Annotated in this window: 48 protein-coding genes and 2 pseudogenes (1 of these 50 cut by a window edge); 27 read left to right on the top strand and 23 right to left on the bottom strand. The window is 69.2% G+C overall.

The window, feature by feature from the left end:
- Window positions 1-467 precede the first annotated feature (467 nt).
- Window positions 468-641 (top strand): hypothetical protein, encoded by a 174-nt coding sequence (locus VS93_RS30025; RefSeq protein ID WP_173434258.1) that lies wholly within the window; start codon window positions 468-470, stop codon window positions 639-641.
- Between the two features lie 173 nt (window positions 642-814).
- On the opposite strand, the gene VS93_RS04955 is transcribed toward VS93_RS30025, so the two are convergent.
- From VS93_RS04955 to VS93_RS04935, 5 genes are all read right to left on the bottom strand, one after another.
- A complete protein-coding gene (locus VS93_RS04955) occupies window positions 815-1,195 on the bottom strand; it encodes a DUF2267 domain-containing protein (protein WP_046468818.1) in 381 nt (126 codons plus the stop codon).
- A 93-nt stretch (window positions 1,196-1,288) separates the two neighbouring features.
- Entirely contained in the window at window positions 1,289-2,191 is a 903-nt protein-coding gene (gene thpD / locus VS93_RS04950; protein WP_046468817.1) for an ectoine hydroxylase, read from the bottom strand.
- A 616-nt stretch (window positions 2,192-2,807) separates the two neighbouring features.
- Window positions 2,808-3,401 (bottom strand): histidine phosphatase family protein, encoded by a 594-nt coding sequence (locus tag VS93_RS04945; RefSeq protein WP_046468836.1) that lies wholly within the window; start codon window positions 3,399-3,401, stop codon window positions 2,808-2,810.
- An 83-nt stretch (window positions 3,402-3,484) separates the two neighbouring features.
- On the bottom strand, window positions 3,485-4,069 hold the full coding sequence (locus VS93_RS04940) for a nuclear transport factor 2 family protein (RefSeq protein WP_201776553.1): 585 nt from the start codon (window positions 4,067-4,069) through the stop codon (window positions 3,485-3,487).
- Between the two features lie 317 nt (window positions 4,070-4,386).
- The gene (locus VS93_RS04935) at window positions 4,387-4,983 is read right to left on the bottom strand and encodes a carbohydrate binding domain-containing protein (RefSeq protein ID WP_156184683.1); all 597 of its coding nucleotides are present in this window, start codon (window positions 4,981-4,983) and stop codon (window positions 4,387-4,389) included.
- Between the two features lie 612 nt (window positions 4,984-5,595).
- Between VS93_RS04935 and VS93_RS04930 the strand changes: the two genes are divergently transcribed.
- The 3 genes from VS93_RS04930 (at window position 5,596) to VS93_RS04920 (ending at window position 7,943) form a co-directional block, all read left to right on the top strand.
- The gene (locus VS93_RS04930; RefSeq protein WP_156184682.1) at window positions 5,596-6,351 is read left to right on the top strand and encodes an LPXTG cell wall anchor domain-containing protein; all 756 of its coding nucleotides are present in this window, start codon (window positions 5,596-5,598) and stop codon (window positions 6,349-6,351) included.
- A 93-nt stretch (window positions 6,352-6,444) separates the two neighbouring features.
- The gene (locus tag VS93_RS04925) at window positions 6,445-7,770 is read left to right on the top strand and encodes an RNA polymerase sigma factor (RefSeq protein WP_052745538.1); all 1,326 of its coding nucleotides are present in this window, start codon (window positions 6,445-6,447) and stop codon (window positions 7,768-7,770) included.
- Complete coding sequence (locus VS93_RS04920) at window positions 7,743-7,943, top strand: hypothetical protein (protein ID WP_046468814.1); 201 nt, start codon at window positions 7,743-7,745, stop codon at window positions 7,941-7,943. Before VS93_RS04925 ends, VS93_RS04920 begins: the two co-directional genes overlap by 28 nt.
- A 354-nt stretch (window positions 7,944-8,297) precedes the next feature.
- Here the strand turns inward: VS93_RS04920 and VS93_RS04915 are convergent, their stop codons facing one another.
- Together VS93_RS04915 and VS93_RS04910 are read right to left on the bottom strand one after the other, a co-directional pair.
- Window positions 8,298-10,085: a GmrSD restriction endonuclease domain-containing protein gene (locus VS93_RS04915; protein WP_046468813.1), complete on the bottom strand. Its 1,788-nt coding sequence runs from the start codon at window positions 10,083-10,085 to the stop codon at window positions 8,298-8,300.
- 245 nt (window positions 10,086-10,330) lie between these two features.
- Window positions 10,331-10,603, bottom strand: a complete 273-nt coding sequence (locus VS93_RS04910) for a hypothetical protein (protein ID WP_156184681.1) — start codon at window positions 10,601-10,603, stop codon at window positions 10,331-10,333.
- Window positions 10,604-10,856: 253 nt separating this feature from the next.
- Here VS93_RS04910 and VS93_RS31045 point away from each other — a divergent pair.
- The 6 genes and pseudogenes from VS93_RS31045 (at window position 10,857) to VS93_RS04880 (ending at window position 16,454) form a co-directional block, all read left to right on the top strand.
- Window positions 10,857-11,684: pseudogene (locus VS93_RS31045) on the top strand (helix-turn-helix domain-containing protein).
- On the top strand, window positions 11,668-11,853 hold the full coding sequence (locus VS93_RS04900) for a DUF397 domain-containing protein (protein ID WP_046468810.1): 186 nt from the start codon (window positions 11,668-11,670) through the stop codon (window positions 11,851-11,853). Before VS93_RS31045 ends, VS93_RS04900 begins: the two are co-directional and overlap by 17 nt.
- Window positions 11,854-11,905: 52 nt before the next feature.
- Window positions 11,906-12,733, top strand: coding sequence for a DUF4429 domain-containing protein (locus VS93_RS04895; protein WP_052745537.1), 828 nt, complete (start codon window positions 11,906-11,908; stop codon window positions 12,731-12,733).
- A 261-nt stretch (window positions 12,734-12,994) separates the two neighbouring features.
- Window positions 12,995-13,516: an HPP family protein gene (locus VS93_RS04890; RefSeq protein ID WP_156184679.1), complete on the top strand. Its 522-nt coding sequence runs from the start codon at window positions 12,995-12,997 to the stop codon at window positions 13,514-13,516.
- Complete coding sequence (locus tag VS93_RS04885) at window positions 13,513-15,996, top strand: molybdopterin oxidoreductase family protein (protein WP_046468808.1); 2,484 nt, start codon at window positions 13,513-13,515, stop codon at window positions 15,994-15,996. The genes VS93_RS04890 and VS93_RS04885 overlap by 4 nt, the downstream gene beginning before the upstream one ends.
- Window positions 15,993-16,454 (top strand): hypothetical protein, encoded by a 462-nt coding sequence (locus tag VS93_RS04880; RefSeq protein ID WP_046468807.1) that lies wholly within the window; start codon window positions 15,993-15,995, stop codon window positions 16,452-16,454. Before VS93_RS04885 ends, VS93_RS04880 begins: the two co-directional genes overlap by 4 nt.
- A 116-nt stretch (window positions 16,455-16,570) precedes the next feature.
- Here the strand turns inward: VS93_RS04880 and VS93_RS04875 are convergent, their stop codons facing one another.
- Complete coding sequence (locus tag VS93_RS04875) at window positions 16,571-17,455, bottom strand: NAD(P)-dependent oxidoreductase (RefSeq protein WP_046468806.1); 885 nt, start codon at window positions 17,453-17,455, stop codon at window positions 16,571-16,573.
- 240 nt (window positions 17,456-17,695) lie between these two features.
- On the opposite strand from VS93_RS04875, the gene VS93_RS04870 reads away from it, so the two are divergent.
- Complete coding sequence (locus VS93_RS04870) at window positions 17,696-17,899, top strand: TOBE domain-containing protein (RefSeq protein ID WP_201776552.1); 204 nt, start codon at window positions 17,696-17,698, stop codon at window positions 17,897-17,899.
- A gap of 282 nt (window positions 17,900-18,181) precedes the next feature.
- On the opposite strand, the gene VS93_RS04865 is transcribed toward VS93_RS04870, so the two are convergent.
- Window positions 18,182-19,009, bottom strand: a complete 828-nt coding sequence (locus VS93_RS04865) for an NAD-dependent epimerase/dehydratase family protein (RefSeq protein WP_082126628.1) — start codon at window positions 19,007-19,009, stop codon at window positions 18,182-18,184.
- A gap of 17 nt (window positions 19,010-19,026) precedes the next feature.
- Window positions 19,027-19,764: an IclR family transcriptional regulator gene (locus VS93_RS04860; protein WP_046468831.1), complete on the bottom strand. Its 738-nt coding sequence runs from the start codon at window positions 19,762-19,764 to the stop codon at window positions 19,027-19,029.
- 121 nt (window positions 19,765-19,885) lie between these two features.
- Between VS93_RS04860 and VS93_RS04855 the strand changes: the two genes are divergently transcribed.
- The 7 genes from VS93_RS04855 to VS93_RS04825 all read left to right on the top strand — a co-directional run bounded on the left by VS93_RS04855 (window position 19,886) and on the right by VS93_RS04825 (window position 27,423).
- Entirely contained in the window at window positions 19,886-20,791 is a 906-nt protein-coding gene (locus VS93_RS04855; RefSeq protein ID WP_046468804.1) for a 5-dehydro-4-deoxyglucarate dehydratase, read from the top strand.
- Between the two features lie 2 nt (window positions 20,792-20,793).
- A complete protein-coding gene (locus tag VS93_RS04850; RefSeq protein WP_046468803.1) occupies window positions 20,794-22,053 on the top strand; it encodes a glucarate dehydratase family protein in 1,260 nt (419 codons plus the stop codon).
- On the top strand, window positions 22,050-23,204 hold the full coding sequence (locus VS93_RS04845) for a hypothetical protein (protein WP_046468802.1): 1,155 nt from the start codon (window positions 22,050-22,052) through the stop codon (window positions 23,202-23,204). The genes VS93_RS04850 and VS93_RS04845 overlap by 4 nt, the downstream gene beginning before the upstream one ends.
- A gap of 45 nt (window positions 23,205-23,249) precedes the next feature.
- Window positions 23,250-23,762 carry a TRAP transporter small permease gene (locus VS93_RS04840; protein ID WP_052745536.1) on the top strand — a complete coding sequence of 171 codons (513 nt, stop codon included), beginning with the start codon at window positions 23,250-23,252 and terminating at the stop codon, window positions 23,760-23,762.
- Window positions 23,752-25,050, top strand: coding sequence for a TRAP transporter large permease (locus tag VS93_RS04835; RefSeq protein WP_046468800.1), 1,299 nt, complete (start codon window positions 23,752-23,754; stop codon window positions 25,048-25,050). The genes VS93_RS04840 and VS93_RS04835 overlap by 11 nt, the downstream gene beginning before the upstream one ends.
- A 65-nt stretch (window positions 25,051-25,115) precedes the next feature.
- Complete coding sequence (locus tag VS93_RS04830) at window positions 25,116-26,126, top strand: TRAP transporter substrate-binding protein (protein ID WP_046468799.1); 1,011 nt, start codon at window positions 25,116-25,118, stop codon at window positions 26,124-26,126.
- A 133-nt stretch (window positions 26,127-26,259) separates the two neighbouring features.
- A complete protein-coding gene (locus VS93_RS04825; protein WP_046468798.1) occupies window positions 26,260-27,423 on the top strand; it encodes an L-talarate/galactarate dehydratase in 1,164 nt (387 codons plus the stop codon).
- Between the two features lie 201 nt (window positions 27,424-27,624).
- Here the strand turns inward: VS93_RS04825 and VS93_RS04820 are convergent, their stop codons facing one another.
- The 3 genes and pseudogenes from VS93_RS04820 to VS93_RS04810 all read right to left on the bottom strand — a co-directional run bounded on the left by VS93_RS04820 (window position 27,625) and on the right by VS93_RS04810 (window position 30,894).
- Window positions 27,625-28,608: a zinc-binding dehydrogenase gene (locus tag VS93_RS04820; protein WP_046468830.1), complete on the bottom strand. Its 984-nt coding sequence runs from the start codon at window positions 28,606-28,608 to the stop codon at window positions 27,625-27,627.
- Between the two features lie 187 nt (window positions 28,609-28,795).
- Entirely contained in the window at window positions 28,796-29,710 is a 915-nt protein-coding gene (sigJ, locus tag VS93_RS04815; RefSeq protein ID WP_046468797.1) for an RNA polymerase sigma factor SigJ, read from the bottom strand.
- Window positions 29,707-30,894: pseudogene (locus tag VS93_RS04810) on the bottom strand (FAD-dependent oxidoreductase). The gene sigJ and the pseudogene VS93_RS04810 overlap by 4 nt, the downstream one beginning before the upstream one ends.
- A gap of 378 nt (window positions 30,895-31,272) precedes the next feature.
- Here VS93_RS04810 and VS93_RS04805 point away from each other — a divergent pair.
- Window positions 31,273-31,578 carry a hypothetical protein gene (locus VS93_RS04805; RefSeq protein ID WP_046468796.1) on the top strand — a complete coding sequence of 102 codons (306 nt, stop codon included), beginning with the start codon at window positions 31,273-31,275 and terminating at the stop codon, window positions 31,576-31,578.
- 267 nt (window positions 31,579-31,845) lie between these two features.
- On the opposite strand, the gene VS93_RS04800 is transcribed toward VS93_RS04805, so the two are convergent.
- The 4 genes from VS93_RS04800 to VS93_RS04785 are packed head-to-tail and all read right to left on the bottom strand — an operon-like array spanning window position 31,846 to window position 36,409.
- Window positions 31,846-32,358, bottom strand: a complete 513-nt coding sequence (locus tag VS93_RS04800) for a type II toxin-antitoxin system RatA family toxin (RefSeq protein ID WP_082126627.1) — start codon at window positions 32,356-32,358, stop codon at window positions 31,846-31,848.
- Window positions 32,359-32,376: 18 nt separating this feature from the next.
- Entirely contained in the window at window positions 32,377-33,651 is a 1,275-nt protein-coding gene (locus VS93_RS04795) for an aspartate aminotransferase family protein (protein WP_046468795.1), read from the bottom strand.
- On the bottom strand, window positions 33,651-34,799 hold the full coding sequence (locus tag VS93_RS04790; protein WP_046468794.1) for an acyl-CoA dehydrogenase family protein: 1,149 nt from the start codon (window positions 34,797-34,799) through the stop codon (window positions 33,651-33,653). Before VS93_RS04790 ends, VS93_RS04795 begins: the two co-directional genes overlap by 1 nt.
- Window positions 34,796-36,409, bottom strand: a complete 1,614-nt coding sequence (locus tag VS93_RS04785) for an aldehyde dehydrogenase family protein (RefSeq protein WP_156184678.1) — start codon at window positions 36,407-36,409, stop codon at window positions 34,796-34,798. Before VS93_RS04785 ends, VS93_RS04790 begins: the two co-directional genes overlap by 4 nt.
- 173 nt (window positions 36,410-36,582) lie before the next feature.
- Here VS93_RS04785 and VS93_RS04780 point away from each other — a divergent pair, with 173 nt between their 5' ends.
- On the top strand, window positions 36,583-37,812 hold the full coding sequence (locus tag VS93_RS04780) for a cytochrome P450 (protein WP_162231643.1): 1,230 nt from the start codon (window positions 36,583-36,585) through the stop codon (window positions 37,810-37,812).
- Window positions 37,813-37,942: 130 nt separating this feature from the next.
- On the opposite strand, the gene VS93_RS04775 is transcribed toward VS93_RS04780, so the two are convergent.
- From VS93_RS04775 to VS93_RS04765, 3 genes are all read right to left on the bottom strand, one after another.
- Entirely contained in the window at window positions 37,943-38,860 is a 918-nt protein-coding gene (locus tag VS93_RS04775; RefSeq protein ID WP_052745533.1) for a hypothetical protein, read from the bottom strand.
- A gap of 154 nt (window positions 38,861-39,014) precedes the next feature.
- A complete protein-coding gene (locus VS93_RS04770) occupies window positions 39,015-39,680 on the bottom strand; it encodes a class I SAM-dependent methyltransferase (protein WP_046468792.1) in 666 nt (221 codons plus the stop codon).
- 32 nt (window positions 39,681-39,712) lie between these two features.
- Entirely contained in the window at window positions 39,713-40,762 is a 1,050-nt protein-coding gene (locus VS93_RS04765) for a helix-turn-helix transcriptional regulator (protein WP_162231642.1), read from the bottom strand.
- 1,205 nt (window positions 40,763-41,967) lie between these two features.
- Between VS93_RS04765 and VS93_RS04760 the strand changes: the two genes are divergently transcribed.
- The 3 genes from VS93_RS04760 to VS93_RS04750 all read left to right on the top strand — a co-directional run bounded on the left by VS93_RS04760 (window position 41,968) and on the right by VS93_RS04750 (window position 45,282).
- On the top strand, window positions 41,968-42,696 hold the full coding sequence (locus VS93_RS04760; RefSeq protein ID WP_156184676.1) for a hypothetical protein: 729 nt from the start codon (window positions 41,968-41,970) through the stop codon (window positions 42,694-42,696).
- A gap of 148 nt (window positions 42,697-42,844) precedes the next feature.
- The gene (locus VS93_RS04755) at window positions 42,845-44,323 is read left to right on the top strand and encodes a phenylacetate--CoA ligase family protein (RefSeq protein WP_046468789.1); all 1,479 of its coding nucleotides are present in this window, start codon (window positions 42,845-42,847) and stop codon (window positions 44,321-44,323) included.
- A gap of 155 nt (window positions 44,324-44,478) precedes the next feature.
- Entirely contained in the window at window positions 44,479-45,282 is an 804-nt protein-coding gene (locus VS93_RS04750; RefSeq protein ID WP_046468826.1) for a hypothetical protein, read from the top strand.
- Window positions 45,283-45,309: 27 nt separating this feature from the next.
- On the opposite strand, the gene VS93_RS04745 is transcribed toward VS93_RS04750, so the two are convergent.
- On the bottom strand, window positions 45,310-46,137 hold the full coding sequence (locus tag VS93_RS04745; protein WP_046468788.1) for an SAM-dependent methyltransferase: 828 nt from the start codon (window positions 46,135-46,137) through the stop codon (window positions 45,310-45,312).
- Window positions 46,138-46,744: 607 nt separating this feature from the next.
- Between VS93_RS04745 and VS93_RS04740 the strand changes: the two genes are divergently transcribed.
- Window positions 46,745-47,650 carry a helix-turn-helix domain-containing protein gene (locus VS93_RS04740; RefSeq protein ID WP_046468787.1) on the top strand — a complete coding sequence of 302 codons (906 nt, stop codon included), beginning with the start codon at window positions 46,745-46,747 and terminating at the stop codon, window positions 47,648-47,650.
- Between the two features lie 91 nt (window positions 47,651-47,741).
- On the opposite strand, the gene VS93_RS31040 is transcribed toward VS93_RS04740, so the two are convergent.
- Entirely contained in the window at window positions 47,742-47,921 is a 180-nt protein-coding gene (locus VS93_RS31040; RefSeq protein WP_046468786.1) for an SAM-dependent methyltransferase, read from the bottom strand.
- 645 nt (window positions 47,922-48,566) lie between these two features.
- On the opposite strand from VS93_RS31040, the gene VS93_RS04730 reads away from it, so the two are divergent.
- Window positions 48,567-49,469: an alkaline phosphatase PhoX gene (locus VS93_RS04730; RefSeq protein WP_236700343.1), complete on the top strand. Its 903-nt coding sequence runs from the start codon at window positions 48,567-48,569 to the stop codon at window positions 49,467-49,469.
- A 1,005-nt stretch (window positions 49,470-50,474) separates the two neighbouring features.
- On the opposite strand, the gene VS93_RS04725 is transcribed toward VS93_RS04730, so the two are convergent.
- Window positions 50,475-51,758, bottom strand: coding sequence for a helix-turn-helix domain-containing protein (locus VS93_RS04725; protein ID WP_156184675.1), 1,284 nt, complete (start codon window positions 51,756-51,758; stop codon window positions 50,475-50,477).
- Window positions 51,759-52,836: 1,078 nt separating this feature from the next.
- Between VS93_RS04725 and VS93_RS04720 the strand changes: the two genes are divergently transcribed.
- Together VS93_RS04720 and VS93_RS04715 are read left to right on the top strand one after the other, a co-directional pair.
- Window positions 52,837-53,154: a hypothetical protein gene (locus VS93_RS04720; RefSeq protein WP_046468785.1), complete on the top strand. Its 318-nt coding sequence runs from the start codon at window positions 52,837-52,839 to the stop codon at window positions 53,152-53,154.
- 106 nt (window positions 53,155-53,260) lie between these two features.
- Window positions 53,261-53,524: the 5' end (the start) of a GntR family transcriptional regulator gene (locus VS93_RS04715; RefSeq protein WP_046468784.1), read on the top strand. Its footprint extends 468 nt past the window's final position; only the first 264 of its 732 coding nucleotides appear in the window; the start codon lies at window positions 53,261-53,263; its stop codon lies beyond the right edge, outside the window.

Genomic DNA, 53,524 nt, shown 5'->3' with positions numbered 1-53,524 from the left:
GCCGGCTCTCTGCGGCGCTGGGCGAACTCCGTGTTCAGCTCAACCCCGGACTGCGCCCTTACAGCACCGCGGAACGTGCCGTTGGGGCGGACTCGACCGCGGCGCGGAGGAGAGGTGGTTCGGGTTCGCACGTCCCCTCAACGGCGGCATGAAACGTCGTTGTCGACATAGCCCGTTGACGTGGAACCATCGACCGTCTCTGCCACGGCTTCGCGCTGTGCACCTCGACGGAGCACCAACGTAGGCCACCGGAACAGGACGATCACGGCGACGAGCGATCACCAGGGCGGACAGCGCCGGACTCCCGCTCTGAGCGGCTCCCGGCCGGCGTTCTCCGTTCCGGGCGGCAGGGTTAGTCGCGGACGAGGAGTTCCCCGCCGAGTGGTCACCCGGTACGGGTGTGAAAGCCGAGCACATACCGGGTAGGGACCCGTTCCTGAACGTCCGACCGAGAGGAGGGGCTCCCCGTGACCATGCCGGAGGAGACCGGGAAGAAGACGACGGACACCGACGACGTCCTGCCGGACGACCGTGGCGATGACGAGGAGCGGGACCCGGACACCCGGCGGGAGCTGGAGGCGGAGTTGCAGGACGCGATGGAGGAGACCGGCACCCGCCGCGAGGACTTCGAGGAGGGCTGACAGCACGGTGGCCGCGGGGGACTCCGCGGCCGTTCCGCGCTTGGACAGGAGATGGTGGCGCCCGGCACCTGGTCGCCCGCGGTCGGCGGGACCGCCATCGGCGGGCGGCGCCGAGCACTGGCGCCTCGTCGGCGTTCCGCGGAACGCCGACGAGGCGCGGGCCCGCGAACGGGCTAGTTGAACAGGGGCGCGTAGCCGGCGGGAAGCTGGGCGCGCAGGTCCTCGATCTCTCCCTGGGAGACGAAGCTCGCGATGGTGGTCAGGACCGCCCGGGTGTGCCCAAGAGCCTGGTCCGGGCTGGTTCCGGGGCCCTCGCGGTCGGCCACCCGGCGCAGGAAGTCGTCCACGTCGTCCGGGACCTCGGCCGGGCCGACGTGCTGCAGCAGCGGCTCTTGGAGCTCCGGAGGGAGCTGGCTGGCCAGATCCCGGGGCTCGTTGCCGGCCAGGCGCTGGCCCAGGGTCGCGAGCACGATCCTCGCGGCGGTGTCGGCCTCCTCCCGGGTGGAGATGTCGCTGTTCCGGCGAAGGTGGGCGATGAACTCGTCGTATTGCATGTTTTCTCCCCGTGCGTAGTCTCCGTCGTTGTCCGTTGCCTCGGCGCTGGTGCGCTTCCGCCCGGCGGTTCCGGGCGGGCCGTGCCGGACGTGTTACCGCGCCACCGCTGTGATGTCGCGCGAGGCGATGAACTCCGGGCGCGGAGCGCCGGCCGCGTAGGGCGAGGCGAGGCCGTTCCGCACGCTGTTGAACACGATGAAGATGTTCGACCGCGGGAAGGGCGTGATGTTGTTCCCGGAGCCGTGCATGGAGTTGCAGTCGAACCACAGCGCCGACCCGGCCGGCCCGGTGAACTGCTCGATGCCGTGCTGGTGGGCGAGCCTGGTGATGTCGTCCTCGCCGGGAACACCCACCTTCTGCTCCTTCAGCGAGGAGCGGTAGTGCTCGCCCGGCGTTTCGCCCACGCAGGACACGAAGGTGCGGTGGGCACCGGGCATGAGCATGAGCCCGCCGTTGAACGGGAAGTTGTCCGTCAGCGCGATCGAGAGACTGACGGCCCGCATCGCGGGCATCCCGTCCTCGGCGTGCCAGGTCTCGAAATCCGAGTGCCAGTAGAAGCCGCCGCCTCGGAACCCGGGCATGTAGTTGATGCGGCTCTGGTGCACGTACACGTCGGAGCCGAGGATCTGCCGGGCACGGTCGACCACTCTCGGATCCTTGACCAGGTCGGCGATCAGGCCGCTGATCTTGTGGACTTCGAAGATCGAACGGACCTCGTCCGAGGTCTTCTCGATGACCGTGCGCTCGTCGGAGCGCACCCGCGGATCCTGGGTGAGGCGCCGCAGCTCCCGCCGGTAGGTGCGGATCTCCGACGGAGACAGCAGTCCCTCGACGATGTGGAAGCCCTTGGCGTCGTGCGCTTCCAGCTCCTCGGACGTGGCGGGGCCGGAGTCGACCCCCGGCCACACGGTGGGATCCGCGCGCTCGATCAGAGCCGGATCGGTGCCGACCCGGGTCGGATAACGGTCCTGCGTGCTCAGATCTGTAACTGTCATGGGTTGCTCCTTTTTCGTGAATCCCCCTTCGGAGCGGCCGGTGCCGTCGGCACCGGCCGCGCTCCACGGGTTTCTCGGTCCAGAGCTACCGCCGAGACCGGGTGCGGCCTCGGCACGGTGCGGTCTTCGTCGGGGCCGCACCCACCGGAGTGGAGGGCGGCCCGTCAGTCGGCCGCGGCAATCAACTGGCGGACTGGTCGGGTGCGGAGGTCGCCCGCACGCCGATCTGCCCCGGCCCGCTGCCCTTGGCGGCGACGTTGAAACGCCCGTCCGTTCCGCTCGCCGACCGGCACGCCCGGGAGGAACCGGGCCCGGCTACCCGTGCACGAGGTGATCGCGCAGCCCCAGGTCAGCGGGGAACGGGTTCGAGGTAGGTCTGCTCGGCCGCCCAGGTGATTCCCCGGGCGGCGCAATGGCGGCGCAGTGGAACTCCACCAGGTCGCGGAGGCGCGGCTTGGAGTCGAGCAGGGCGCGCAGGCGATCGTGGCCGGAGCGGATCCACTGGCCGGAGGGGCCGCGTCGCTCCCGGAGCCACCCGCCCCCGCTGAGCGGGGGCGGGTGAACGACCCCCCGTCCCGCGAACGGCCGCGGCAGGGCGCGCCGGGTGAAGAGGCGGTCAGGTCGGCGGGGGCACGTTCCAGGCGCTGATGACAGGGCGGTCGTGCTCGGTGCCGAGCAGCGACATCGTCCCCGTGTCCAGCCTGAACAGCCGTCCGGCGGCGGGCTCCAAGCCGAGCCAGCGCGCGGCGAGCACGCGCAGCACGTGGCCATGGGCGACGACCGCCACATCGCCGGCGCGCAGCAGCGAGCGCACGCGCTCCAGTACGGTGTCGATCCGGGCACCGACCTCCTCGACCGACTCCCCGGGATGCTCGGCGTCGCCGGGGACGACTCCGTCGGTCCACAGGTACCAGCCCGGCCGCTCCTGCCTGATCTGCTGGGTCGTCCGGCCTTCGTAGCCGCCGTAGTCCCACTCCCACAGGCCCGGCTCGGTCTCGGTGTTCTCCAGCCCGGCCAGCCGTGCGGTGCTTTGCGCGCGATCGGCCGGGCTGACCAGTGCGTATGCCGGTGAACGGCGGTCGAGCAGCGGCTTGAGCAGCCGGGCCTGCTCCTCGCCGCGGTCGGTCAGCACAACGTCGGTCCGCCCGGTATGCCGCCTGGTACGGCTCCACTCGGTTTCCCCGTGCCGCACGATGATCAGCTCACTCACACCGAGCATTCTTTCGTGGACCGACCGCAACATGACGAAGGGGGGAGGGTGTCGAGGAACGTGTGCCCGCGTTCGCGGCGCTGTCAACAGAGACTCGCCGATGATGAAGCCGACCGAGGTACCGCGGCGGCGAGCGGTATCGGATACCGCGGCGTCTTCCTTCGTCCGCTTTGACCACCGCCCCTGCTCGTTGCGCTCAGCGGGCCGGTGCGGCCGGGCCGCTTACCGGTGTGCCGCGTCGGCTCGCGCTCGGCCGCGGCGGCGTCCACGACGGTGGTGTCGGGGAACGAGTGGTGTTCGTGTGCCACGACCCATCGCCCCTGCTCCTTGCGCAGCCCGAGTGTGAGCCGCAGCCGGTTCGCCGGGTTCTCGGCCAGATCCTGCGGAGTGCCGCAGCGCAGCAGGGCGTGGGCGTAGGCGACGTCGTCGCCGGCGGTGACGTCGAGGGACACGATCTCGAACGAGGCCCCTTGCTCCTGCCACTCGAAGAAGGGCGGCCAGGTGTCGCGGTAGGCGTCGATGCCGCGAGCGCCCTCGTAGGGAGGCGGTACATCGAACATCACGATGTCGTCGGAGTGGTCCGCCAGGACACCGTCCATATCGCCGCTGTGCACCGCCTCGGCCCACCGTTCGACCAGGGTCCGGATCTGCTCCTGGTTATCGGGCATGGTTCGGCTCACCGTCCTTTCAACGGCGCCGCTCCGCGGTCCGTGGGCGGCGCTCCGTGCGTCTCCCCAGGAAGACTCGTCCCGGCGCCGAAACTCACCGCCCGGCGGGGACCGGCTTCCGGACGGTGGGGAGGGAGGACGCCGCCGATGAGGTGGGGGTACTTCGGCCGTGAACGTGCTGGCGGTTTCGGGGCGAGCGGAGCGGCCGACCGGTGGTGACGGTGACAGCGGAACCGCGCGCCGGTGCCGCCAGGCATACGGCTGACCACGACCCCGGCCGCACGCAAGTCGGGGTCGTGGCCTGTGCGGGTCGAGTCCTAGGTTTGGGTGGCGCGGATGTCGGTGATCACCGGTCCGCAATGGGCGTTCGGTGTCTTGGAGGCGAACTGGAGCCTGCTGAAGTCTCCGGAGGGGTGGAACTCGGCACGGAAGTTCTGCCAGTCGGTGTAGGAGGAAGAGGCCGGTTCGTTCAGGCTTCCGAGACTGAAGAACCTCGTGTCCCGGTTTCCGGCGAATCGGACGACGAATTCCTGCTGCGTGGCCCGGGCCCTGGAGTTGTCGCGGCAGAAGCTGTGGGCGTTGTTGAGCTTGGCCCGGAATTGCACCGTGACCATCCCCATTCCGTCGGTACGGATCTTCTGCTCGATCGTGCCGGGGTCGGTACCGGCACCGTTGAGGTCCAAAGCCTGAGACCTGTTCCTGGTGTCCGCGGAATCGCGGCTGAGGACGTCGACGCCGCCCTCCGTGACGCGCCAGCCGGGAATCGCGTCGTTACGGGTGCCGACCGAGATATAGCTGTTCCCGCCGTCCTTGACCGAAGGCTGGAGGAAAGAGGGGTTGGTGATCGCGATCTTCGTCTGGGCTGCGGCGGGTGCTGTTGACAGCGCCATGATCGCGGCAACAGGAACGCACATGGCGGCGACACCGCGCACACATCGGAAAGAAAAGAACAAGGGGTTTCCCTCCTACTGGGCGAACCACCACACGATGGTCCCTGTCTGTGGTGGCGTGAGTACTTTAAGCAACACTGGAAGATCGTGCGACCCCCACAGGCGATTCGGTCGCAACGCCGCCGCTTCCCGGTTATTCAGCGAGGTCCGATTCGGTGGGCAGGAAATCCGCCTCCTTGGTCGGGCGGCGATTTCTCCCGCTCTCCTCTCAGTCCGAATTGAAAACTCCGTGATCCATAAACCGGTTCTGTCCAGGGTATTTGTGCTTGGTCGGCAGCACATCGCCGGATATTCCGCCTATGCGGGACGTGTCGATCGGTGAAGATGGAAAATAACGGATGCAGGTTTATGTGAGGAACGGCGGAAAGGCCCGGATTCTCGTATCCGCGGTCTCGCGGGCCCTTCCACGTGGAAGGCGGTGCGTCCGCGGGCGGCGCGTCCACGCGTCTCCCGGGTGGACTCTTCTCCGCGCCGGAACCCGCCGCCGGCCCCCGAAAAAAATCCGCGAAAAACCGTTGGTCCCGGTCGCGGAGGCGGCTCCTACCTGTGAGAGCGATCAGCACGCAGGAGGACACCATGTCGACACGCCTCATCCCCCGCACCGCGATCACGAGCCTGCTGCTCGGCGGCGTCACGGTATTCGCGTTCGGGCTCGCCCCCGCCGCACTGGCGTCGCCGCCGGAGGGGCCGCAGGAAGTCCTTCCCGCCACCGAACCGCCGTCGCCGGACCCGGACGACCCGAACCCGCCGGAGGGCTCCGGGGAAGACGAGGAAGACGATGGAGACGAGGAGCACGAAGGCGACGAGGGCGAGCACGAAGGTGACGAAGGCGAGCAGGACGGCGGCGAGGACGCGGGCGACCTTCCGTCCGAGGACTGCGAATGGGTGCACACCCCGTTCGGCAAGGTCTGGATCTGCGACGGCGAGGAGCCCGAAGCCCCGGAGGGCTGCGATTACCTGCTCGATCTGAACGGGGAGTGGGTGCTGGAGTGCCCCGACGACACCCCGCCCCCGCCGGAGGACTGCGATTACCTGCTCGATCTGAACGGGGAGTGGGTGCTGGAGTGCCCCGACGAGACGACCCCCGACCCGTGCGAGGAGCCCGGAGACGGCGCTGAGCGCGACGAGTGCGAGGAAACGCCGGAGAACACCCCCGTCCCCCGGGACAGTGACACGTCGAGCCTGCCGCTGACCGGGTCCGCGGCGGCGCTGCCCCTCGCCGCCCTGGGCGTGCTGTTCGTCCTCGGCGGCGGCTGGGCGCTGCTTGTCGCCTGGCGGAACAAACGCGCCGCGGATTCCGCCGAGGACACCGCCCTGCCGGCCGTCGAGTGACCCGCCCCGGCCCGGCGCCGCAACAGGCGCCGGGCCTGTCGCGCCGTGCCGCCATGTAGCAGAATCAACGAATCGAGAGGTGGGGGTCCGCCCATGAGCGACACCGAGATCGTCCAGGCGATCATCGCGGGTGACCCGAGCGGGCTGGCCGACGCCTACCGGCGCTACGCCGACCGCCTCTACGACTACTGCGCGCGGACGCTGGACGACCGGGACGCGGCGGCGGACGCCGTGCACGACACCTTCATCATCCTCCGAGAGCGGGCCGCCCAACTGCGCGAGCCGGATGCCCTGCGGCCCTGGCTCTACGCCATCGCCCGGTCCCGGTGCCTGCGCCTGCTCCGGGACCGCCGTCGGCGCCTGCCCCTGGACGAGGTCACGGACATGCACGACGACACGCTCGAAGCACCGGAGGCGGGACCGCACCGCGAGGACCTGCGAAACCTGGTCCGTTCCGCCCTTGCCGGACTCAACCCGCGCGAACGCGAGGTCATCGACCTCACCCTCCGGCACGAGCTCACCGGGTTGGAGCTCGCCGGCGCGCTCGGCGTCCCGGTCAAGCAGGCGCACGCGGTGGCCTCCACCGCCCGCGCCCAGCTCAAACGCGCGCTCGACACCGTTGTGCTGGCGCGGACCCGGGGCCGCGACTGCGCCGGCCTCCGTTCCCTGCTCGCCGCGTGGGACGGAGAACTCACACCGATGTGGCGCAAACGCATCGGCCGCCACATCGACTCCTGTACGGCGTGCGCGGAGGAGCGCCGGCGCCTCATGTCCCCGGCCGCGCTGCTCAGCGCCTCCCCCATCCTCGTCGCACCGCCGGGGCTGTACGAATCGGTGCTGGAGGACGCCGCCGATCCGGCCCTCGTCGCGGACCACGCCGATCTCGCCGAGACCACCGGCCCGTACCGCGATGACGGGTTCCCCCGCCCCACCGCTGCGGAGGGCACGCCGCCCGCGGCTCCGAGCCTGGTCACGGCGCTGCTCGCCGTGCTGGCCGCGCTGGTGCTGCTGGGACTGCCGGGAGCCTCCGCCCCGGTGTCCCTCCTCCCGGAGGAACCCCCGGACGGGCAGGCGGACTCCTCTGGTCAGCCGGAGCCCGGCGGGCCGGTGGAAGCGTCCGGAGCGGAGGCGGGGAGTGAGGCCTCCGCCGCGGCGCCCACCGGGACAGAGCACGCGGCGGAGGAGGAGACCGGTGAGCACACGCTGCTGTGGACGGAGGGCGTGGACGCGACCGGGGAGGGCTGCGTATCCCACTGGGCGCTGCTGGTAACGGCGGGCGGGGGCACCGACGTGGAGTCGGGCGTGCTCCGGGTGGACTGGGGGACGGCGACGGAGACCCCCATGGAGCCGGGGGGCGCCGACACCTGGCGGGCACGCGTGCAGGACTGCCCGTGGACCAGCCGGTGGCCTGGTCGGTGACCCTCACCGACACCCGCGGCGGAACCCACACCAGCGAGACCCACGAGCTGAGCCGCCCCAGTTGTCCGGAGCCGTCCGCGCAGGCGACCGGGGAGCCGCCGGAGGAGCCCGCCGACCCCGAACCTCCCCGGGAAGACAACGACGGGGGAGCCGAGCCACCGGTGGTCGACTGATGTGGTGTCGCGCGGGCACGCGCCTCCCGCACCACAGCGCCGAGGTCGCGAATCGGCCTCCTGATGTCGTCGAACGACAACATCAGGAGGCCTGATCGTGCGGGTGGTGACCGGCCCTGAGGGGCGCACTGGGCGGTGGCTTTTCGCCCGCGGCGGGGATACGCTTCCGCTCGGACGCGTCTCGGTAGGGCAGGAGGCGCATGGCGTGCAGACCGGACCCGAGGCGGTGGGCGTCCGCTCGACGGCGGCATCGCGACTTGGATGAGCAGCAGATAACCAACTAAAAGTTGGGCGCTTGCCGACATGTTCCGTCTTGTGAAGGTTCTGCGCCACGAGGGCTGGAGCGCGTTGAGCTTATGACGCAGCTTCCGACGGATCTGGACGATCCGTTCCCATTGCCGCGGTGATCCGGTCGAGCAGTTCCCGTTCCCGCCGCTCGAAGAACGCCCAGAAGTCGTCCTCGCTGAGGGGCTTGGTGTCGATCAGGTGGGTTTGGAGGTGCTTGAGTAGCGCGTCCTCGCTGACCCCCTCCCCGCGGATGAGGCGTGCCAGGTAGGCCGAGGGCGCCGCACTTCCGATGACCCGGTTGGTGTGGGCCGACAGGGGGGTCTTGTTGACGATCGAGTCGTAGGTCGTGCGCGGCACTCCATTACGGGTGCACCAGGCTTTGGGGAAGATGTGGTGGATGTCGACCGCCTCGTCGAAGTAGGTGGCCGCGTTCACGTCGTTGCCGCTGATCCAGTCCTGCGCCCCACCGGCCATCAGTAACGCGTAGATCCCCTTGTAGGCGGCGCTGTTGCGGGTGCGCAGCGTGTGCAGCCGCTGTGGCGGGAACTGGGCTTCCTGGACCGTGCGCGGCTCGGGACCCTTGCCGCGCACCCAGTCCACCACTTCCGGTAGGTCGCGGGCGAAGCGTGTCTCGGTGGTGCCGCTGTAGAGTTCACCGAAGACGCCGCTCCAGTACCAGCGGGTGATTTTCTGCTGCGCGTCGTGGGTGTTCCACTCCTGGCCGAGCACGGCGTGGATGGCGGCCAGCGGGATCAGCTGGCTGCCATAGGGCAGGGACTTCACGTCGAAGATGTAGCGGTGGTGCAGGAAGTGCGCCGCCGCCTTGAGGCCGGCGACGATATCCCGGCTGCACGCGCGGTAGTCCTCCAGGGGCAGGCGCAGCATGTCGGAGCGGCGGCAGCCGATCCGCAACGCGCGGTCCGACTGGGCATCCGTGTGTTCGGCGTGCTTGCGGTAGGTGGCCAGCAGTGTGATGGCCTGCAGGAAGTCGGTTTCGGCCACGCCGTGGAGCACCTGATAATGACCGTCGGCCCAATGCTGCTGGCACTCCTGCCAGTCCTGGCGCAGGTCGAACTCGTCGGCGGCGTAGGTTGCGGTGAGCAGTTCGAACACGGTCAGGGTGATGCCGCCGGTGTTGACCTTCTCGAAGACCTGGCAGACCGCCTCGCGGGGTGTGGTCGCGCTCAGTTCGATGACGGGCACCAGGTACTGCTCGAAGCGTTTGACGAACTGCTTGTTGAACGCCTGCCACCGTTTGCTGGCGGCCTTGTCGTAGTCGTGGTGCTCTCGGAACCCCTCGGCCCAGTCGTCGGCGTCGAACACCCGGGTGAGAGGGAACATCCCGGCGGCGTACTCCTTCTCCGGTGTGGAGAGGTCCAACTCCACACTGCGGGCGAAGTCGGTGCGCACCACCCGGTCGGCCGGGATGAACCGGAAGGCGTTCTCCCTGTCATAGGTCTCATCGAGAGCCTGGTCGATGTCGACATAGAACCAGCCCTCGACCTCGTGCTTGCGTTCGTTCTGGGTCCGTACGGGTCGATTGAGCATCAGCGCCTGGTACAGCGAGGTCAACCGCTGCTGTCCGTCCAGCAGGAGCCGTTCGGCCGAGGAGTTCGCGGGCAGCTCGATCCCTTCCACCGGGCGCTCCTTGAACCGGGTCTGCCCGCCGGTGCGCAGCATCATTGTCGTGCCCACCGGGTATCCGAGCGAGATCGAGCTCAGCAGGCCGATGATGTTGGGTTCCGGCCACACCCAACCCCGCTGGAACTCCGGAAGCTGGATGCGCCCTTCTCGCGCCTGCCGCAGCAGGTCCGACAGGAACTCCTTCTCAATGCCGAACGACTCGACGCTCAACCTCACGCTCCCTCTGGTGCATCGCGGCCCGTGCGGAACTCACCATTATCGCCCGCGGTTTTCGCGTGTGTACGCGGTTTTCGGGATTCTCCGGTTCGCTCCGTGTGAGTGTTGATTGGCCCCGAAGCCGCGCCGGGCGGTGGCCTGTCGCCCGCGGGCGCGGGGATACGCTTCCGCCCGGACGCGTCCCGGCGGCTCGGTCAGAGGATTTGCTGTCTGGGGGCGTCAGGTGGTGAGAAGGGCCCCTATTCCTCGGTGTGGTCGGGATCTGCGTCGATCTTGTCGAGGTGGCGTTGGGCCATTGTCAGTACCCGGTCCAGCAGGCGGGCGGTGTCGGTGTGGACGGTTCGCCCGCCGTAGCGGGGGCGGGCCACATAGCGGGCCGCCCCCTGTTGGGGCTGGTAGCTGATCTTCCACAGGGTCCCGTGCTTGCGCGCGACCGGGCGCAGCTCGGCGGGCAGGTCTTCCAGCGGCTCCTCGGGAAGGGGCCGGGACAGCGGTACTTCTGTCGCACCCACTGCCATCACCTCCCGCACCGCGCGCAGGAGGGGGCGAAGCGGCGCGACCACAGGTAGGGGTGCACCCGTGCCGATCGGCAGCGGCCGCGGATAGGCTCGGACATGTTCCACCTGTCCTTTCCAGGTTGGGACCACGCCCCCGGGCCAGCCGACGGCCGCGGGGGTCTGCTGTTTCCGGAGTCCACAATCCAGCACACGGACATCAACTGCCATGGACTTCAGTGTCTTGTCGTATTCACAATGATCCGTGGACATGCGTCAATCATTCGTGAACAATGTGAACATGGATGGTTCAGCTTGGCGGCGCTGGGGACAGGAATTGCGGCGGCACCGTGAGGCAGCGGCGCTCACGCAGCGGAAGCTCGCGTCCCAGTCTTTTCTCTCCCCCGCCACCATCAGCAGCTTCGAGAGCGGCGCACGCTCGCCACGGCGTAAACATGCCGAGGATCTGGATAAGATCCTCAGCGCTGGCGGAGACCTGTTGCAGCTCTGGTCGGAGATCGCCGACCTACGCGATATTCCGGAGCGGTGGCGGAAATTCGAGGCGGTTGAGCAGGACGCCACCGAAATCAGGGAGTTCCATAATGCGGCGATTCCGGGGCTCTTGCAGACGCCCGGCTACGCCGAGTCGATCCTGCGGAACACCAAAGTTGGGAAATAGAGAGATTCGGAGTTGGAGAAGCTGGTCAACTCCCGTGTCTCTCGTCTTCCCTCGGTGGAGGGTGCCGAGCTGTCCTTCGTGTTGGATGAGCAGGCTGTTCGCAGGGTCGTGGGGTCCCGTGATATCCACCGGATTCAGATCGAACATCTCCGCTCACTAATCGAGAGTCAGAAGATACGTCTGGGCGTCATTCCGCTATACACCCCCTCTCACCCGAATCCCACGGGCCCGTTTCGGGTGATATCACTTCGGGACGGTAGGATGGTCGGGCATGAGGAGCACCGCTCAGGAATGCACGTTGTGACCGGCCCGGAGGCGAATCGTATGTCGTCTGTCTTCGGCTCTTTGCAAGCTGAGGCGTTACCTACCGGCCAAACGGTCGAACTTCTTGAGGAAATAGAGAATGAGATCAATAGATAAGAACTGGCGGACGTCGAGCTACACCACGGCGGAGAACGTCAACTGCGTCGAGTGCCGCGCCGACGGCGGTGTCGTGCAGGTTCGCGACACCCAGCATCGCGAGCTGGGGCGTCTCTCCGTTTCCGCCCGGGAATGGCGCGCCTTCCTCGCCGAGGTCGACCGGTTCTGAAGAGGCCCAGCGCACGGTGACCGGGCGTTCCCCATCGGGATAAGGTGCCGCGATGGACCAGTTGAAGGGTGATCGCGCCACCTGGCGGTTCGACGGCGAGACCGTGCTGATCCGCTACCACACCGGCCGGAGAATCGACCCTGTCCTGGACGCGCTCGGCCAGTGCGCGGTTCCCGTAGCGGCCATCGACTCCGTGGAGTTCCGCACCGGCCGGCGCACGCGCCGGTGGGGACGCACCAAGAACCACTGGCGCCTGCGTACACGGCTGGACCAGCGTGCCGACCCCTTCGCCGCGGTCGGCGCCATGCTCCGGGAGGCCAGCGACCCGCTCCTGCTGACGGGGAGCGACGAGACGGAACTCGTCGCCGAATACCACGCCGAACAGCTCGAAGTCGCCGCCACCACCGCACGCGAGACCGGGAGCGTCGCGCCACCCGGCCTCGCGACCCGGCTGGTCCCGTCCTTACCGCTGCACATCCAGACGGTGGAGGGCACGGCCGGCTTCGACGGCACCGGTGTGCGGCTGACCTGGTCGGGCCCGGAAACGAGTTCCCGCAAGCGCAAGCGGCAGCGGCGGGAGATTCCCCTCGCGCAGATCGCGGGCGCCGAGTGGGTCCCCGGGCGGCACGGGGACTACGGCTACCTCCGTGTCGTGGAGCGCCCGCCGGATAGCACGTTGCGCACCGTCGGACACTCGTTCGGGATCACGAAGCCGGCGGCGACCGACAACGAGGCCACCGCGCCGGACAAGGACTTCAACTGCCTGCGCTGCCGCGGAAGCGCCGAGAACGCCCGGATCCTCCTCATGGCGGCGGCCATCACCGCGCACGTCTGGGCGCTGGACGCGAAGGGACAGGCGGAGCCCGCCCCCGGCGACTGATCCGCCGCGTGCCGGGCGTATCCCCGCCGCCCACCGGACACGAGACCGCGGTCGCGGCCATCCCGGCCTCGACCCTCTCGGCGGCGAACCGCGCGCGAGCCACCTGCTCGTGTATGACCCGGGTCCAGCCGCCGAGATGATCCGGTAGGTGCGCAGGAGTCGCGGGCAAAACCGGCACGGCCCCACTCGGTCACCCACCGTTTGCCGTGTTCTTCCCCGGGTAGCGGGCAGCCCGCGTCACGAAGGGGATGGGGGAGTCCTGTGCGGGTCACCCGGGCCGCCGCCTTCGACCTGGTCGTCGGCGGGTTGGGGCTGGCAGTCATCGGTGTGTTGGCGGTCGCCTCCGGGCAGCCGCTGCTCTTTCCCAGCCTGGGGCCCACGCTCATGCTGGTTCTCGACTCGCCCCACCTGCCGAGCGCCCGGCCCGTCGACGCTCTGGCCGGCCACTACATCGGCGTCGCCGCCGGGCTGGCCTCCCTGGCCCTCACCGGTCTGCTCGGCGTCCCGTCGGTCATCGAGCAGGGCGCCACGGCACCCCGGGTCGTGGCCGCGGCGCTGTCTTTGGGGTTGACAGCCGCCGTGCTGCGGCTCGTCCGGCGTTCCCATCCCCCGGCGGGGGCCACGACGCTGATCGTCAGCCTGGGGCTGATGACCAGCCCGACCCAGATCGCCGCCATCGTCGTGTCCGTGGCGCTCCTCGTGCTCATCTGCCTGGGCATCAACAGCATCCGCCCGCTGGTTCTCACCGACCGCCGGCGTGCCGCAAAGGAGACCGATTTATGAGAGACAGAATCGCCGACATATGGGGAACTCGGACACCGCACGCGCGGGGAACCCGGTGGCCCGTCCGGGTCGACACCGCTCTCGAGGACGGGCTCGCCCCCGAGGACGTGGACCGCTGGGTGCAGTCCGCCTGCGTGCTGTGCAGCAACGGCTGCGCGTGCGACATCGCCGTCAAGGACGGGCGCATGGTCGGGGTGCGGGGACGGGGGGTCGACACCGTCAACCACGGACGGCTCGGCCCGAAAGGGCTTTTCGGTAGCTGGCAGGGGATGAACGGCCGACGGGAGGACGGCCGGCGGCGCACGGACCGCCTGACCCGGCCTCTGGTCCGCGAGGACGGCCGTCTCGTCGAGACCGACTGGGAGACCGCGATGGGCCGCGTCGTGGAGCGCAGCAGGAGCCTGCTCGCCGAACGCGGCCCGCTGACCCACGGCTTCTACACCAGCGGCCAGCTCTTCCTGGAGGAGTACTACACGCTGGCCGTGATCGGGAAGGCCGGCCTGGGCACGCCGCACATGGACGGCAACACCCGGCTGTGCACCGCGACCGCCGCGGCGGCAATGAAGGAGTCCTTCGGCTCCGACGGGCAGCCGGGCAGCTACGAGGACATCGACGAGTGCGATGCGATCTTCCTGTGGGGCCACAACATGGCCGAGACCCAGACCGTGCTGTGGATGCGCGTGCTGGACCGGCTGGACGGCCCCGACCGTCCCGCGGTCGTCTGCGTGGACCCGCGCCGCACCCCGGTGGCGCGCCGGGCCGACCTGCACCTCGCCCCGTTCAACGGAACCAACCAGGCGCTCATGAACGGGATCATCCGGGAGGTGGTCCACCGCGGGTGGGTGGACGACCACTACGTCGCCGCGCACACGCTCGGCTACGACGACCTCGCGGCGACCGTGGAGCCCTGGACCCCGGAACGGACCGCCGAGACCTGCGGTGTGGACGCCGGCGACATACGGCGGGCGGCGGAGATCTTCGGAACCACCGGCCGCGTCCTGTCCACGGTGCTGCAGGGCTTCTACCAGTCGCACCAGGCGACTGCGGCCTCCTGCCAGGTCAACAACCTGCACCTGATACGCGGGATGATCGGCCGCCCCGGCGCCGGGGTCCTGCAGATGAACGGGCAGCCCACCGCCCAGAACACCCGCGAGTGCGGCGCGGACGGCGACCTGTCGGGTTTCCGCAACTGGAGCAACCCCGACCACATCGAGGATCTGGCCCGGCTGTGGAACGTCGACCCGCTGCACATCCCGAGCTGGGCGCCGCCGACGCACGCCATGCAGATCTTCCGGTACGCCGAGCAGGGCTCGATCGGGCTGCTGTGGATCAGCGCGACCAACCCCGCTGTCTCGCTGCCTGAGCTGGAGCGGGTCCGCCGGGTCCTCTCCGGCGACCAGTGCTTCGTCGTGGTCCAGGATCTCTACCTGACCGAGACCGCGCAGATGGCGGACGTCGTCCTGCCGGCGGCCGGGTGGGGGGAGAAGACCGGGACGTTCACCAACGTCAACCGGACCGTGCACCTGAGTGACAAGGCCGTCGACCCGCCCGGCGAGGCGCGCAGCGACCTGGACATCTTCCTCGACTACGCGCGGCGGATGGACTTCCGCGACCGCGGCGGTCACCCCCTGCCGCCGTGGAACGGCCCCGAAGAGGCCTTCGACGCCTGGCGCGAGTGCTCGCGCGGCCAACTGTGCGACTACACCGGCATCAGCTACGACCGGCTGCGGGGCGGCAGCGGCATCCCGTGGCCGTGCAACGGCGATGCGCCCAACGGCACCGTGCGGCTGTACGAGGACGGGGTGTTCCCCACCCGGTCGGACGTGGCCGAGACCTACGGGCACGACCTGCTGACCGGTGGCGCGGTGAGCCCCACGGCGTACCGCTCCCGTGACCCCGGCGGCCGGGCCCTGCTGAAGGCCGCCGACTACCTGCCGCCCTTCGAGCGGCCGGACGAGCGGTTCCCGCTCCGCTGCACCACCGGCCGCACGGTCTACCACTTCCACACCCGTACCAAGACCGGCCGCGCACCCCAGCTCCAGAACGCCGCGTCCGACGCCTGGGTGGAGCTCTCCCGGCAGGACGCCGAGGAGCTGGGGGTCGCGGAGGGGGACCGGGTGAGGGTGGTCTCGCGCCGCGGGAGCATCACGGTCGCCGCCCGGATCGCCGAGGGGCGCCCGGGCGTGGTGTTCGTCCCGTTCCACTACGGGAAGAGGGAGGACGGATCGCCCCGTGCGGCCAACGAGCTCACGATGACCGAGTGGGACCCCGTGTCGAAACAGCCCTTCTTCAAGGTGGCCGCGGTGCGGGTCGAGCGCGTGGCAGCCGGCGAGGGGCCGTCGCCCGCCCCCACCACGGCCGGCTCCGCGCCCGCCGACCCCGACACCGTCCCGAGGACCGAGGGCGGACCGGACGCCGAGGCGCACGAGGAGGTCGCGCCGATCGAGCCCCCATCCGCCGCGACGGAGGAGCTGGAGTGAACATCGCGATCTACCTGGAACTGATGGACGACGCCGAGTACAACCTGGCCGAAGGCTTCCGGACGGCCGCCGACGGGCATCGGGCCGAGCCGGACGTCTACTGGCTCTGCCACATCCTGGCCGATCAGTGCGGCACCCACCGGGAGGCCCTGGCGCCGGTCCTGGAACGCTACGGGCGGGCCCGGGAGCAGGAGGAGCCGGAGCGGCTGCGGACCCAGATGCTGCCGGACACCCGCTCCGGACCGGCCGGCCTGCTGCGCGACCTGCAGGACCTGTACACCTTGGCCTCCTTCACCGACATCACGTGGACGCTTCTCCTCCAGGCGGCCTACGGCCTGCGCGACCGGGAGCTCCTCGGTATCGTGCAGCGCTGCCACCGCGAGACGTCCACCCAGCTCGACTGGTTGCAGACCCGGATGAAGAACGCCGCGCCGCAGGCACTGATCGCGGCACGGTGATCGCGGGGCGGCCGCCGGAAACGAGGTAGCCGTCCCGCGTTCTCGGCCCGCCGCGGGGAAGCGGCCGGCCGCGCCCGTCCCACAATGCGGTCCGCCGTGCTGCGGCGGCCGCCGGATCAGGAACGGCGGAAGCTCGCGAAGTATCCCGCCGCCATGTCCTTGCCGCCGTGGCCGTCACCGGCGGCGCGTTCGAGGCGTTCGGCCGTGGCCGCCGCGAGGTCCATCCGCACCTCCGCGGCGTCGGCCGCCTCCAGGAGCAGCCGGGCGTCCTTGGCGGCGTTGGCGAGGGAGAAACTCGGCGTGTAGTCCTGTTCCAGGATGGCCTCCGCCTTGATGTGCAGGTACGCGCTGTCGAGCGGGCCGCCCGAGACGAGGTCGAGGAACTGCCGGGGGTCCAGGCCGAGCCCGCGGGCGAGCGCGAGTGCCTCGCCGGTGGCCGAGGTCAGCGCCAACACCCAACTGTTGGCCACCAGTTTGAGCCTGGTCGCGGCGCCCACGTCGTCGAACCACACCGTGCGCGCGCCGACGGCGTCGAAGACCGGGGCGGCCCGGTCGCGCGCGTCCGCCGGGCCCGCGGCCAGTACGGTCAGCGCCCCGTTCTCGGCCGGCCCCCGGGTCCCCAGCACGGGCGCGTCGACGAACACCAGCCCCAGGTTCCCGGCGAGAGCGGCCAGACGTTCGGTGGCGGCTATGCCGACGGTCGACATCTGCGTCCAGACCGCGCCGGCGGGCGGCCCGCCGATCCCGGACATGACGCGTTCGACCACGTTGCCGTCGCTCAGCATGGTCACGATGACCTCGGCACCGGCAACGGCCTCCTCCGGGGTGTCCGCCACCGTGATGCCGTCGCCGGCAAGCGGGGCCGCGGTGGAGCGGGTGCGGTTCCACACCCGTACGGGCATGCCGGACGCGGCGATGGTACGCGCCATCGGCGCCCCCATGATCCCGGTGCCCAGTACGGCCACGCGGGGGCGCTCCTCGTTGGTTGTCGAAGACTCCATGGCTCTCCTTACCTTCCTTCTGGGAGTTCCTCCTACCCGGGCCGCCGTGATCGGCCACGTTGGGGCCGCCGCCCGGGGGAGACACCGGAACGCCGCCGGTCGGGAGAACAGTCCGCCGGCATGGGGGCGGTGTTCGGCGCGCCGGCCCGTGGTTCCAGGGCATGCGCCTCGACCTGCGCTAGCGTCGGTCGGGCCGGGGAAGTAGGAACGTTGGGCCGCCGACGGGGGTGGGTAATGCGTTTGAGCGCGCGTAATCAGATCAGGGGCACCGTTACCTCGGTGACCGCCGGGGAATCCGCCACGACCGTCAAACTCGACGCGGAGGGGATCGCCCTGGTGGCCTCGATCACCACCGAGGCCGCTCGCGATCTGAACCTTCGGCAGGGCTCCGAGGTCACGGCGATCATCAAGGCCAGCGACGTCATCCTCGCCATCGGCGATTGAGCGCCTCAGGACCACCGTCCGGAGCGGTGCCGGTCCCGGTGTGGGAGCGGCGCTTCCCTCCCGCATAGCCGGACACCGTTGTGTCGGGCCGCCCTCAGGAGGATCTCCGGTGCCGAACGGCGAAGCAGCCGGTCCGTGCGCGACATCCAGGGAAGAGGGCGACCCCCGGCCGGGACCGGTGCAGGCGGCCGTTGCGCCACACGAACCCGGGCCGGTGATCACCGACTCGTCGGACGGCGAAACGCACCGCAAGACCCGCGGCAACGCCCCGGCCGCTATGTCCTACGACGTGCGGTCGATGCGGGGGGTGGCGCCGTCGGGGTCGGCGGCGGCTATGCGCCAGCTTCCTCCGACCTGGTTGTGCGGCGGGCGGGACAGGTCGGGCTCCCCCTCCTTGGCGAGGAGTTCGGCGGCGAACACTTCCGAGTCGTCCAGGGGTTCGAAGCCCAGCGAGCGGGCCTCGTCCAGGGCGATCCAGCGCCGCGTGTTGTCGGAGACTCCCCAGACGACGCGGAAACCCGGGGAAGGCGTGCTCATGCATGTCTCGAACAGGCGGGCGCCGTCGTCGGGGGAGAGCCAGTGCGCGAGCATCCGGACGTCCTTGGGGCGTTCGAAGCAGGAACCGATGCGCACGGCGATGATGTCCATTCCGAAGCTGTCGTGGTACAGGCTGCCCAGAGCCTCCATGGTCACCTTGCTGACGCCATAGAAGGTGTCGGGGCGGGGGAAGGCGTAGTCGGGCACCTCCTCCTCGCGCGGACGGAAACCGACCGCGTGGTTGGAGCTGGCCAGCACCAGGCGGCGCACCCCGGCCGTGCGGGCCGCCTCCAGCACCACATAGGTGCCGTTCATGTTGACGTCCAGCATGTTCTCCCACGGCCCTTCCAGACTGTGCCCGCCGAGGTGGATGACGGCCGAGACGTCCCGCATGGCCTCGGCCACCGCGGCCCGGTCGGTCACGCTCGCGGTCACCACCTCCTCGTCCGGTTCGGGAGCGGCGGGTTCGGTGATGTCCAGCAGCCGCAGAACCCGGCCCGGCCGGGCGAGTCGGGGGCGCATCAGGGTCGCGAGGCCTCCGGCGGCTCCGGTGATGAGAATGCGTTCGGTCACGGTCAGTACTCCTGGTCCTATCTCGTCAGTAGGTCGGTGATGCGGTGGGCGGCGTCGAGGAGGGTGTTGACGATGCGTTCGCTGTGCGGCTCGTCGAGCCGGGCCAGCGGCACCGAGCAGCTCAGTGCGTCGGTTACCGGGTCGTTGTAGGCCAGGGCCACCGCGCGGCAGCCGAGACCGGGGCCGGTCTGCTCGCTCTCGCTCGCGTAGCCGCGGGTCCGGGCCTGCTCCAGTGCGGCCAGGATGGCGCGGCGGTCGGCGAGCCCTTTGGGGCTGAGCACCTCCGGGCGCTCCGGGACGAGGTCGGCGCCGTCGGGCCGGCTGGCGAGGATGGCGCGGCCCAGCGCGGTCGCGTAGGCAGGCAGCCGGCGGCCCACCCGGGACACGGTCCGCAGGTGGTGCTGGGACTCGCGGCTGACCAGGTAGATGATGCTGTCGCCGTCGAGCCGGGCCAGGTGCACCGTCTCGTTGACCTCCGCCCGCACCTCGTCCAGGACGGGGGCCGCCGTGCGCGCCACCGGATCGCGGTCCAGGTAGGAGGTTCCGGCCAGCAGGGCGCGGACACCGATCCGGTAGAGGAGACCGCGCCCGTCGGTCTCCACCCAGCGCCGGGTCACCAGGGTCTGCAGCAGCATGTACAGGCTCGATTTGGGATAGCCGAGTTCTTCGCGCAGGTCGGCGAGGGACAACGGAGCTGTGGAGCGGGCGAGTACCTCCAGTACCTCGATCGTGCGGTCGGCCGATTTCACCGTCATGACGTGCGCCTTCACCGTAAACGACCCGTTGTTCCCTCTTGACAGGGGTGAACTCGCATTTTACATTTCTAGTCGCTGTTCACAAAGAGAACTTTTGTTTACATACATGAACGAGGTGTCTATGCGGCTGGATGGCCTGCTCTTCTTCCCTGTTACCCCGTTCGACTCCGCCGGCGAGGTCGCTCCGGAGGTGCTGGCCGGCCATGTCGCGGACGGGGTCGACGCCGGGGTCGGCGGAGTCTTCGCGGCGTGCGGCACAGGAGAGTTCCACACGCTCGGCTTGTCCGACTTCGAGCAGGTCGTCCGCGTCTCCGTGCAGGCGGTCGACCGCCGCGTGCCCGTGGTGGCCGGCGCCGGAGGGGCGCTGCCGCACGCCGTCGCCTACGCCCAGGCGGCCGCCCGCGTCGGCGCCGACGGGCTGCTGCTCATGCCGCCCTACCTCGTCAACGCCGCGGAGGCCGGACTGGAGGAGTACGTCCACCGGGTCGCCGCCGCGACGGACCTTCCGGTCATCATCTACCAGCGCAACAACGCGCGCTTCACCCCTGACGGGGCGGCGCGGCTCGCCGCCCACCCCAAGATCGTCGGCTTCAAGGACGGGCTCGGCGACATCGAGCAGGTGCAGCGCATCGTGCTCGCGGTCCGGGAGGAGGCCGGCGAGGACTTCCTGTTCTTCAACGGCCTTCCCACGGCGGAGATGTCGGCCGCCGCCTACCGGGCCGTGGGCGTGAACCTGTACTCGTCAGCGGCCTTCGCCTTCGCCCCCGAGGTCGCGATGGCGTTCTACAACGCTCTCACCAGCGGCGACGACCGCATGGTGCGGCGGCTGCTCACCGGCTTCTACCGGCCCCTGGCCGAACTCCGCGATGAGGTGCCCGGCTACGCCGTCTCGCTGGTCAAGGCCGGGGCGCGGATACGGGGGGTCGAGGTGGGAGGCGTGCGTCCCCCACTGACCGACCCGTCCTCGGAGCACCTCGACGCCTTGGAGGAGCTGATCGCGACGGGCCTGGGGCTCGTGAAGGAGTGACCGTGCGAATCCGAGAGATCACCGTCACCCCGGTGGCCTTCCGCGACCCGCCGCTGCTCAACGCGACCGGCGTCCACGAGCCCTGGGCGCTGCGCACCATCGTCGAGGTGGTCACCGACGAGGGCCTGACCGGCCTGGGCGAGACCTACGGCGACCAGGCGCACCTGGACAAGGTGCGCGCCGCCCGCCGTGAGCTGATCGGCGCGGACCCCTACGCGCTGCACGCCGCCTACGCCCGTGTCGCCGCCAGTGTGGGAAGCGACGTCGTCACGGACCAGCACGGGCTGACCGGCGCCGGCAGCAACCAGAAGACGGTCGACGCCGTCTACTCCCCTTTCGAGGTGGCCTTCCTGGACATCCAGGGCAAGGCGGCCGGACGGCCCGTGGCCGACCTCTTGGGCGGTGCGGTGCGCCCGGCGGTGCCCTACAGCGCCTACCTCTTCTACAAGTGGGCCGGCCACCCGGGGGAACCGGAGGACCGGTTCGGTGCGGCGCTGGACCCCGACGGTGTCGTCGCCCAGGCGCGGCTGTTCGTCGAGGAGTACGGGTTCACCTCGATCAAGCTGAAGGGGGGCGTGTTCGCCCCCGAGCAGGAGACCGAGGCGATCCGCGCGCTGAGCGACGCCTTCCCCGACATGCCGCTGCGGCTCGACCCCAACGCGGCGTGGACGCCCGCCACCTCGGTGCGCGTGGGCGAGGCCCTCGCCGGGACCCTGGAGTACCTGGAGGACCCCGTGCCCGGGATCGCGGGCATGGCCGAGGTCGCCCCGAAGGTGCCCATGCCGCTCGCGACGAACATGTGCGTGGTCACCCACGAGCACCTGCCGCCGGCGATCGCGCAGCGCGCCATCGGGGTGCTGCTCACCGACCACCACTACTGGGGCGGCCTGGTGCGGTCGGCCCACGTCGCCTCGCTGTGCGCGACCTTCGGCATCGAGCTGTCGATGCACTCCAACTCGCACCTGGGCATCAGCCTCGCGGCGATGACCCACCTCGCCGCCACCATCCCCACCCTCACGCACGCCTGCGACACCCACACCCCTTGGCAGGACGGCCAGGATGTGGTCGCCCCCGGCGCGCTGCGCTTCGAGGGCGGCGCCGTTCCGGTTCCGGACGGCCCGGGCCTCGGCGTCGAGCTCGACCGGGACGCGCTGGCGGCCATGCACGCGCAGTACCAGCGCTGCGGCGTCGTGTGCAGGGACGACACCAGCTACATGCGGCGCTTCCACCCGACGTTCGAGCCGAAGAAGGGCCACTGGTGAGCACTGTCTACGCCTACCCCTGGGACGTGGTCGGCGACCCCGGCGCAGCCGACAGGCTGGCCGGGCTGAAGGCCGACACCGTCGCCGTCGCGGCCTCCTACCACACCGTGCGCGCCGCGACCCCGCAACACCCCGACCACCGCATGGTCCAGGCCCGATCCGCCGCCTGCTACGTCCCGGTGCGCCCGTCGGCGTGGCAGGGCAGTCGGCTCGTGCCCGCCGAGCCCGACTGGGTGCCCGGCCCCGACCCGTTCGGAGCGGCCCGCGACGCGCTGCACGCCGCCGGGACCCCCGTGCACGCGTGGGTGGTGCTCACGCACAACTCGCTGCTGGGCACGGCCAACGAGGACCTGGTGGTGCGCAACGCGTTCGGCGACCGCTACACCTACGCGCTGTGCCCGTCGGCGCCCGACGTCGTCGACTACTGCGAACGCCTGGTCAGCGAGGTCATGACCGTGGGAGCGCCCGACGGCCTGATCCTGGAGGCGTGCGGGCCGCTCGGCGCCCGGCACGGTGGCCACCACGAGAAGACCGAGGGCGCCGACTGGACACCGGTCCAGCTCGACCTGCTGTCGCTGTGCTTCTGCGCGGCCTGTCTGGAGCTGTACCGCGAGCGCGGGGTCGACCCGGTGGAGTTGAAGGGCCGAGTGCGCGACGGGGTGGACGCCACCGAACCCCCGGAGTCGGTCGACACCGCCCTCGGCCCGCTCGCGGAGCCGGTCCGCGCGATCCGCACCGGGGTTGCGGCGGACCTGGCCGCCCGGCTCGTGGCGCGGGCCCGCGCGGTGCGACCCGACATCCGGATCACGATGCACGCCTCGGCCGACCCGTGGGCCACCGGCCCGTTCTCGACCGCGGCGGGCGGGGTGCCCGAGGTCGACTGCCTGGTGGGCAACTGCTGGATCCCGCCGGACGCCGCAACGGAGGGGCTGGCCGCGTTACGGCGGCTCGCACCGTCGCGGACGAGTATCGGGGCCTACGTGCTCGCGCTGCCGCCGCAGCCCGCCGACCCGGAGGCGCTGGGGGCGCTGACGGACCGCTTCGCGTCCGCCGGGGCCGATGAGTTCCACATGTACCACGGGGGCCTCGCCTCGGCGCGGCGTCTGGCCACCGTCTCCGAGACACTCGCCAAACGCTCCGGACCCGAGTGAGGCCGATGCCCAATGGAGCCTAAGTCCCAGGCGGTGACACGGAGGGTGCTCCGAGCCGTCGACCGCACCACCGACACCCTCGCACTGACCGGCCTGGCCTCGATGGTGGTCGTCGTGTCCTGGCAGGTGTTCGGCCGCTACGTGCTGAGCGCGAGCCCGGCCTGGGCTCCGGAGACCGCGCTGGTCCTGCTGGCCTGGCTCGGGCTGCTCGGCGTGGCGATCGGTGTCCGCGAGCACGCCCACATCGGCGTCACCTTCGTCGCCGACCGCCTGCCGCGCCGGGTGCGCGCCGTGGTCCTGCGGCTCACGCCGGTGCTGTTCCTGGTGTTCGGGGTCTATCTGGTGGTCCAGGGGTGGGACTTCACCCAGATGACCATGAACAGCACCATGCCGGCGACCGGCCTACCCACCGCGGTGCAGTACGCCGCGATGCCGGTGACGGGTGTGCTCGTCTGCGTCTACAGCGCGCTCCAGATGCTCAACGTGGAGACGAGTCGCGGCGCCCTGGCGACGCCTGAGGCCGACGAGGAGAAAGCCGAGGACCGCGATGATCGTTGACCCCATAGGGGTGCTGCTGCTGATCGGCGTGTTCGCTGTCGCGCTCGTGCTGCGCGTGCCGATCGCGCTGGGGCTCGCCCTCGCCTCGCTGAGCACCGTCCTCTACCTCGGCATCCCGCTGCCCGTGGTCGGGCAGCAGATGGTCAACCAGCTGACCACGTTCCCCCTGCTGGCCATCCCGTTCTTCATCCTGGCCGGGGAGATCATGAGCTCCGGCGGGATCACTCGGCGGCTGATCGACCTGGCGAACCTGCTGATCGGGCGCCTGCGCGGCGGCATGGCCATGCTCAACGTGATGGCCAGCACGTTCTTCGGGGGAATCTCGGGCTCGGCGGTCGCCGACACCTCCTCGATCGGGTCGGTGATGATCCCGGTCATGAAACGCACCGGCTACGACGCGCGCTTCTCGGTGGGCGTTACCATCTCCAGCTCGATCCAGGGTGTGCTGATCCCACCGAGCCACAACGTGATCATGTACGCGCTGGCCGCCGGCGGCGGCGTCTCCATCGGGGGGCTCTTCATCGCCGGGATCTTGCCGGGGCTGCTGCTCGGTGTGGCCCTGCTGGTGCTGACCTACCTCCTGGCCCGGTGGCGCAAGTACCCCAAGGGGGAGCGGATCCCGCTGCGCGACGCCCCCAAGATCGTGTGGCAGGGGCTGCTCGGCGTGCTCACGCCGATCATCATCATCGGCGGCGTCATCACCGGCGTCTTCACCGCCACCGAGTCCTCGGCGATCGCCTGTGTGTGGGCGCTGCTCGTGGGCCTGGTGTTCTACCGCGAGCTGACCCCCAAAGGCCTGGTCGGTGTGCTGAGCCGCGCCATGCTGACGCTGTCGGCGGTGCTGTTCCTCATCGCCGCCGCGGGCGCGTTCGGCTACCTGCTCACCATGCTGCGCATTCCCGCGGCCCTGACCCAGGCCCTGACGAGCGTCTCCGAGAACCCGGTCGTCGTGCTGCTGCTGATCAACCTGCTGCTGCTGGCACTCGGCGCGATCATGGACATGGCGCCGCTGATCCTCATCGCCACGCCGATCCTGCTCCCGGTAGCGGAGAGCGTGGGAATGGACCCGATCCAGTTCGGGATCATGCTGATGCTCAACCTCGGCCTGGGGCTGCTGACCCCGCCGGTCGGCGGTGTGCTCTTCGTCGGAGCCGCCATCGGCAGGATCACCATCGAGGACGCCGCACGAGGCACGATGCCGTTCTACGTGCCCATGCTCCTCGTCCTGCTCGCGATCACCTTCATCCCAGGACTCACCCTGTGGCTCCCGACGGTGATGGGCTTCTGACGGGCGTGCCCGGCGAAGCCCCGACCCCACTCCGAACCGCCTCACCACCCAAGGAGAGAAGCGCAATGGCACTGAAGAATCCACGTCCCGCCCGGCGGTGGAAGCTGATCGCGGCCGTCGGGATGTCCGGCACCCTGCTGCTGACCGGATGCGGCAGTGGCGGCGGTGAGGACTCCTACGAGTGGTCGCTGGGTGAGACGCACCCGGAGGACTACCCCACCACCCAGGCCGACATCTGGTTCGCCGAGCAGCTGAGCGAGCGCACCAACGGCCGGATTAACATCGAGGTGATGCACAGTGCCCAGCTCGGCGAGGAGGCCGACGTCCTGGAGCAGGTGCAGATGGGCGCGGTAGAGATGACCCGGGTCAGCACCAGCCCGGTCTCGGAGGTCGTCGAGGAGTTCGGCGTGTTCGCGCTGCCCTACGTCTTCGACGACGAGGACCACCTGTGGCGCTTCCTCGAGGGCGACTACGCCCAGGGGATGCTCGACGACGTGCGTGACTCCGGGTACGTGGGCCTGGCCTACTACGAGGCCGGAGCACGGAACTTCTACACGGCCGACAAGCCCATCGAGTCCCCGGACGACCTCAAGGGCCAGGACATCCGGGTGCTGCCCGGGTCCGTGAACGTGGAGATGGTCGAGGCCATGGGCGGCTCGGGCGTGACCATGGACTACGGCGAGGTGTACAGCTCACTGGAGACCGGGGCCATCACCGGCGCGGAGAACAACGAGCCGAGCTACGTGAGCAGCGGCCACTACGAGACCGCCACGTACTACACCCGTGACGCCCACCAGCGGATCCCGGAGGTCCTGCTGATCAACGCGAACCTGTTCGACTCGCTGTCCGAGGAGGACCAGGAGCTGGTGCGCGAGGTCGCCCAGGAGTCCATCGCCGAACAGCGCGAGCTGTGGGACGCCGAGGTGGAGGACTCCATCGCCGAGATGGAGGAGGCCGGAATCGAGGTCATCGACGTGGACACCAATGAGTTCCAGGACGCCACCGCCGACATGGTGGAGAGCCACCGCGACCAGTACGCGGATGTCCTCGACGCGGTCGACGAGGCCCGCGAGTAGAACACAGGAGCCGCCCCGGGCGTCCGGGGCGACGCCGCGCCCGCGCCCGGCCTCGTGACGCCGGGCGCGGTCCCGTGTGACGACCGGGCGCCGGATACCCGGTTCCCGACACCAACGACCCGAAGGACCCACCGTGACCGTCACGCCTCCCGATCCCGCCCCGAACGGCCCGGCGACCCTGGACCGCATCACCGGTGTCCGGCTGTCGTCGGTGACCATCCCGCTGGACACCCCCATCAGCGATGCCAAGGTCTTCACCGGGCGCCAGCGCCCGATGACCGAGGTCGCGATGCTCTTCGCCGAGATCACCACCGAATCCGGCCACGAAGGCATCGGCTTCAGCTACTCCAAGCGGGCCGGCGGGCCGGGCCAGTTCGCCCACGCCCGCGAGATCGCGCCCGTCCTGCTGGGGGAGGACCCCAGCGACATCGCCAAGATCTGGGACAAGCTGGTCTGGGCGGGAGCCTCGGTCGGACGCAGCGGCCTGGCCGTCCAGGCCATCGCCGCCTTCGATGTCGCACTGTGGGACCTCAAGGCCAAGCGTGCGGGGCTGCCGCTGGCCAAGCTCCTCGGGGCGCACCGCGACTCCGTGCGCTGCTATAACACCTCCGGGGGCTTCCTGCAGGCACCGATCGAGGAGGTCGTCGAGAAGTCCGCGGCCCTGGTCGGGAGCGGCATCGGCGGCATCAAGCTCAAGGTCGGCCAGCCCGACGGCGCCGCCGACCTCGCGCGCGTGAGCGCGGTCCGCGAGCACCTCGGTGACGGCGTTCCGCTGATGGTCGACGCCAACCAGCAGTGGGACCGGGCCACCGCCCAGCGGATGTGCCGGGCTTTCGAGGAGTTCGGGCTCGTGTGGATCGAGGAGCCGCTCGACGCCTACGACTCCGAGGGGCACGCGGCGCTCGCCCACGCGTTCGACACCCCCATCGCCACCGGGGAGATGCTCGCCAGCGTCGCCGAACACGCCGAGCTGATCCGCCACGGGGGTGCCGACATCGTGCAGCCCGACGCACCCCGCATCGGCGGCATCACCCAGTTCCTCAAGGTCATGTCCCTTGCCGAGCAGCGCAACCTGGAGATCGCCCCGCACTTCGCGATGGAGATCCACATCCACCTTGCTGCGGCCTACCCGCGCGAACCCTGGGTGGAGCACTTCGAATGGCTCAACCCGCTGTTCAACGAGCACTTGGAGATCTCCGGGGGGCGGATGCACCTCTCCGCGCGCCCCGGGCTGGGCGTCACCCTCAGCGACCAGGCACGCGCCTGGACCGTTGACAGCGCGGAGGCGCACGCCTGAGCCGGCCGGTGGAGGGCCGTTCCGGTCGCCCCACGAGGGGACGTGCCGGGCGTGTCCAGTCGTGTCGACCCCAGCCGGACTCGCTGCGGCCGGACCGGATCGCTCAGCGCCCCCGGCGACGGCATCCGGCCGTCCACGCGCTGCTGGCTCCCGGCCGCACCGCTATGTGGTCCTGCTCCGGTTTCGCGGGGCGGTTCGGTCCTATGCCAGGAGCAGGGTTTTTCCGATGGTCTGGCGGTTCTCGATCGCGGCGTGGGCCTTGGCCGCGTGCTCCAGTGGGAAGGTGCGCCCGACAAGTGACCCGATGTGTCCCGCTGCCAGCTCGGACAGTGCCTGTTCGAGCAGCCTGCCTTGAGCCTCGGGGGCGATGGCGTCCCTGATTCCGACCACGGTGACCCCGCGGCGCCGTGCCTCGTCAGCGTCGATGTCGGCGAAGCCGCCGCTGGCCGCGCCGTAGGAGAAGAACCGCCCGCCCGGCGCGGTGATCTCAAAGGCGGCCCGCCCGATCCGGCCGCCCGCGCCGTCGAAGACCACGTCGACGCCCGCGCCACCGGTTGCCTGCCGTGCCCGCGCGGTCCAGCCCTCCTCGGAGTAGTCCACCACGTCCTCGGCACCCAACCGGCGCGTGTGTTCGAGCTTGTGCTCGCCGCGGGCGGCGGCGACGACCCGGGCGCCGGCCGCTCGGGCCAGGGGCACCAGCCAGGCGCCGAGGCTGCCCCCGGCCGCGGTGACCAGGACCCGTTCTCCCGGCCCAATGGCGGCCTTCTCTATCTGACTCAGTGCCATGAGGCCATCGTGCAGCGCCGCCAGAGCCTCGGAGAGAGCCACCCCGTCCGGCACCTCGAACACCTCGCCGGCCGGTACCGTGGCCTGCTGGGCGTACCCACCGCCGACGTAGGAACCGCTCGGTCCGGTGCCGGCGATGACCCGCCGACCGGTCCAGCCGGGCGCCACGTTCCCGCCGACCGAGCGCACCGTGCCGGCCACCCCGGCGCCGGGCACGTACGGCGGCATTACCGTGAAGTAGTCCCGCCCCCAGCCGCCGCGGAGCTGGATGTCGAGAAACAGGATCTCGGCGGCGGCGACGTCGATCACCATCTGGTCCGGTCCGGCTACGGGCTCGGGCTGCTCGGTCGCCACCAGCACCTCTGGGCCACCGAATTCTTTCACCTGCACCGCGCGCATGCTCACCACGTCCGTTTCCCGGCTCGTTCGCGTTCAGCCCCGATGACACGAACGCTAGGACCTAAACCAGAGTTGAGGTCAATTCGCGTGGTGGGCCCTGTTCGGGCGAGTGGACCAGCCCTCCTTTCACCGCGCGCCCGCCCCACGCCGGGAGCCGATCCGCCGCGGCGCTGCGGTCGCCGGCGGATCATCGCCGGAAGGGCCGTTCCGGCGGCGCCGCGGAGCGTCTCCCGACATTCCGCAGCGCCGCCAGCTTCTCCGGGTTGGTGAAGAGCCAGACCGCGGTGATCCGGCCCTCCACCACATCGAGGGCGAACACCGCGAACGGTTCCCCTCGCGAGGTGGACACGATTCCCGGCCTGCCGTTGACCTCCGCCAGATACACGGCGGGCTCCGGTGGCGGGTAGCCGGCGATGCCCACCAGAAAGCGGCCGACCTTGTCCGCGCCCTTGATGACACGCAACGGGCCCTTCCCAACGCCGCCGCTGTCACCGGTGAGTTCCACATCGGGCGCGAGCATTCTCACCAGGCCGTCCACGTCGCCGCTGGCGCACGCGGCCAGGAAGCGCTCGGTGACCTCGCGGTGGGTCGACCGGTCGGCGTCGAAGCGGGGCCGCCGCGCCTGCACGTGGCCGCGCGCCCGGCGGGCAAGCTGGCGGACCGCGGGCTCGCCGCGGTCCAGCATCGCGGCGATTTCGGCATGGGAGAACCCGAACGCCTCGTGCAGCACGAACACCGCCCGCTCCAGTGGCGAGAGCGTCTCCAGGACCATGAGCAGCCCGACCGCCACGGAGTCGGCCCGCGCGACCTCCTCCGCGACGTCCGGACCGGTCAGGATGGGTTCGGGCAGCCACGAACCGACATAGGACTCGCGATGGTTGCGGGCCAGCCGCAGCCGGTCCACAGCGAGGCGGGTGGCGACGCGCACCAGGTAGCCGGTGACGTTGTCGACCCGCGCGTGGTCCACGTCGCGCCAGCGCAACCAGGTGTCCTGGACCACGTCCTCGGCATCGGCGGCCTGCCCCAGAATCCGGTAGGCCACGCCGAACAGCAGATCGCGCTGTTCGGCGAAGACAGCGGTCGCGTCGACCTCCCCACTCATACAGTGAGCGTCCCATGCGCGGCTGTACCAGCGGTGGCCATGGCGGCCGCGCGCCGGGCGCTGGCGAAGGCCACCTCGCCCAGCAGACCGGGGGCGGCGACCTGGTCGCCGACCAAGTAGACCCCGTCTCCGCGGTCTATCGCGGGCCGGTCGCGCCAACTGGTCCCGGGCGGATCCAGGGCCCCGGATCTGCCCGCGGCGGCGGCCGTGCGCCGCCAGGTGACCCGCTCCCGCCATTCCGGCAGTGCCAGGTCCAGCAGGGGCTCCAGCCGTACCAGGGCGTCGTCCTTGGATTCCCCGGCCCGCAGCGGCATCTGCGCCTGCACGAGCGACTCCCCGGACTGGGCCAGCGACGGGTCCGCGCCGGTGTAGCGTTCCAGGAAACCGGCCTCGTCGAGGTCGAAGACCAGGAAGGTGTCACCCGGCCGCCTGCGCAGCCCGAGGTCGAGCAGTGCGGTGTTCCCGCTCTCGGTGCGCAGGCTCTCGTCGTCCAGCAGGGAGCGGGCCGCCGCCAGGGAGGTCGCCACGATCACCGGGGGATCGGGAAGCCGGTCGACGCGGATCCCGGTCTCGATGCCGACCCCCAGCCCGTGCGCCCGCGCGGCGAGGGCGTCGACGACCGTCTGTCAGCCGCCGTGCACATAGCGCACCGCGGGCCAGCCGGGGCGGGAGACGCGCAGGAAGCGTTCCCAGACGAACGCGGCCGACAGCCGGCCGGGGGCGGCGTCGAAGGTGACCACCCCCATCATGTTCGCGATCCAGCGGGCGGTGTCCGCCCCGAAGCGTTCCGTCGCCCAGCTCGTGAAGTCCCGGCCGATGGGCGCGCGCAGCCTCCGCCGGGTTGCCGCGCGCAGCATTGGGGCAGGGGGCAGGCCGCGCAGCCGCCCCTCAACGCGCATCCGGGCCCGCAACAGCTCCGCGGGCCCGAGCCGGGAGGCCGGCACGAGGCGCCGCCGGGCGAGCCAGCGCCAGTGCGGACCGTCGGCGTAGAAAACGTGCGGACCCTCGCTGGCGATGTACGGCGCCGAGGTGGAGCGGGCCCGCCCGCCCAGTCGCCTGTGCGCCTCGAACAGGGTGACCCGGGCGCCGGCCTCGGCCGCGGCGACCGCCGCGACGAGGCCGGCCACCCCTCCGCCGACCACGGTGATCTTCTTCTGCATTGGCGGTACCTCCTTCACCGTCACGACGGCGCGGCCCCGCGGAATGTGACATTCGGGCGCGGTCACGCGCGTACGGACGCGGGGCCCTCCCCGCGCTGCGGGAACGGCGTCGGCGTTACGGGGCCCGGGGATCCTAATACTTTCTTAGCCGCCGTCGAATGTCTGTTTAAACGCGACTCGCGCAGAGGGGGACGGGACCTAGGTTCGTCTTTGTGGGGCGGGCGGGATCTTCGGCGCCCCCGGTTCTCTGGGCGGCTGACAGAGCGCTGAGAGAGCACACGTGCCGCTGCCCGATTCCCGCGGACAATGCGCGCACCAGGCGAGTGTCGGTCGCGGTCCCGCTCGTGTCCCGGGCACGAAGGACGGTCTTGTTCTGAAGGTTCTCGAAAGGAAGAGAGTTTGATGCAGCGCAAAACCCGGATCGGACTGGTTCTCGCTTCGAGTGTCGCGGCGGTGGGCCTATTCACCGGTGTGGCGAGTGCGGATCTGGGCGACCGCCTTCCGAGCGACGGAATTCCGGGTGACGGCACCGGCACCAACACCCAGGATGTGCATATTTACAATGCTCCCGCGGTGACACTCTGCCATCTCGACGGCAGAGACGTCGTCGCCCGTGAACTCGAGAAGTCAGAGCCCGAATTCACCGGTTACCACTGCGACCAGCCCTCCATCACCCGCAACGGCTGGGCGCTCTGGGTTGAGCCGTGATCTCCGGCCCCATGCGGTCCGGCCCAGCGGGGCACACGGGTACGGCCGTGATGAGCCGGCGGTCCGGGCCGAGCGGAGCGTGGTGAGGGCGGCGAAGCCGTGACCCGGACGGTGGGGCGGCGTCTGCGGACGGAGGCGTCGCCCCACGTGTGTGCCTGCGGTGCGGGACACGGGGGCGTCCCGCACCGCTCTTACGGCATCGCCTCGGGGGATCCTTCCCGCGGACGAAGCGACCCCGACGCGGCCGGGTGGCCGTGTCGACGGGCGCTACCCGGCCGTCCGGTGTGTCCCCGCAGTGGTCGCCGAGGACCCCGCCACGCCGTGCTCGGCCCGGATAACGCGCACGTCGGACTGGGCGAAGAGGCCTTGCAGGATGAGCTCCAGGTTCTCCAGGAGCACCCGGCCGGCGACCGGGTCGACGATGCCGGCCATACTCGGTACGCCGAAGTCGAACTCCGCGCGGAACGTCACCGCGGCCCCGTCCTCGGCGCTCTCCACCGTCCAGCCCCCTTCGAAAACATCGAAGTCGCCGTCCGTCTGCGTGAAGGAGATGACGCCCCGGCCCCGGTCGAAGGTGTCCGATTCAGACCACCGCAGCAGTCCCTTGCGGAACAGCACCACCCAGTGGCTGACCAGGGAGCCGTCCGGTTCGGGCGGCAGCACCTCGACCTCTCGCACCGCGTCGACGAGTTCGGCGTAGCGGGCGAAGTCGGCGAGGGTGTCGAAGGTCTCGTCGCGTCCGTGGCCGGGCACGAACGCGGTCATCAGTACCGAATACATATGTTCTCCGTGGTCGGACTAGCCGGCCTGGCCGGTGAAACGGGCTGCCAGTTCCGCGAAGGCGGCGTCGAAGGCCGCCGCGATCCGATCGGCCTGGGCATCGGTGAGTACCGCGGGCGGGGTGAGCCGCAGCACCGCTGTGTTGTTCAGGGAGTGGTTGACCAGCACATGCTGGTCGAGCAGGGCGAGCAGGAGCTCCCCGGTGACTCCGGGATCGGCCAGTTCCACCCCGATGAGCAGTCCCTCGCCGCGCACCTCCCGCACCAGGTGCGGGCAGTTGTTCCGCGCACTGTGCCGCAATGCCTCGCGCAGTCGGGTGCCGAGCTCGTCCGCCCTGGCCACCAGCCCCTCTTCCTGTATGGTCCGCACCGCGGCCCCCGCCGCGGCCACGGCGATCGGCGCCGCCGCGAACGTGGAGGTGTGCAGGAAGGGGTCCTTGTCGAACGGCCGGTAGGCGTCCTCCGTGCACACGGCGGCCGACACCGGCACCACGCCACCGCTGAGCGCCTTGCCGACCAGCAGCACGTCCGGCCGCACGTTCTCGGCGTCCACTCCCCACCAGCGGCCCAGCCGTCCGAGGCCGGTGAGGATCTCGTCCACGATCAGGAAGGCACCGTGGTCGCGGCAGATCCGTTCGACATCCCGCAGATATCCGGCCGGCGGCAGCACCACCCCGGCCTCACCCTGCACCGGCTCGACGATGAAGCTGGACGGCACACCGTCGGCGAGCACGCCCGCCAGCGCGTTCGCGTCGCCGTGGGGCACGGTCACCACATCGGGCAGCAGCGGCCGGAAGGGGGCCTGGTAGGTCTCGCGCGCGGTGACGCTCAACGCGCCCATCGTCTTTCCGTGGTAGCCGTCGGCGGTGGTGACCAGCCGCTGGACTCCGTGTGCCTTGGCCAGCTTGAGGGCCGCCTCGGTCGCTTCCGTCCCGGAACCGGCGAAATGCACCTTGGTCAGACCGGGCGGGCACACATCGGCGAGTGCGCGCGCCGCGTGCGCGCTCGTCGGTTCGAGCAGGATCCTCGTCGCCAGCGGATGCCGGCCGAGCTGCCGGGCGACCGCCTCGACCACGCGCGGATGCCGGGCGCCGAGCAGCAGGACCCCGTAACCGGCGCAGTTCAGGAACTCGGCGCCGTCGGCGGTGTGGACGACGGCCCCCTGGGAGGCCACTTCCAGGTGGTCGTCGAACATCCGGGCCATCGCCACCCGCGCCGAGCTGAGGTGGCGCTCGAATGTGCCAAACGGATCGTCATCTGCCGATCCGGTGCCGAAGGGGGGAGCGGTGTCCATCACCGGTTTCCTTTCTCTGCGTCCAGCCGCAGCGGACCTCCCAGGAAGTAGTCGCCGAACGCGTCGGCGAGCGAGGACCGGGAAGGGGGGTGGAACGCCGCGGCATGAGTGGTGGCTGCCAGGCAGGCGACGTCCGGCTGGCTGATGAAGGACATTCCTCCCAGGGCTTCCACGGCCAGAGAGGTGGCGCGGCCGATGATCTGCTGTGCGCCGTAGCGGGCCGACAAGGCCATCGCCAGTTCCTCGTTGCCGTGCCGCCCGGCGTCCACATCGAGCGCCACCCGTTCGATCGCGAACATGGCCGTGTCGAGTGACCAACAGACCTCGGCGCGGATGTCCGCACTGCCGCGCCCGGCGTCCAGCAGCCGTTGTGCCAGCGCGGAGGCGGCCCCTATGTAGGACGCGCCGACCAGCAGGCTGAACCAGATGAGGCCGATGGCCTGCAGGTCGCCGGCTCTCGAGGCGTCGTTCAGGTCCGGGCGGACTATCAGTTCATCCTCGACGGGGACCCGGTCGAGAATCACCTCGTCGCTCTCCGCTCCTGTCAGGACCGGGCTGTTCCAGAACGGCCGCACGGAGATTCCCGGCTGTGTGGCCGGTATCACCGCGATTCCCAGGTCGTGCTCGCCGTCGTCGCGGGGAAGCGCGATGCTGGCCGTGATGAGATCCATCGACCGGGACAGGCTGCACGGGCGCTTGCTGCCGGACACCACCCACCCGTTCGCGGCCCGCTCGGCCCGCATAGCGGGCCGGAGGATGTTCTGGCCCGAGCGGCCTTCGGCGAACGCGCTGGACATCAGCAGGTGTTCGTGGGCGATGGCGTCGATGAGCATCCATGCGAAGCCGTCGCTGCGCTCGCCCAGCGCCACAAGGCTGGCCACCGAGAAGTTGTGCATAGTGGCGGCCACGGCAAGAGAAGGGGATCTGGACGCGAGGGCCCTGGTGCAGCGCGCCGCCGCCACCGCGTCCGCGCCCCTTCCCCCGTGCTCACCCGGTACCAGCAGCCCGGGCCCACCGGCCTCCTTGAACAGCGCAGGTCCGCGGCTGCCCGGCTGCTCCAGCGCCACCGTTCCGTAGTCGGCGAGCGTGTCGTCCAGGCCGGGCAGGAGCCGTTCCAGGGCCGACCGCTCACGCTCGAGAAAGCTCATCGTGCGCTCCGTACGTCCATGGGGGGCAGCGCGCTGTCGAAGATCGACTCCCGGGGAGTGACCCCGGTGGCGATGCTGATGCCCTGCAACCGGCTGGTGCGCAGCGCCGGAAAGTTCGCCTCACCGTTCGGCCCGCCGGTCAGACCGGTGCCCCCGTGTGTCGGCAGCGTCGGCGCGAACCCGAGGTGGGAGTCGTTGACCTTGAGCAACCCCCCATTGCGCATGGTGCCGCAGAACTCGTCGATGACGGCCCGGTCGCCGGCCCACAGTGAGTTGCGCAGACCGTAGGGATTGGAGTCGAGGAAGTCCAGCATCGCCGGCAGCAGCTCGCTGTCCGCGGCGGGCGTCGGCACGACGATCGGCAGCAGCGGGAAGAACGTCTCCGCCCGCACGGCCTGGAGCTGGTCGGCCGGGGAAAGGCCGTCGACCCGCACGATGGTGGGTTGCAGGAACACCCCGGCCGGATCGACCGTCCCCTGGTGGTCGGTGCGTTCGCCCCCGGCGACCAGGGTGGCGCCCGCCTCGACGGCTTCGGCCAGCACGTCGAAGAAGTCCGCGGCCCGCAGTACGGGGGTGAGCAGGGTCTCGGCGTCATCGGGCAGTCCGGGACGCACCTGGTCCAGCCGCTTCACCAGCAGCTCGATGAGCTGGTCGGCGACGTCGGGATGGACCACGGCGTACTTGGGCACCATGCAGATCTGGCTGGACCCGTAGAAGCATTCGAGCAGGGCTTGGGCCGCGAGTTCGAGTTCGGCATCGGACCACACCAGAACGCCGTCGTTGCCGGAGAGCTCCAGCACGGACTTCTTGCCGGCCTCGGCGCAACGCTTTTCGATGTCCATGCCGCGCCGGCTGTCCCCGATGTAGAAGACGGTGTCCACATCGGTGTGGGCCAGCCAACTGTTCATGATCGGGGCCGGCGCGCCGCAGATGACGTTGATCGTGCCGGCAGGCGCGTCGATCTCCGCCAATGCCGTCCCGACCAGCTCCCGCCAGGCCCACGCGACCCCGAGCGGGCAGCTGCGCGGAGCCTTGACCACGATGGTGTTCCCGGCGAACAACGCTCCGACGCCGAGTATCGAGTTGGACGCCGCCGCGTTCTGGGGCGGGCTCAGGCACACGACACCGTCGGGCTTGCGGACGAGCCGGAGCTCGCGACCGCCGACGTCCTCCGCCCGTTCCAGCAACGAGGCCACCGTGTCCAGCGTCACCGGGGCCAACTGCTGCATCACACCGGCGACTTCCCACTCGGCCAGCCGGCGCGGGTGCCCCTCGGCGATGAGCACCTCGATGAACTCCTCGATCCGGTCCTGCAGCACACCACGCAGCGCGACACCGAGGGAAAGCCGGTCGGCGAGCGGCCACCGGGACCACTCCCGCTGCGCGCTCCGCGCGGAAGACACCGCCTGCTCCCATTGCTGCTCGGTGGACCTGGCCACCCGTCCGGCCACCTGGTCGGACCCGGGGGCGGTGGTCCGGCCGCGGTCGAGTTCCCGCTTGAGCCTCAACCCTGCCATCGGGTCCTGCATCAGCACATCCGCGTTGAGGACGTGAATCCACTCCTGGGCGGGCAGGTCCACACTCCCGACAAAGGTCGGATAGCTTCTCACGACGAACCTTTCAAAGTATGGGACTTCGTCAACAAAGCTAGGGGACGGCAGCAATACATTGTTATCCCGAGTTTTTTGGGATTGACCAGCACGTGTGTCGCGGCGACCGTTCAGGCATGAGCAATGGAACGCTGAATGATGTTAAACTGGCGGGGTCTTTGTGGATGACCCGGATGGTCGCCCGGGCAGCCGCCGGCATCGGCGATCTGGCCGCCGAGTTGGACCGTCCGCATCGCCAGCAGGATCCCTATCCGCTCTACGACGAGATCAGACGGCGCGGCCCCTGGTATCGCAGTCGGCTGGGTTTTTATGTAACGGCCTCCCACGATGTCGTTTCGGCGTTGGAGCGCCACCCGGATATGACCTGCACCATGCTCGGGGGAACGGCCGGCGGTGCCACTTCGAAGGCGGCGTTTCCGGAGCAGCACATCCATCCGCTTCGTGATTCGCTGGCCGGTATCGACGCGCCGGATCACACCAGGCTGCGGCGAATCGTTGCCCCGCTATTCACTCGCAAGGCCGTCGCGGAACGGCGCCGGTCGACCGTCCGCCTCGCCGATGAGCTTGTCGCGGCATTGCCCGAGAACGAGCCGTTCGACCTGGTCGAGCGTTTCGCCGTGCCGTTTCCGGTGCTGGTGATCTGCGAAATGTTCGGCCTTTCCAAGGTGAACGTGCCCATGCTCGCAGAATGGGGACGGGTGATCGGGGCGACGGCTGACGGTGTGCGCACGGTCCAGCAGTCGCGCGAGCTCCAAGAGACGCTGACGGCCATGGAGCGATTCTTCTCCGACCTCCTCGAAGACCGCCGGCACGATCCCGGCGGCGACATCGTCAGCACGATAGTGCAGGGCAGCCCGGACGACTGTGATCCCAAGGACCTCATCGCCCTGGCGGAACTGTTGTTCGTGGCCGGATTCGAGACCCTGACGAACTTCGTCGGCACGACGGTACTCGCCCTGCTCGACCATCCGGAGCAGCTCGAACTGTTCCGGGCCGACCCGGATCTCGCGCCGCGGGTGGTCGACGAATCGCTGCGTTTCGAGGCGCCCGTACAGACCAACATGCGCGGACTGCTCCAGGAGGCCGAGCTGCCCGGTGGCCGGCTGCCCGCGGGAAAACCCATCATCGTGCTGTACGGCGGCGCCAACCGGGACCCGGCGGTCTTCGAGGACCCCAACCGGTTCGACATCACGCGCACCAACAGCGGCACCCACATGGCGTTCGGCGCCGGACCGCACTACTGCCTCGGCGCCGCTCTGGCACGGCTGGAGGGAGAGAGCGCCTTGCGGGCACTGTTCGGCCGCTTCAGCGATCTGAGGCAGGCCGGGCCGGTCGAGTGGTACGAGTCGTTCGCCGTCCGCGGAGCGCATCGGCTCCCGCTCATCGCGAAACGATCGGGGTAGGCCGGGGCCGGCGAAGGACCGTACCGCCCTTGGGCGCGGGGTCGCGCAGGGCGGTACGGTCGGTTTCCCGACCCATCGAGTCATGCCGGGCGCGGCCTGCCACCGTCGGCTGCCGCGCGCCGCGTTTCCCTCACGCCAGAAGCATGTACTCCAGCCGCTCGTCCTGGATCTGCTGGGCCCAGAGCCGCCCGACCTCCGCCCTCTCCTCCGGCGTGGTGTCCAGCATCCGCCGCCCGGGCCAGATCTCGTAGTCGCCGACCACGTCCGCGTGCTGCTCCATTCCCTGCTGGAACACCTGCTCCAGAGTGAACTGCAGATCGGACATGGGCAGGCTCTGCCACAGTTCGCGCCCGGTCTGCACCATGTCCAGCAGCGACGCCCTGCGGTCCGGCTGGGCGGACAGGTGGCGGCGGATGATCGTGCTTCCGACGGCCAGATGCCGGGTCTCGTCGCGGTTGGCCATGAGCTGCATGCGCGCGGCAACCGGGTCCAGCAGCCGCCACTTGCGCTCGCTCAGCTCAGTGATCGGCGCGATGACCCCTTCGACGAGCACGCACACGAGCAGCACGCCGCGGTAGAAGTCCCCGTGCTCCGCCATGTCCTCCAGGCCGTAGTGCTCGACCGGGCTCAGTACCGCCTCGGCCGCGTCGCCGGCGTACTGGGCGATCACCTGGTCCAGTTCGGCCGGCGGCACACCGAGATCCAGCAGATGCGAGCGGTACAGCTTGCGGTGCCGGGCCTCGTCCATGATCTGGCTGGTGTAGAACTCGAGGCAGTCCGTGTCCGGGGCGATGGGAAGGAGCGCGCTAAGAGCCCGGGTCGCCTTGTCCTCGGCGATCGCCTGGAAGGAGAACTCGGCCAGCAGCGCCTGCCGAAGCGGCGCGTCCTCCAGCAAGTACGCGGGGACGCCCAAAGGGGCTTCCCACTCGGGCGCCTGCTTGATCATCTGGCCCATCCAGAAGTCGAGGTCGCACTGCTCAGGGCCGAGCGCGTCAATGTGATCCTCGCCGGCGATGGTGTAGGCGACCGTCCCGCCTTCTTGCTGCATTCGGTACACACTCCTTTTGTGTCGTTCTCGCGCAGATCGCCACCGACGGTAGATCCGCGGCGCGGCGGGCGGCCATCCCAATTTTTCTGGGACGCCCCGGAACCGCCGGCGCAATCGCCCGTGAGGTGACGGTGAGCGCTGGAGAGACCTGAGATCAGCGCTGGGCCCTAAAGAGCGCGGATTTGCCCACCATCGTCACGTCGAAGACGTCGAAGTGCTGAGAGAGGGCCTTGTTCAGACCGTCCAGGTCATCGGTGTAATTGCTCCATATCCCCTTGCGGTTGTAACTGTGCAGAATCGCCTTCCCCAAGAGGTTCTGGTCGGGCAGCGCGCCCAGAACGGTACTGCCGAACAGCCAGGCGCCCGGTTTCATCAGCGGTTTGACGTTCTCGAAGACCGCGGCCTTGTCAGTGAATTCCCCCGGTAGGCAGTGCATCAGGCAGTTCATACCGACCGACCCGAAGCTCTCCTCGGGAAGGTCGACGGGCTCCAGGACATTGCCCTGCTTGGTGGCCGGCGAGTACCTGCGAAGCCTGCCGGCCGCCACGCGCAGCGAGTTGGGATTCATGTCCAGCAGGGTCAGTTCGGGCCGCTCGACGGGATAGGTGCACCGGTTGAGGAAGTAACCGGTGCCGATACCGATGTCCAGATGGTTGGCCGAGACGTGGCGGTCGTACAGGTCGAGAATCCGCCGGCTGGGACAGCCCCATGCCAGGGGCTGGGAGATCCGCAGCACCGCGGTGTTGTAGACGGCCAGGATTCCCGGTGTGTACACCGCCTGCCCGGGCTCCGGGTCAAGCGGGTCGTTCTCTGTAGGCATGAGCGTGTTTCCTTCCGTCGTTCTCGAGGCATTCAGCGCAGTTCGTACGGTTTGAGGTGCGGAAAAAGCGAACTGACAAGTTGCCGCCGGCTGTTCACCGACAGCGTTCTGAAAACGGGCCTGAGATGGTCCTGCACGGTGTGCCGGGAGATCTGCAGGTCGTCGGCGATTTCCGTGGAGGTCATGCCTCTGAGCACCCGCAAAGCGACCTGCACGGCGCGGGGGGTGACGCCGTGCGCGGCAAGCAGGAAGGGGGCCACCACCAGTGGGCGCGCCCCCTGGATGGACACGGTCGCCTGCGGCTGTCCGTCCCGATGGCGCTGCCTGGTTCCACTGAGCTGCAACCAGCCCAGGTTCTGGTCCTGCAGCAGCATCCGCTGTGACGGGCTGCTGTCCGGAGCGCCGCTGATCAGCCGGGCCGTGAGTGTCCATAACGCCAGGGGCAGAGCCGGATGCTGCGGGCAGCGTTGGCAGTTGAGATGCTGAAGCAGGTACCAGCCGTAATCGTTCACCGCTTCGGTGCGGCCCTTGCCATCCAGGCTGATCACGCCTATCTGCTCGGGGGAGAGGCGACCGATAGGCGTGTTCAGCGCACGCTTCATGAGCTCGTAGCTGAATTCCGCGGCCCACGCCCGCACAGTGGAGGTCTCGGCGGCGGAGAAATCCGCGCGCCCGTTCCGCCGGAACAGGGAGACGTACCCCCAACACACTCCCTGGCAGGTCAGCGCGACCCGCAGTTCGTGTTCGATCCCCAGTTGCCGCAGGATTCCGCGGTACCGAAAGCTCCGTTGCGGCTCGCCTCCGGTCGCCTCCGGCGACAACCCGACCGAGCGGCGCTGCCGTGCGAGCACGGTCAGCTTGTTCACATCGGTAACGGCGTATTCGGTCAGCAGACTCCGCGACGCGTGCTGTCTCGGCAGACCGGAGAAGCGCCCGCTCTCCAGCAGCCCACTCAGCGGATCGGCCGTCCCGAGGAAAAGCGAATCAAACGGGGCCTGGTCGGCCAACGTCATCCGAACCGAGGACTCAAGAGCCGCCAGTTCCGGCTGGTGCCCGGTTCTGGCGGCCTCTACTTCGCTCACGGCGCTTTCCATGGCAGTCTCCTCGTTGATCGCTTCCACACGCGGGCCATCTCGATCCAGCAGCCCGGCACGGATCACAGTTCGACCGGAGCTTCAGGACTCGGGGGAAGAAGAGGACGGCCCCTGGAGTCCACCCACCACAGGGCACTGGCGGTTGGGGGACACGCCTGCGAGGCCTCTTCTGGCACCTTTGTCCACGGCTGAGCGACACGAGCAGTACGGGTTCGTCTGCCTACAGAGCGGGCAGTTGGGCACGCCAGAGGCTCCTGGTGTTTCGAGGCCTTTGCGTGTCGTCTTCGGGAGTCCTCCACCCAATGGGGCCCGAGGCGCGACCGGAATCCGTCCCCCGCGTCACGCGTAGAACCGGCACGCCAAGAACAGCGAGAATCTCTACGCCAGTACGTGTGAGAGTGCCGCCGAGTCGACGGCGTGCTCGGGTCGTCGGAGGGCGGGACCCCGCCGGATCGGCCCGCACGCCAGTCACCGCGCGAGCGTCGGCCTCGTCCGCCACTGCGGCTACGCCGCGCCGACCCGCCGCGGACCTGCGGCCTCAGGTCGGCGATCGCAACCTGCCATCCCATCCGCTGTCGCGGACAGCGGCCCGACGGACATGCCGGTTGCTCCTTTCCCCTTCGGAGAGTTGGTCCTGAGCGACGTTATCGGAGTAAGACTAAGCCAACCTTAAAAGGAAACGTTCGCTGTTTTAATGACTGATCATGGGGCTCCGGAGCCCCCGCGACCATGGAAAACACCAGGCTCATTCGCCTGAGCTGGGAAAGTGATATGAATCACGAATAAACCAGGCGCGCCCCTCGTCGCAGCGGCTTCGGAAGCACCCGCCGGAGTGGCGGAACGGAAATATCCAGTGCCTTGGACAGCAGGTTTGCCCGCCCTTTGTCTCGCTGGGGAGAACTTGCGGTGAATACTCGGGTCGGCCGCCCACTTTCGCAGAAAGGCGCCTCCTTGGAAGGCGCCTGAAAAGGGGGGATGACGGCGTTGACCGGGAAACCCCCGGCCGCGCGGAGGCCGGGGCGGCCGAGCGTCCCCCTACCCCACCGATCTGCCCGCTCATCCCTGGGGTCAGGCCGGGTGGGACGCCGCCGCCCGGAAACCGGAACGGGCCCGCCGGAGCCGGCCCGCCAGTGCGCGAGTGCGGGTGACGTAGGACACCTCTTGCTATCCTTGACGGGTCCGCAGGGGGCGCTATGGGGGAAATCGTCCTACCCATCATCGTGGGGGTGTTGTCGACGGCGGTCGTGGGGCTCTACCTGCGCGACCGGCGCAACAGCAGCGAGATCACCAAGCTGAAACGGCACCTTCGCCGGCTACGCATCGAACGCGAGCTCGACCATGCCCCGGATCCGCCATCGGATCCGCCACCGCGCCGTGGGCGTCGCCAGATGCGTGCCGAAGGCCGCGGCGGAAGCGCTGGCGCCTGGTTCAGCGACCGCGTCCACGGCCACCCCGGGCTCACCTCCGGTGCGGCCGGTATCGCCTCCACCGCTCTGGCCTTGACGCTCCTCCACCCGATTCCCGGTTCTGCCGTTTCAGCCGATGGTGCGCCACACCACCGCCCTGAAGCGCAGCCCTCCCCACTTCACTTCGAGCCCTCCAAGCCGCACGCCTCCCCCGGCTTCAGCGGCGAGGCCGACTGGGACGACGTAACATCCGTGGCCGAATCGAAGCAGACCTTCACGAGCACGATCTCCGTTCCGGCCCAACAGCCCGAAACGGGGGAGGGCGGGGCCGGAACCCCTGGCGCGGAGCCCGCGCCCCCCACACCGGATACGGGGCGCGACGTGCCCGAGCGGCCGTCCGCGCCGGCCGAGGATCCGGTACCGCCGCAGCCTCCGCGAGAACCCGGCAACGGCGAGGACGGGAGCGACGAACCGCCCCCACCGACCTCACCGCCGGACCCACCCGAGCCTCCCTGATCATCCCGGTGGGGCCCGCCCCGCCCGTCCACGCGCGCGCCTCAACGGCAGAACCCGGCCGCGAGGGGGATGGCGCGGCCGGAGAACAGCCGCCCTGCTCGGCCACGCTCATCCGACCCGGCGAAAACGCCCCGGGTACGCTCGGCGCATGGACGCTGACCGCCCCGAACGGGTTGTGGCCGCATTGCGGGAGTTCCTCGACACGCGGCCGGCGGCGCCCGACGAGCCGGAGCGGCACGCCATCGAGCTGTTCCACCGCGTCGTAGCCTCGGTTCCGGCCTACCGCGACTTCCTGCGAGCCAACGAGGTCGATCCGGACAGCGTACGGACCTTCCACGACTTCCGGCGGCTCCCCCTGCTCTCCAAGGAGAACTACCACCACCGCTACCCGCTGCCGCAGCTGTGCCGGAACGGCCGGCTGGACGGGTGCGACATGATCGCGGTTTCCTCGGGCTCCACCGGCCGGCCCACGTTCTGGCCGCGCTTCCTCACCGACGAACTCGGCGTGGCCGCCCGGTTCGAGCGGGTGTTCGCCGACAGTTTCAGGGCGGCCGAGCGCAGCACGCTCGCGGTGGTGTGCTTCCCGCTGGGCACCTGGGTGGGCGGCCTCTACACGGCCGCCTGCGTCCGCCACCTGGCGGCCAAGGGCTACCCGATCACGGTGGTGGCTCCCGGCAACAACAAGGCCGAGATCCTGCGGGTGATCCCCGAGCTCGCGCCGCATGTCGACCAGGTGGTGCTGCTGGGCTACCCCCCGTTCGTCAAGGACGTGATCGACAGCGGACTCGCCGCAGGGGTGGAGTGGGCGCGCTACGCCGTCAAGCTCGTGCTGGCCGGGGAGGTGTTCACCGAGGAATGGCGCGAGCTGGTCGGCCGGCGAGCCGGAATGACCGACCCCGACCGCGACTCGGCCGCCCTGTACGGCACCGCCGATGCCGGTGTGCTCGGCAACGAGACGCCGCTGTCAGTGCGCATTCGCCGGTTCCTGGCCGGCGATCCCACCGCGGCGAGGGAGCTGTTCGGCGAGTCGCGGCTGCCGACCCTGGTCCAGTACGACCCCACGCACCGGTTCTTCGAGACACACGAGGGGACACTGCTCTTCTCCGGTGACAACGGCGTGCCGCTGATCCGGTACCACATCGCCGACGAAGGCGGACTGGTCCCCTACGAGGACATGCTCGCGTTCTGCGCGCGCCACGGCTTCGACCCCGTGTCCGAGGCGGACGAGACCAGGCGGCTGCCCTTCGCGTACGTGTTCGGCCGGTCGCTGTTCACCGTGTCCTACTTCGGCGCGAACATCTATCCGGAGAACGTCGCGGTGGGACTGGAACAGCCGGGCGTCAGTGACTGGGTCACCGGCAAGTTCGTCCTGCAGACCGTGGAGGACTCCGACAGCGACCGGCGGTTGCGGCTCGTCGTCGAGCTGGCACCCGGAGAGGAGCCCACCAGCGGCCGGGAACGTCTGGCCGCCGAGTCCGTCCGGGACCAACTGCTGCGCCTCAACAGCGAATTCGCGCACTACGTGCCGCCCGACCGGCAGCTCCCGCACACGATCCTGCGCGCGGCCGGCGACCCGGAGCACTTCCCCGTTGGGGTCAAGCACCGCTACACCCGCCCGTCCGGCTAGCGGCACGTGGATCCGGCGCCGTGCGCGCGGCACCGCCCCGTGACCCGGTCGGTGGCACGCGCACGCAGGATCTCCGGCTCCAGCCGTGTACCCTCGAACGACGTGTCCGCGCAACGGCATTCGGCCTTACGCACGTGGTCGCCGCCCCCGAAACCATGACGAGTGATCTCTTCGAGGACGACCCGGTATCCCACCCGCTGACCTATCCCGGCCCGGTACCGGATCACTCCGGCCTCGTCGCCGGCGCCCGTTTCCACCGGCTCCGTCCGATCACGGGCACGGGGGTAGCCGAGTGGCGGGTCGCGGAGGACCGCGAGTCGGCACCCGTGGCGCTCGCCGACGCTCTGGCGCCCCATGGCCTGGACATGGGCAGGTCGTGCTTCCCGGTCCTCGCGGTGGGCTCCAACGCGTCCCCGGCCCAGATGCGCCGCAAGTTCGTGGAACGGGGAGTCCCCGCGGTGTTCCCGATGGTGCTTACCGAAGTCCAGGCGATCGCCCCCGGGGTCTCGGCGCATATCAGCAGGGCGGGATACATCCCCGCAGCCCCCATAGTCACCGGCGCCGCTGTGTCGCGCCTGTTCGTGCTGTTCCTGAACGAGGAGCAACTCCGGGCCCTAGACGCGACGGAGCCCAACTACCAGAGGTGCGTCCTGCCGGCCGCACGGTTTCCCGTGCGCCTTCCCAACGGGGACCCCCTGGCTTCGCCGTACGTCTATGTCAGCGACCACGGGTGCCTGGTGGACGGCGAAGAGCGGGCACTCGCGCTGGGTGACCAACGGACGCTCATCCGGGAGCTGCTCGGGAAGTCCCCTGGCCTCAGGCGGCTCTGCGGCGAGGATCCGGCCGCCTTCGTCGCCAGTGTCCGGGATCCCGCCCTGCGCGCGTCCGCCTGCGCACTGCTCCACGATGAGGGGTGGACCCGCGAGCAACCCGAGCTACGGGGAACGGCCGCCATGTGACCGGCAGGCCCCCGGAGCCGATGCCTGTTAGGGCTTTCGCCCCACGCCCCCGTAGAGATCCCTGGTGCCGGGTTCGTCGAGGGGGGCGAAGTCAGGTCGCCACAGCGGACACGAAACCACGCCAGGCTCCACCAGTTCCAGACCATCCAAGTAACGCGCGACCTGGTCGGGACTGCGCAGAATGTAGGGGACGGCGCCGCTCTCCTCGTTGTAGCGCCGGTTGGCCTCGTTCATCGTCTCATTGGTGTTGGTGCTGTCGTAGTGCGCCAGGTAACTGCCAGACGGCAGCGCGTCCAGCAGCCGGCGCACGATCGAGCGGGCCTCGTCATGGTCGGCGACGTGGCCCAGGATTCCCATCAGCATCAGCGCAACAGGCCGGGTGAAGTCCAGCGTCTTGGCGGCCTCGGCCAGGATGCGCTCGGGATCGTGCAGGTCGGCGGTGATGTAGTTGGTCATGCCCTCGGGGGCGCTAATGAGCAGCGCACGGGCGTGGGACAGCACAAGCGGATCGTTGTCAACGTAGACAATGCGGGATTCCGGGGCGATTCGCTGGGCAACCTCATGGGTGTTGTCCACAGTAGGCAGACCGGTGCCGATGTCGAGGAACTGGCGGATTCCCGCCTCACTGGCCAGGTAGCGGACAACCCGCACGAGGTAGTACCGGCCGGTGCGGGCGTGGTTGAAGACTCCCGGGAAAATCGCACTGAACTCGTCGCCGGCCGCCTGGTCGACGGGGTAGTTGTCCTTGCCGCCCAGCCAGTAGTTCCAGATCCGAGCCGAGTGCGGGACGGTGGTATCGATCCTGGGAGGCGGTGGCTGCTCCTCGCGGCCGGAGGAGTTCGGGGAGTCCGCCATGGGGAGACCTCCTGCGCGTTAGGGGCCAGCGCACATATTACAGGTGGAGACCAGGCCCATAGGTACGTGCGCTGAATGGCTGAACCAGGAGTGAGATGGCTGGAACGAGGGCGGCGACCTCACCAACGGCCAAGTGGTTGCTGGCGCACTCGACTCCTGGCAAGGGGAACCCCATGCCCGATGGCACGGGAAACCCGCCTGCTCTTCCTGGGAAGGTTTCCCAGGGGCGACGGGCAGCCGCCAAAGTCCTCGCGCGGAAACTCCAGCGGCGGCGCGTGCAGGTACCGCACCGTCCGTACCGGGGAGGAGCGTTCGCGTACACCCGATTTTCCGGCCCATACTGCGCGTCTGTCCGATTTCTCAGAGTGAGGAAACATCGGTACCTTAGGAAATTGACGCGTATGTCGCGATGCCGCTCCCCGTGTTCCAGGTAATTACGGATTCTCACATCGGGTCGGTCAACAGATTGTTCGTGTGGTGGTGCGCAAAGTGAGGAGATGTGGATGCGGACGCCTGTGAAACATTCAAAAACCGCCAAGCATGCACCATCACGGGTTTCTCGCTATCCTGGCGACTATTCGTGAGAAGTCTGCTATCGGGAGGGCGCATGATCCCGGTGGAAGATAGTGCGGTCGCCGGTCGGCTCCACAGGGATGCGCAGGGCGGTTCGACGGTCGTGCGAATCCTGCTGGGGACCCAGCTGCGCCGGCTGCGAACCGCCAAAGGCATCTCCCGGGAGGACGCCGGGTATGCGATCCGGGCCTCCCGGGCCAAGATCAGCCGAATGGAGCTGGGCCAGGTCCGGTTCAAAACCCGCGACGTGGCCGACCTGCTCACCCTCTACGGGGTGGGCGACCTCCAGGAGCGGGCCACGATGCTGACACTGGCCGAGTGCGCCAACGTCCCAGGCTGGTGGCAGGACTACGAGGACGTCCTGCCCGACTGGTTCGAGGCCTACATCGGGTTGGAGGAGGGTGCCTCCATCATCCGCTCCTATGAGCTGCAGTTCGTTCCCGGCCTGCTGCAGACCGAGGACTACGCCCGCGCTGTCATCCAACTCTCCTGCGTTGCCGCCTCCCCCACCGCCGAGATCGACCGGCGCGTCGCCATGCGGATGCGGCGCCAGCAGCGTCTCATCGGCCCGGAACCGCTGCGGTTCTGGGCGGTTGTGGATGAGGCGGCGCTGCGTCGGCCCTACGGGGGTACGAAGGTGCTGCGCGCCCAGATCGAGCACCTGCTCACGATCGCGGAGTTGCCCAATGTCACCCTGCAGGTCCTGCCGTTCGCGCACGGCGGGCATCCCGCGGCGGGCGGCCCGTTCAGCCTCCTGCGCTTCACCGCGCCCCAGCTGTCCGACGTGGTCTACCTGGAACAGCTCCACAGCGCCCTCTACCTCGACAAGCGTGCGGAGACCCACCGGTACCTGGAAATCATGGAGCAGTTGTGCATCCAGGCCCCGCCTCCCTCAGCCACGCCAGCCCTACTGACCGCGTTCTACAACGACCTCGCCTGAGCGGCACCCGCACCGTGTGAACGCCTCCACGTGCCTTCCACGCCATATCAGGCCGGTCACAGGCCGCGGCGCCGCGAGGCGAGGAAGAGGGTCAGGGCTTACACCCCACCGCGCCGAAGTCGTCCACCGGGGGGGCGCCGGTGTCGAGGAACTGGCGGCTTCCGGCCTCGCCGGCCAGATAGGTCACAACGCGAATGAGGAACGCCCGGACGGCGCGGGCGTCCACGACGATCTCCGGGAAGACCTCGCGAATCTGGTCACCGGCTGCCATGGGCCCTATCTCGGTGGGGGCGGGCGGAGGATCTCGTAGGCCCATCGGGATCGAGGGGCAGGGGAACCCCCGGCAGCGTGTACTCGTTGGTCCCCAACTCACGCGCCACATGGGCAACCGGCTTACCGGTCTCCTCCACGATGCGCACCGCTCCCGCCCGAAACTCCGAATCATCGGTCTCCATGATCTCAGGGGAAGCGCACCACCTCGGAGTCGTTTCGCCGGGAGGGAATATCCCTGGTAACAGGACAGGTTTCTTGCGATCACCCCTCGGTCGTGAAGAGTTCATGGCCGCGGCACTGATCCGACACCGGTCGCGCCTCTATATTTCCCGATGGCCGACAGCCGGTTTCGACCGCAGGCCAACCTGTTTCCGCTCCTTGAGAGGGAGAGAACCGTGGACAGACGGAATTTCCTCCGCGCTGCCGTGGTCGGTGGCACCGTGGTGACTCTGGGCTTCAGCGTCACCCGGGAAGCCTTCGCCTTCCCCGCCCACACCGGTCCCAGCCCCTACGGTCCCCTACAGGCCGCTGATGCCAATGGCATCGAACTGCCGGCCGACTTCACCAGTCGCGTGATCGCCCGCTCCACTCAGGCCGTCGCCAACACCGGCTACAGCTGGCACAGCGCGCCGGACGGCGGTGCGTGTTTCGCCGACGACACCGGCTGGATCTACGTGTCCAACTCCGAGATGAGCAGCGGTGGCGGTGGCGTCAGCGCCGTCAAGTTCGACAGCAACGCCAACATCACCGGCGCTACCGGATACTGTCGGGCACCACCCGCAACTGTGCTGGTGGGCCCACCCCGTGGAATACCTGGCTGTCCTGCGAGGAGACCGATGACGGCTATACGTGGGAAACCGACCCGTGGGGTGCCGAGGCCGCCGTTCGGCGCGATGCGATGGGCCGGTTCAAGCACGAGGCCGCTGCCTGCGACCCCGACCGCAAGGTCATCTATCAGACCGAGGACACCAGTGATGGCTGTTTCTACCGGTTCATCCCCACCACCTGGGGCGACCTGTCGGCCGGCACCCTTCAGGTACTCGTCGAAGACGGCACCACCCTGTCCTGGGAGAACGTACCCGACCCGGATGGCAGCCCCACCGCCACCCGCTACCAGGTCGCGGGCGCCAAGCAGTTCAACGGCGGTGAAGGAGCCTTCTACCGCAACGGTTACTGCTACTTCACCACCAAGGGCGACAACCGGGTGTGGGCCTACGACGCGGTCAACAACAAGCTGCACATCGCCTACGACGACGACCTCACTTCCAACCCGCCGCTGACCGGCGTGGACAACATCACCGGTGCCACCGTCGGCGACCTCTACGTCGCCGAAGACGGCGGCAACATGGAGGTCTGCATCATCACCCCCGACGACATCATCGCCCCGTTCCTTCGCGTCACCGGGCAGGACAGGTCCGAGCTGTGCGGTGTCTGGTTCAACCCCGCCGGAAACCGCATGTACTTCTCCTCCCAGCGCGGCACCACCGGCTCCAGCAGCGGCGGCATCACCTACGAAGTCACCGGCCCGTTCCGCACCAGCCTGTGACCTCGGCCTGATCGCCACTTTCCGAGGTGTGGCGGCCGGTGCCCTTGGGGGCCAGGCTCATCAGGGCCAGGTAGAGCGTGCTCCCCGCGCACGCGGGGATGGTCCTCCCTGCAGGGGCGAGTCGATAGCGGATGACCCTTCGGAGCGACGTTGCCGTACTTCTCTGGGGTACACGAGTGAGCAAAGGCCGGTTCCGTGATCGGAACCGGCCTTTGACCTGGGCGCGCTCGGGAGGATTCGAACCCCCAACCTTCTGATCCGTAGCAAGCGTGGGTTTGTCCGGCGGTGTCCAAGGATGCGTGTTGACCTGGTGCCAAGTCGACTTCTCGACCCGCTGATTCCGCGTCCATCCGGCCCTGTCCACAGCCGTTGTTAGCGTCCGCGTTAGCAGGATGCGCCGTACCGTCATTCCCAGCTTAGGAAGCAAAGAAGAGGGGTCTTCGCTGACCTGCCGTTTCTATACCCTACGCGAATGCAACTGATCTTCCGCTGAATCCCCGTGATTCCCCATGAGTGCCCGCTCAATCTGGCACGGATCTGGCACGGTGCTTAAGTAGCTGCCTGTGGTCAGATCACCCGACCAACGGACGGTAGGAGGCGGCCCGCCACAGCGGCGGGAAACCTGTGAGCCGGCGTAGCGATGCGACCCAGCAACCACGAGCGGCGCGTAACCGCGGTTTTCGAGCGAGGTGCTCGATCGCGCTGGACACAGAGCCGAAGACAGGCAGAGTCGCGCGATCGAGTACCTCGGGATTTAGAACGTCCGTGACCGGGTTTGTTGGAATGTCCACGGATCGTCCCCTCGGCGCGTCAAACTGGCGATACGGCAGGGACTGTCGGCGTGCGCGTGGGTGGTGCTCGGGACCGGGCGGCAGCCCGCAGCCCGAGCACCCACCCACGGCAGGCGCGACGGCGCTACGCGCCGTCGCCTTGATCTCATACAGCCGGATTCGGCAGTGCTGGGACTAGACATGGGACCGGACGTGTGGAGCTGGCGGCGCGGTTTTAGCTGCCGTTTTCGATGGTTCGCCGGATGGTGCTGGCTCGCTCGTCGAAGTCGCGGATGGATGCTTCGCCGGGGTAGTACTGGCGTAGTACCTGGCTGAGGTCCTCTGCGCGGTCCAACAGGTCGATGTTGCTCTTCCGCTCCCAGGACAGCGCGTTTGCCCCGTGTTGGATGGCGGCGTCAAGGTCGCCTCTACGGGCGTGGACGATCCCGAGGTCCATGTAGGCGTTGGCGACCCGCATGGGGGATCGGACGCTGCCGTCGGGGCGGGTGTGCTGGTCGATGAGTTCGTGTGCGGTCTCTTCTGAGCGTTCGTCGTCTCCGAGCCAGACGTAGCAGGTTGAGGCGTACATCAGCCATTTGGAGCGGTCGAACACGAAATGGTGTTCGGGGTGTTCGGGGTGGGGCACCTGGTCCAGGGTCTTCGCGGCGCGGGCGAGGGCGTCGCTGGCTCCGGGCCGGTCGCCGGCGCGTGCCAGTGACTGGGCCTGTTTGAGGATGAGCTGCACGGTGGCGCTGGTGGGGTTCTTGAGCATGTCTTGGCCTGTTTGGGCGTGCAGTGCGGCCTCTTCGAAGCGGTGTTCCACGATGGCGAACCAGGCCGCCATTTCGCGGGTCCAGGCCATGATTTCGCTGTGGCCTGCCTCTTTGGCCATCTGGAAGGCGGCTTGCCGGGCGATTTCGGCTTGTTCGCGTTCGCCTGCGTCGTAGTGCAGGCACCCGAGGAGAGCGGAAAGCCAGCCGGCCGAGACGAGGAGTTCGCGGTGCTGGGCCAGGGTGAGGCGGCCCGACAGCATCCGGATCACGTTGTGTAGGCGCTGCTTGGTGCGCGCTTTCAGCGCGGTTGTGGGCGTGGTGGCGTAGGCGCGGCAGAGCAGTTCCACCGCCTCGTGGAGACCCTCGACGGCTCCGGCGCCCAGGTCGGACATGCCCGCCATCCGGGCGAGTTCCATCGTGTCGAACAGCTCGGACTCGGCGACCAGTACGTCTGGTCTCTCCGGGGCGAGCGGGCGGGCGGAATCCGTATCGCCGCCGGAGCCGGGGCGGGTGAAACCGAGCTCGTCCATTCGTTCCCCGGTGACCTGCTCAAGGATCCGCCGGTAGGGAGCCTGGGGCCAACGGGTCTCTCCCACTTCCCAACGTCGGATGCGCTCGGCGTCGCAGGTGATCGATTCGCCGGTTTGCTGGGCCGCTCGATTGAGCGCTTCTGCCATCTCCGCACGGGTCCAGTTCTTGGCGTCGCGCCAGGAACGTAGCCGAAGGTTGGGCGTTCTCTCGCTCATTCACCACCGCCGAAAAAGAGGTGTGGACGGGGCCTGAAGGGGGGTTGTCGGGGGAGCTGTTCGGGGTCCCTTCGCCGGGGCCTTCCTTGGTTGGCTCTCCCTACGACCTTACGCAACCCCGTTCAAAGGCGGTGCGCGGGCACCGCGAGGAGGCTCCCCTTGTCCTCGATTCCGCCTGATGTCCGTTACCTGGTCCGGGCGTGTGCTTCCTGCCGGGGCACAGGTACCAAGCTTCGGACTCCGCGGCGTGGCGTTGCCGCTCAGGTGATGCACGGAGAACAAGCGTGGTCATGGGAAGAGTGCCTTGACTGCGACGGAGCCGGCTCCCTGGTGCCTAACCGGCATGCGAGCTGAACGCGGGGTTTCTGCGCTGGGGGACCGTGAGCAGCGATGCGCCCATGGCTGTTGGTGCTGTGGCTGGTCGGCGCGCTCGCCGCCACACGTAGCCATGGCGCCCCCAGGGCGGGCGAAGGTCAACACGGGCGTGCACCACGGCACGCCCACGAGCGACCCCGGCGAGTCGTGTGAGGACTCCCGGGGCATGGCCACCAGTCGCAGGAGGACTGATGACACCCCGTACCATGCCAGTACCGCGCGCCGCTGTCATATCAGCGGAATCGCGCCAGTTGTCCGGCCGCCTCCGAGCATCGCGCGTGCGGCCATACCTGCTCGCGTTCGAACGCGAGCAGGCGCGTACCCACCGAACCACGCTTGAGCGGGTAGCGAACGGGCTCGCCAAGCTCGGGGCGAACGAAACGCTTTCATCAAGCCCGGTGGCTCCCCTCTCTCTTCACGCCGGCGGCCGGTGCCCTCAGCCCCACACGAGCGGATTCGCCGCCGCGTTCTCGACCCGGCGTTCGGCACGTCCACGCAAAGCGCCGACGCCCCCGCCGGTCGCGACGGGTCCGGCCAACCCGAACCTGATCCAGACGCAACCGCTGGCGGTGGTCGCATGAGCGCGAGGCGCGGCTCCGATCACACCTTCTGCGGGGTGCGTCGACCTGACAGGGCATCCTCTGAACGGCCGTGCGTTCGCCTGTTGGCCCACTGCGGGCAGCACCAGGACACAAACGGTGAGATGTGGGATCCGGAGCCGCTTGGCGTCGACCTGCGCTGGGGAGTTGACCGGCTGCTGTATGGCCACGCCGGGTGTTTCGACACCGCGCAGCGGCTCGCCCGTCTGGCCGGGGTCGACCACCTCACGGCGTTGGGCGATGTGGTCGTGGCCGATCCGTACGGGCTCTTACGGATCATGAGCAGCGGTGATGGGCGTGCTCGGGAGCATCATGACGGCTCGATCGAGGTCTACCTGGATTCTGAGGGCACCACGTTGACGCTGTGGCCTCTGTCTCCCTTCGCGAAAACTCCCGTTCGGCGTGTGCCTTCCCGCCTCTGACCGCACGCCGGACGGGCCTGACCAAAGGAACAATGACTATGTGCCCTGGCAAGAGAACTGGTTAAGCGCTAGCCTGCTTGACAGGGCAAGTCTTAGGGAGCTGAGGATGCCGTTCGAGTACACGCCGCCGAAATACGCCCGTGTTGTGGCAGAGCTTCAACGGCGTATCGCCTCAGGTGAGTATCAACCGGGCACGCTTTTGCCCAGTGAGGCCCAACTCACTGAGGAGTTCGATGTGGCGCGGCCTACCGTGGTCCGTGCGCTGCATGTACTGCGCCAAGACGGATGGATCGAGAGCCAGCAAGGCAAAGGGCGGTTCGTCCGGGGACAACCGGCGCTGGAGCAGGCGGATTCGGCGGGCCGGACAGGT

Origin of the sequence: Allosalinactinospora lopnorensis (genome assembly GCF_000981225.1) — a bacterium.
Taxonomy (GTDB): Bacteria; Actinomycetota; Actinomycetes; order Streptosporangiales; family Streptosporangiaceae; genus Allosalinactinospora; species Allosalinactinospora lopnorensis.
Note: the sequence above shows the minus strand (reverse complement) of the source record. Positions and strands in the feature narration are given on the sequence as shown.

Excerpts from the sequence above, each read along its gene's own strand:
- VS93_RS04790 (WP_046468794.1), bottom strand. The coding sequence starts at position 34,799 with ATGAGCTTTCTCGAGCGTGAGCGGTCGGCCCTGGAACGGCTCCTGCCC.
- VS93_RS04745 (WP_046468788.1), bottom strand. The coding sequence starts at position 46,137 with ATGGCGGACTCCCCGAACTCCTCCGGCCGCGAGGAGCAGCCACCGCCT.
- VS93_RS04755 (WP_046468789.1), top strand. The coding sequence starts at position 42,845 with ATGGACGCTGACCGCCCCGAACGGGTTGTGGCCGCATTGCGGGAGTTC.
- VS93_RS04820 (WP_046468830.1), bottom strand. The coding sequence starts at position 28,608 with ATGCGCGCGGTGCAGGTGAAAGAATTCGGTGGCCCAGAGGTGCTGGTG.
- VS93_RS04955 (WP_046468818.1), bottom strand. The coding sequence starts at position 1,195 with ATGCAATACGACGAGTTCATCGCCCACCTTCGCCGGAACAGCGACATC.
- VS93_RS04895 (WP_052745537.1), top strand. The coding sequence starts at position 11,906 with ATGGACCAGTTGAAGGGTGATCGCGCCACCTGGCGGTTCGACGGCGAG.
- VS93_RS04925 (WP_052745538.1), top strand. The coding sequence starts at position 6,445 with ATGAGCGACACCGAGATCGTCCAGGCGATCATCGCGGGTGACCCGAGC.
- VS93_RS04750 (WP_046468826.1), top strand. The coding sequence starts at position 44,479 with ATGACGAGTGATCTCTTCGAGGACGACCCGGTATCCCACCCGCTGACC.
- VS93_RS31040 (WP_046468786.1), bottom strand. The coding sequence starts at position 47,921 with ATGGCAGCCGGTGACCAGATTCGCGAGGTCTTCCCGGAGATCGTCGTG.
- VS93_RS04935 (WP_156184683.1), bottom strand. The coding sequence starts at position 4,983 with ATGTGCGTTCCTGTTGCCGCGATCATGGCGCTGTCAACAGCACCCGCC.
- VS93_RS04795 (WP_046468795.1), bottom strand. The coding sequence starts at position 33,651 with ATGGACACCGCTCCCCCCTTCGGCACCGGATCGGCAGATGACGATCCG.
- VS93_RS04720 (WP_046468785.1), top strand. The coding sequence starts at position 52,837 with ATGTGGGATCCGGAGCCGCTTGGCGTCGACCTGCGCTGGGGAGTTGAC.
- VS93_RS04760 (WP_156184676.1), top strand. The coding sequence starts at position 41,968 with ATGGGGGAAATCGTCCTACCCATCATCGTGGGGGTGTTGTCGACGGCG.
- VS93_RS04875 (WP_046468806.1), bottom strand. The coding sequence starts at position 17,455 with ATGGAGTCTTCGACAACCAACGAGGAGCGCCCCCGCGTGGCCGTACTG.
- VS93_RS04780 (WP_162231643.1), top strand. The coding sequence starts at position 36,583 with ATGGTCGCCCGGGCAGCCGCCGGCATCGGCGATCTGGCCGCCGAGTTG.
- VS93_RS04855 (WP_046468804.1), top strand. The coding sequence starts at position 19,886 with ATGCGGCTGGATGGCCTGCTCTTCTTCCCTGTTACCCCGTTCGACTCC.
- VS93_RS04885 (WP_046468808.1), top strand. The coding sequence starts at position 13,513 with ATGAGAGACAGAATCGCCGACATATGGGGAACTCGGACACCGCACGCG.
- VS93_RS04770 (WP_046468792.1), bottom strand. The coding sequence starts at position 39,680 with ATGCCTACAGAGAACGACCCGCTTGACCCGGAGCCCGGGCAGGCGGTG.
- VS93_RS04860 (WP_046468831.1), bottom strand. The coding sequence starts at position 19,764 with ATGACGGTGAAATCGGCCGACCGCACGATCGAGGTACTGGAGGTACTC.
- VS93_RS04775 (WP_052745533.1), bottom strand. The coding sequence starts at position 38,860 with ATGCAGCAAGAAGGCGGGACGGTCGCCTACACCATCGCCGGCGAGGAT.
- VS93_RS04805 (WP_046468796.1), top strand. The coding sequence starts at position 31,273 with ATGCAGCGCAAAACCCGGATCGGACTGGTTCTCGCTTCGAGTGTCGCG.
- VS93_RS04800 (WP_082126627.1), bottom strand. The coding sequence starts at position 32,358 with ATGTATTCGGTACTGATGACCGCGTTCGTGCCCGGCCACGGACGCGAC.
- VS93_RS04930 (WP_156184682.1), top strand. The coding sequence starts at position 5,596 with ATGTCGACACGCCTCATCCCCCGCACCGCGATCACGAGCCTGCTGCTC.
- sigJ (WP_046468797.1), bottom strand. The coding sequence starts at position 29,710 with ATGAGTGGGGAGGTCGACGCGACCGCTGTCTTCGCCGAACAGCGCGAT.
- VS93_RS04835 (WP_046468800.1), top strand. The coding sequence starts at position 23,752 with ATGATCGTTGACCCCATAGGGGTGCTGCTGCTGATCGGCGTGTTCGCT.
- VS93_RS04900 (WP_046468810.1), top strand. The coding sequence starts at position 11,668 with ATGAGATCAATAGATAAGAACTGGCGGACGTCGAGCTACACCACGGCG.
- VS93_RS04830 (WP_046468799.1), top strand. The coding sequence starts at position 25,116 with ATGGCACTGAAGAATCCACGTCCCGCCCGGCGGTGGAAGCTGATCGCG.
- thpD (WP_046468817.1), bottom strand. The coding sequence starts at position 2,191 with ATGACAGTTACAGATCTGAGCACGCAGGACCGTTATCCGACCCGGGTC.
- VS93_RS04940 (WP_201776553.1), bottom strand. The coding sequence starts at position 4,069 with ATGCCCGATAACCAGGAGCAGATCCGGACCCTGGTCGAACGGTGGGCC.
- VS93_RS04725 (WP_156184675.1), bottom strand. The coding sequence starts at position 51,758 with ATGAGCGAGAGAACGCCCAACCTTCGGCTACGTTCCTGGCGCGACGCC.
- VS93_RS04740 (WP_046468787.1), top strand. The coding sequence starts at position 46,745 with ATGATCCCGGTGGAAGATAGTGCGGTCGCCGGTCGGCTCCACAGGGAT.